The organism is Arthrobacter sp. 2RAF22, from assembly GCF_052115325.1.
In the GTDB taxonomy this organism is placed as follows: Bacteria; Actinomycetota; Actinomycetes; order Actinomycetales; family Micrococcaceae; genus Arthrobacter.
The window spans coordinates 1-55,916 of record NZ_JBFRGL010000021.1 but is presented as its reverse complement, the minus strand read 5'-3'; the positions used below and the strand labels follow the sequence as shown (position 1 = coordinate 55,916).

Genomic DNA, 55,916 nt, shown 5'->3' with positions numbered 1-55,916 from the left:
CTCCCTGGGAACCGCGCGAAAAGCCCGACGGCGACCGTCACCTATCCAGGTGACTGCCGCCGTCGGGTTTTTGGGTGTTTGGAAGACTACAGCCGGACTCAGTGCGAAAGCGGTGAGAGCGCCAGTCCGAGGACGAACGCCACGGCGGCGGTAACGATCGGCGTCGCGACCCAGAACCCCAGGATCCGCAGCACCATCCGGCGGTTGGTGACGGAAAAGTTCTGGTTGGTTCCCGCACCAAGCACTGCCGACGTCACAGTGTGCGTGGTGGAAAGCGGCAAATGGAGGCCGATGGCACCGATGAATAACATCAGTGAGGTCAGGCTCTGGGCGATGAATCCCCGCATCGGGTCTACCCGCGTCAGCTTGTAACCCAAGGTGTACGAGATGCGCCAACCACCACACAGCGTTCCCGCCGTGAGCATGACGGCCGTCAGCAGGATGACCCACAACGGGAGGTCGCTGGAGTCGGACACTCCGGCTGCCACGGCGCCCAACAGGATCACCGCTACGGTTCGTTGCCCGTCCTGCAGGCCGTGGCCGAGCGCGACCGCAGCGGCCGAGACGGACTGTGCGTGGCGGAAGCGGCCATGCACGACATCGGGCTGGGTGTAGCGGGCGGCCCATGTGACAGGCCACACGAGAAGATAGGCACCAAGGAAAGCAATCACGGGGGACAGCAGCAACGGCAGGACCACTTGCGCCAGCAAAATACCGTCTACCCCGTTGACGGAGCTGCCTCCCATCACTGCGCTTGCGGCTCCGGCGCCCACGAGGCCTCCTACCAAGGCATGGGTCGACGAGAGCGGCACACCGCGCCACCAAGCGTAGATTCCCCAAAGGATGGCACTGGACAGCCCCGCGGCGAGCATGGTCAGCCCGTTCATTCCGGAGGGGAGAACCACCCAGGACTGGCTGAAAACCAGCGCGAAACCGCCGCTGAGGAGCACGCCGGCAAAATTGAAGACCGCTGCCAACACAACGGCGACTGACGGAGTGAGGGCGCGGGTCCGCACGGAGAGCGCGACGGCGGTGGAGACGTCGCGGAAGCCATTCAGGAATGCGAAGCCAGCCGCCAGCACCACCACAAGGGCGAAGAACGCGACTGCCACCTCATGCTTCCTTGACGATGATGCTGCCTACCTGGGTCGCGACACGGCGCATGTCCTTGGTGACGTCAACCAGTTGATTGGCCACGTCACGGTTCCGCGAAAACTGGGCGGACTTCATGTCGCGGAGCATCTCGGCCACCCAGGTCCGATGGCTGCGTTCCGCACGCTTGGCCAGCCGCAGCACCTCGATCCAGTAATCCTCGAGTTCGTCCAGATCGTCGAGCTGGCGCATGGCATCAACCGTGAGTTCCGCCTGGCGGCTGATGATCTCCAGTTGGTCCGCCGCGCGCTTGGGCACCCGATCCAGTTTGTAGAGGGCCACGAGCTCACCCGCGGCATCCAGCTTTTCCATCGCCTCGTTGAGGAAGCGGGAGAGGGCGTACATGTCCTCGCGGGGGAGCGGGTTCACGAAGCTCGTGCGCATGTGGGTCAAGAGGGCGAAATGCAGATCCGTGGATTTCGCCTCGTGTTCGTGCATCTCCTCCACAAGCCGTTCGTGCTCCGCGACGGGAGCTCCGAAGATCTCAGAAAGCGTCCCGGTTGCCTCAAGAATCTGGCGGGCCATTTGCGACAACAATTGCAACCCGGCGGGTTCTTGGGGGAAGAGACGCAGCTTCATTTGGCTTCCGGTAGGCGGGAGGGATAGGGGTGGGGCGGCGTCTTCGCCGAAGGGCATAAAAATGGTGCCGAACCGGATACGCCTCTCGGCGGTAGGCCGCTCGAAGCGGCTATAAGTTGAAGCCCGGGGGTTTCGCGGTTCGACACCAGTTTCAGTTTTCTACGTCATCCGAGCTAAGTCAATCTTGACAGCTGGCGGCAGGGGTGGTTGTGACAGTCCCGCACCCTTATATTTCACGTCAGTCCAGCTCGCCCAGGCGCCAAGCATTGGCCGCGTGCTCGAGATCTTCCGCGGTCTTCACGAGCTGGTGGGAGTTCCGGGTCAGCTTGCTTGCGTGGCCTTCGTTGGAATGCTCTGCACTGTCCGCCAGGGTGGCTTGGCCCAACGCGACGACGCGGCAAAACGCGGCTGAGCGTTCCAGCGCGACGTCGAAATCGCCGTCGAACGCTCCCGAAAGGATGGCATCCGCCATCTGTTTCATTTCGTCCGCTCCCGGCGGCTCGGCTGCCCCCGCCACAACATGGGAAACCTGGGCGGTGTCCCGGCCGGCCTTGAAGTACACGGAAATGCGCTCGGAGTTCTGCATGGTGGCCGCGCGCAATGCATAGAGCCGCCACAATGCGCCGGGCAAAGACCGGGCGGGACTCTCGGCCCACATTTCGGCGATGGCCTCGAGGCCTTGCTCGTCAGCGAGCTTCACGAGGCGCCTGGTGATCTTGGGGTCATCGCTGTCCCGACCTCGCCGCACGAGCGCCTGGGCGGCAAGGTGAGCGGCTTCGGATACGCGCGCGGGGTCCGCTCCGCCGGCAAACGGCTCGAAGTCAACCGGCGCGAAGGGTTTCGGCTTGTGGTGCCTATTTGCTCCGCCGTACACAGGAGGTCCCGATTGTTCGCTCATGCCCCAACGCTACTCCTGTGTTTTCGCTCGTGCACTCTTGACTGGGCTTGTTGTGGTGGTGCCTGCTGCCGGGCGTTCCCTTCCTGACCCTCTTTGAATCCATGGGCGCCGCGACACGCCGCGGTTGCCGCGCGTCGTCGTCGGGGTTGGGGTCAAAAGAGGTCACGACCGCTCGGGGGCCGAGCGTGTCAAAACGGCCTTGAGCTTGAGGTACAGTATTTATGGCTGTTTCTACAGTCGGCAGGGGCCTTTAGCTCAGTTGGTAGAGCATCGGACTTTTAATCCGTGGGTCGTGGGTTCGATCCCCACAGGGCCCACCCAAAACCCCCGGAACCGCACGGTTCCGGGGGTTTACTTGTGCCAGGCGAAACTACGGCGTGGCCCACGCGGCCGGGTGACGGCCGAGCGGTCCGGCTTGCTGCGACCAATGCGCGGCGACGCCGTCGATTCGCCCCGGAAGTGGCACGCGTCGCGCCGGTCCCCAGTCGGTGCTGGTTTCCACCAAGGTGAAGTCATTCGGTGCAGCTACGGACAGGTGATCAGTCGGCGGGGTCAGCGAGTACAGCAAATTGGCCGTACCGATGAGTGAGCCCTGGATGCGGGCCGTCACCGAGTGGCTAAGGCGCCGGGTCAGGGCACGGGCGACGGCCGCGGCCAATAGCCAGCCGGTCGCGTGGTCGAGGGCCTGGACGGGAAGCGGGGTGGGCTCCGCTTGGCCCCTGGCGGTGGCTCCGGCGTCGGCGATTCCGCAGCTCATCTGGACCAGGCTGTCGAACCCGCGCCGATTGCGCCAGGGACCATCCCAGCCGTAGGCGTCCAAGCTGGCGATGATCAGGCCGGGGTTCATGGCGATCAGGGACCCGTCGTCGTAGCCCAGGCGTTTCAGGGCGTCGGGCCGCAGTCCCGACACGAGCACATCGGCGCCCGCGAGCAGTTCCTCGAATATCGCGCGGTCGGTCGGGGCAGCGAGATCCAAAGCGGCGGTTCGTTTGCCCAGCGTCGTCTCAGGCAGCAGCGACGGCACCTCTTCAAAGCCCGGCGGATCGATCCGCAGCACGTCGGCACCATAACCGGCGAGGAACTTGGTGCACACGGGTCCTGCGATCACCCGCGTCAGGTCGAGCACACGCACCCCGTGGAAGGGCATTTCGCCGACAGTGTCCGGTGGGCCGGCGCCGGTTGAACGGCGTTCGACGACGGTCAGCGGCGGCGTGTCCGCCGTCGCCATCCCCGGAGCCGAGGCGAGCCATTGCCCGCGGTTGCGCATGACGGCGGCGCATCCGCCCGCCTCCACGATGGCCGTCTCCAATTCTTCGGCGGGCAACCCAGCCACTGCGGCCTGAACTGTTTCGCGGTCATGGGCGCCAAGCACCCGCTCGACGGCGGCGCGGTGGCTGGCGTAGTTGGTGTGCAGCCTGATCCACGCGTCCCCCGTGCGATAGTTCCCGGCGATGGGGTCCCACAGTGGCGGCCGGGTCCAGCCGATCGGGGTGAACAGCCGCTCGGAGGCGAACGCGGCGCAGGACTCCCGGCTGTCTACCGTCACCGCTCGCGGCCCTGACTGGCGGCGGGCTGCGAGGAACTGCTCAGCGGCCACTGTCGCGACCACAACCGCCCCCGTCGCCAGTCCTGTCACGTCGAAAACGGCCGGGAGAACGGCCCGCGGCCCTGTTGTCGTTAGCTGAGTGGCCGGCCAATCCGCATCATCGGCGCCGATTGCGTGCCACACTCGGGAAGTCACATCAGCGAAGCTGTCGTTCACACTCACCATTCTTGACGGGGCCACACGAAACGAGCAATGGCAGCCGGATCTAACGCCTCCTGCCCAAGTGGGCCTCCAACTGCCAGACTGTTCTTCATGCAAGCGCTTTTGGACGGACTCCTGAATACCAGCCCGCTTGTGATCGCGTGCATCGTTTTCGCCCTCGTGTTCGCTGAGGATGCAATTTTTGTGGGCTTTGTGATCCCCGGTGAAACGGCGGCAGTGGTCGGCGGGGTGATTTCGAGCCGCGGGCTCTTCGAATTGTGGGCCATGATCGCCATTGTGGTCACGGCCGCGATCACGGGGGACACCGTGGGTTACGAAATAGGCAAACACTTCGGTCCGCGGGTGATGGCCTTGAAAATCCTGGACAAGAGACGCGCCCAATTGCAGAGGGCCGAAGACTTCCTCAAGGACAAAGGCGGCGTCGCGGTGCTCCTGGGCAGGTTTACCGCCTTCTTCCGTGCCGTGATGCCTGCGCTCGCCGGACTCAGCCGCATGCCCTACCGGCGCTTCGCGTTCTGGAATTTCAGCGGCGGCATTATCTGGGGGTCCTTGTTCGTGACGCTCGGCTTTGTGGCCGGAAATTCGTACGAAGAAGTGGCCCGTGTGGTGGGCCGGGGGGCAGCGGCCGTGGTGGCAGTCATTGTGGTGGCGATTGTGCTTGTCTGGCAGGTCAGGAAGCACCGCGCCAAGAAGGCTTGATGCCGCGGGATCACGGAAATCCGGCGGAAACTTAAAGGCTTTAGGCTGGTCACAATTCGTTCGGGAGGGGCGGTGAATGGTCCAACTGGATATGTCTGATGTTTGGCGTTATAACCGTAGTAGCTGCCCCGACGTCCTCGGCTTATCTGAGCCTCGAGTGATCTGATGTCCGCTTCTGCAGCACAGAACTTTTAAGGAGAACCGATGCATCTTTTGCCCCGTGAGCAGGAAAAGCTCATGATCGTGGTCGCGGCCGACCTCGCCCGCCGTCGGCAATCCCGTGGCTTGAAGCTCAACTTTCCCGAAGCCGTGGCCGTCATCAGCTACGAACTGATCGAGGGCGCCCGTGACGGCAAAACCGTCGCAGAACTCATGAGCTACGGGACCACCTTGCTTCGCCGTGAAGACGTGATGGAGGGCGTGCCAGAGATGATCCATGACGTCCAGATCGAGGCCACTTTCCCCGACGGCACCAAGCTCGTCACCGTCCACGACCCGATCCGCTAGGAGGCCAACATGATTCCCGGTGAGTACCGTCTCCAAGCAGAGCCCATCGCCTGCAACAGCGGACGCGAGGCAATCGCCGTCGACGTCGTCAACCGTGGCGACCGCCCGGTCCAGGTGGGCTCGCATTACCACTTTGCCGAGTCGAATCCCGCGCTCGATTTTGACCGCGAAGCCGCTTTCGGCCGCCGGCTGGACATCCCTGCCGGAACGGCTGCGCGCTTCGAACCCGGCGATTCCAAGACCGTCAAACTCATTGCACTTGCGGGACGCCGCGAAGTCTACGGCCTGCGGAACGCCGTCAACGGTCCCCTTGACGCCGACGCCGGAAAGAACGACGGCGGCGCTGCCGCTTACACCGACCGGCCCGGTGCCAGCACAGAAGGGACAGCCCAGTGAGCTTCGAAATTTCGCGCAAGCAGTACGCAGACCTTTACGGCCCGACGACTGGCGACTCCATCCGCTTGGCGGACACCGAACTTTTCCTTGAGATCGAGAAGGACTACACGGTCTACGGCGAAGAGGTCATGTTCGGCGGAGGCAAAGTGGTCCGCGACGGCATGGGGCAGAACGGCCAAGTGACCCGGGATGAGGACGTCCCGGACACCGTCATTTCGAACGTCGTGGTCCTCGACTACACCGGAATCTACAAGGCCGATGTGGCGCTCAAAGACGGCCACATCTTCAAGATCGGCAAGGCCGGCAACCCCCAGATCGCCGACGGCGTGGACATCGTGATCGGGGCCAGTACTGAGATGATCGCCGGGGAAGGCAAGATCCTCACTGCAGGCGGCGTCGACACCCACATCCACTACATTTCCCCGGACCAAGTCCCCACGGCCCTGTGCAGCGGCATCACCACTATGGTCGGCGGTGGCACGGGACCAGCCGAAGGTACCAAGGCCACCACCATCACGCCCGGCAAATGGCACATTTCGCGGATGCTGCAAGCCGCGGAAGGACTGCCGATCAATATAGGCCTCTTCGGCAAGGGCCACGCGTCCGCCATCGAGCCGCTCGCCGAACAGATCCGCGCAGGAGCAGTGGGCCTCAAAGTCCACGAGGACTGGGGCGCCACGACATCTTCGATCGACATGTCGCTGCGCGTAGCCGACGAATACGACGTACAGGTAGCCATCCACACGGACACCCTCAACGAGTGCGGATTCGTGGAGGACACCATCAAGGCCATCGACGGCCGAGTGATCCACACCTTCCACACCGAAGGCGCCGGCGGCGGCCACGCTCCGGACATCATCAAGATCGCCGGATTGCCCAACGTGCTCCCGGCATCCACCAACCCCACGCTCCCGTACACGCGCAACACCATCGAAGAGCACCTGGACATGCTCATGGTGTGCCACCACCTCAACCCGGACATCCCGGAAGACGTGGCGTTCGCTGATTCCCGCATCCGGGCCGAAACCATCGCCGCCGAAGACGTGCTCCAGGACTTGGGCATCTTCTCCATGACCTCATCGGATTCCCAGGCCATGGGCCGCGTGGGCGAAGTGGTCATCCGCACCTGGCAAGTGGCCGACGCCATGAAGCGGCAGCGGGGCGTCCTCAAGGATGCGTCAGGTGCAAGCCACGGCGCTCCGAACGGCTTGGGCGCGGAGAGCGACAACTTCCGGATCAAGCGCTACATCTCCAAATACACCATCAACCCCGCGATCGCGCAGGGAATGGCAGACTCCATCGGCTCCGTGGAAGTGGGAAAGTTCGCCGACCTCGTCCTCTGGAATCCGGCCTTCTTCGGTGTGAAGCCTGAACTGGTCCTCAAAGGCGGGCAGATCGCCTACGCGCTCATGGGCGATTCCAACGGCTCCATCCCCACACCGCAGCCACGTACCATGCGCCCGATGTTCGCCACCCACGGCAAAGCGCTGCAGCAGTCGTCCATTACCTTCCTGTCCAAGGCGGCCATCGACGCCGGCGTTCCGGAAGAGCTTGGCCTTGAACGCGTCATCCGGGCGGTCTCCGGTATCCGGAACTTGCGCAAGGCGGACCTCAAGTTCAACGGCGAAACTCCCGATATCGCCGTCGACCCCGAAACCTACAAAGTGACGGTCGACGGCGAGGACGTCACCTGTGAGCCTTCCGACGTGCTGCCCATGGCCCAGCGCTACTTCCTTTTCTAGATCGCCGGGAGGAGAACCACATGATCATCGAAAAGATCCTCGGCAACCTGCACGAACTGCCGCAGGCCGAGGCCGCGGCGCTGGCCAAACTCCACAAGGAGAAGGTCGTGCTGCCGAGCGCCCAGCTGGTCAAACGCATCCAACGCGTCACCACGGACCACGGGAAGGAGCTCGGCATCCGCCTCCCCGCCGGAACCGGGGACCTGCGCGACGGCGACATCCTCGCCGTCGAGGAGGCGAACCTCATCGTGGTCTCCGTGCTGCCGAGCGACGTCCTGGTCATCGCCGCGCGCAGCATCTACGAAATGGGCGTAGTGGCGCACTCCCTCGGCAACAGGCACCTGCAGGCCCAGTTCTTCGACGGCGACTCCGAATACGGGGCCGAAGTCATGGTGTGCCAGTACGACCACACGGTCGAGGACTACCTCAAACACGTCGGCGTGCCTTATGACCGCCAGGAACGCGTAATGCCGGTGCCTTTCCGCCATGCTGAACACACGCACTGAGCCTGCTTCGGCTGCGGTTAACCCGGTAGGCAAGCCTCCGGTGGGTGATAGGGGCCGTGCCCGCTCCGCGGTGCCCGCCACGCCGCGGCCCCTATCACCCACCTACGCCGTCCACGTCACCTTCGGGGGGCAGCAGTGAGCTCCTATCAGCTCGCCCTCCAGCAGTTGTGCGACTCCGCTCTTCCTACCGGGGCGTTTGCTCATTCTTTGGGGTTTGAGACGTACATCGACCGTGGGGTCGTGGCTGATGAGGGGAGTTTTGGGGTTTGGCTGTCTGCGTTTGTGGGGCAGCAGTTGACTTATTCCGATGGGCTGGCCATCCGGTTCCTTTATGAAGGGGTGGATTTGGGGGAGTTGGATGCTCATTTGAGTGCTCAGCTCTTGCCTCGGCAGTTGCGGGAGGCGAGTACCAAAATGGGCGGGCGGCTGATCGAGATCGGGAGCGAAGTCTTTCCCTCGGCCGAGCTGGAAGCTTATCGGGCTATGGTGACCACCGGCGGGGCCGCCGGCCATCAGCCGCTGGCGTTCGCCGTCGTCGCGCGCTCGCTGGGCGTGCCGTTCGAAGAAGCGCTGGCCGCGTACCTTTTCGCGGCGGTCACCTCGCTGACCCAGAACGCCGTGCGCGCCATCCCTCTCGGCCAGAACTCCGGGCAGCGGCTGCTGCGCAAAGCGCACGACGACGTCGCTGCCGCCGTCGAACATGTCCGGCACCTCGGCTGGGACGACTTCGGAGCCGTCAGCCCCGGCCTGGAAATTTCGCAGATGCGGCACGAATGGCAACGTGCACGCATGTTCATGAGCTAGAACCATAGGAGGACACATGTCTGAACCCATCAAGATCGGTATCGGCGGCCCGGTAGGTGCCGGCAAAACGCAGCTCGTTGAGCGCCTGACCCGCCACATGAGCCGGGAAATCTCCATGGCCGCCATCACCAACGACATCTACACGATCGAAGACGCCAAAATCCTCGCGGCCAACGGCATCCTTCCCGAAGACCGCATCTTCGGCGTCGAAACCGGCGGCTGCCCGCACACCGCCATCCGCGAAGACACCTCCATGAACACGGCGGCCATCGAGGAACTCAAGAGACGCCACCCCGACCTGCAGGTCATCTTCGTCGAATCCGGCGGCGACAACCTCTCCGCCACGTTCAGCCCCGAACTCGTGGACTTCTCGATCTACATCATCGACGTCGCCCAGGGCGAGAAAATCCCCCGCAAAGCCGGCCAAGGCATGATCAAGTCGGACCTGTTCATCATCAACAAGACCGACCTCGCCCCATTCGTCGGCGCAGACCTGTCCGTCATGGAACGGGACTCCAAGGAATTCCGCGGCGACAAGCCCTTCTGCTTCACCAACCTGAAGACCGACGAAGGGCTGGACAAGGTCATCGCATGGATGCGGCACGATGTCCTGATGCTCGACCTGGCGTCATGAGCACGACGGCGACGGCGGCTGAGCTCTCGTCGGCGGACGGGTCACCTCCGGCGGCTCCGCCGGATTTGGGGCCGTGCCCGTCCCCAGCCGCCCCCAACTCTCGCAAGCTCGAGTCGGGGCCCTCGCGGCAGTGGGCCCATCGCGGTGCCCACCACGCCGCGGCCCCCAAATCCGGCTTCGCCGCCTCTTCTGCAAGCTCGCCTCGCGGGGAGCTCAGCCTGCGGGTCGCCCTTCGTGGTCAGCGGTCCGTGGCCGTGCAGCAGTTTCATCAGGGTGCCTTGCGGGTTTTGAGACCGCATTACTTGGATGAGAGCGGGCAGGTTTGTTATGTCATGGTCAATCCGGGCGGGGCGTATTTGGGGGCGGATCTCTATGTTGTGGATGTGGAGGTCGAGGCTGGGGCTTCGCTGCTTTTGACCACTCAGTCGGCCACGAAGATCTATCGGACTCCGGGATCGTTTGCTGAGCAGCGGATGACCATCCGGCTGGGGGAGGGGGCGGAACTGGAGTTGGCGCCCGACCAGCTCATCGCCTACCGGGAGGCCAGCTATCGGCAGGATACGCACATCAGTGTGCATCCGACGTCGAGCCTCATCATGGCGGAAGTCATCACTCCGGGCTGGTCCCCGGACGGCGCTTCCTTCAAGTACCGGGAACTCCGGCTCCGGAACGAGATCCAGGTGGAGGGCGACGACGGCGCCGTGCTGCTTGCGCTCGACAACCTCCTGATCCGGCCACCCCTGGGGGATGTGACCGGAATGGGCTTCATGGAGGGGTACAGCCACCTGGGTTCGCTCGTTGTGGTGGATCCGCGGCTTGACCAGGCGCTCGCCGATGAACTGCACCGGCTGACGGCGGGGTACGAGGCGTACTCGGGCTTGTCGTTGAGCCGAACCCTTGCAGGCACGACGGGCCTGGTCCTGCGGTCCCTCTCGAACAGCACCGAGGAACTGAATCGATTGCTCGGTGCATGTACAGGCCTTCTGCGCGGACGCTGGTTCGGCAGGGCCCCGCTGAATCTCAGGAAGTACTGATGACGTCACTTGCGGAACTCGCCTTAGAGGTTCCGCCGTTTGGTGGCGGGTCGGTGTGCGTCATTAAGCAGCGGGGGCACGTCATTAATGGACAAAGCAGGCACGAATCCTGTTAAACACGGATTGTCTAGAAACGCGTTTAGCTCAGGAAGTTCGTGCCTGCCCTCCCATCATCCGTCATGAAACCGCTCTGGGCCCAATTCGAGGCCCTGATCCCACCCATACGCCGCGAGCACCCGCTGGGGTGCCACCGGCCACGGATCCCGGATCACATCGTCTTCGGGAAACTCGTCCAGGTCCTGGTGCTCGGTGCAGCCTACGAGAAAATCGCCGACACCACCTGTTCGGCCACCACGATCCGGCGCCGGCGCGACGAGTGGATCGCCGCGGGCGTCTTCGAGGACCTCGAACAGATCTGCCTTCAGGCCTACGACCGCATAGTGGGGATCGAGTTCGAGGACCTCGCCGTGGACGGGTGCCTGGTAAAGGCCCCCTGCGGCGGCGAGGCCGCGGGCCGGTCCCCGGTGGACCGCGGAAAACAAGGTACCAAACGCTCCGTCCTGGTAGACGGGAAAGGCATCCCGCTCGGTGTCGTGGTGGCCCCGGCGAACCGGCACGACTCACCACTGCTGCGACCAACCCTGGAAAAGCTGTGCCGGTTCGGGTTCCACCTGCCCGCCACCATCACGGTGCACCTGGACGCCGGACCGAACGACGCACCGCCGTGATCAACGCGCTGATCGGATTAGCCAACAGCATCATCGTCATCCGCAGAATCATCCGCGAAGCCTGGACCACCCACCGCTGGGACACCAGACCAAACCGCAGACCCTGACCAATCGACGGATCCTCTTATGTGGCCGGTATCAAGCACAGTTACGACGGGACCACATCGCGGCGATCGACAATTCCACCCGAAAGTTCGTGGCACAGCGCAAGGACCCCGTGAGTGTCGGCTTTGCCTTCAGCCTGGGCCACAGCTCCGTGGTGATCCTGGCCGGTGTGATGGTGGTTGGGGGCGCCAGCCTTGTGGGCCAGCTCATGGAGGACGGCACCACCGGACACCTCGTGCTGGGGCTGATCGGCAGCGGCGTGTCCGGGATGTTCCTGCTGGCCATGGGTATCTTCAACGGGTCGGCGTTCCTCCGTACGATTCAGCTGTACCGCGCCGCCCAGGCCGGCGGCGCGATCGCCGTCGACGACCTCGAAACCAAAGGGTTCATGGCGCGGCTCTTGGCCAAGCCGCTATCCAAGGTCCAGCGTCCGCGGAACATCTACGTGATCGGGTTCTTGTTCGGGCTTGGATTCGACACCGCCACCACCATCGGGCTGCTGGTGCTCACGACGGCGGCGTCGCTCGCGGGCGTGTCTGTTCTTGCCCTCCTGGCGCTGCCGCTGGCCTTCACCGCGGCGATGACCCTTTGCGATTCCATCAACGGTGTGGCCATGATGCGGATGTACAAATCCGCCATCCACGATCCCCAGCGCAAGCTTGGATTCAACGCCATTATCACCGGTATCTCGGCCTTTTCGGCGCTCTTCATCTCGGTCATCACACTGGGCGGTTTCCTCAATGCGGCCTTTGGACTGAGCGATCCGGTCACCACGTGGCTGGGCGAAATAGACCTCGGTGACGCCGGGCTGGTGCTGATTGGGCTGTTCGCCGTCGTGTGGGTGGTTGCGGCCCTGCGGTTCCGGGCGGCGCGGCGCCGCTAGCCGGGCTGGAGCCACTGCAGAAGGCGATCCAACGGCCACGTCGTGATGATGCGATCGGCGGGTACCCCGTTGGCTTCCGCCCGCTCCGCACCGTACTGCAGGAAGTCGAGCTGGCCGGGGGCATGTGCGTCACTGTCGATGCTGAAGAGGCAGCCGGCATCGAGGGCAATTTGAATCAATTCGTCCGGCGGGTCCTGGCGTTCGGGCCGCGAATTGATCTCGACGGCGACCCTGTGTTCCGCGCACGAGGCGAACACCTCTTCGGCGTCGAACTCCGATGGGGGTCGCGTTCCTCGCGATCCCTTCACCAAGCGGCCGGTGCAGTGCCCGAGGACGTTCGTGTGCGGGTTTTCGATGGCAGTGAGCATCCGCCGGGTCATGGGCCGTTTGTCCGACCTGAGCTTCGAGTGGACACTGGCCACTACAACGTCCAGTTGGCTCAGCAGTTCCGCGGACTGGTCCAGCTCTCCGTCTTCAAGGATGTCCACTTCGATGCCGGCCAATAGCCGAAAGCCCGACTCTTGCCCGTACCGTTCGTTGATTCCATCCACAACGGTGAGCTGCTCCATCAAGCGCTCGGGGCTGAGCCCGTTGGCGATAGTGAGGTTGGGGGAGTGATCGGTTAATGCAATATATTCCCGGCCGAGTATACGAGCCGCGTCGGCCATAACCTCAATCGGCGAGCCGCCGTCCGACCAGTTGCTGTGGCTATGCAGATCGCCCCGGAGCTCGGCGTTCAGCTCGTGTCCACCGTTGACCAAAGGTTCGGCGCCGCGACGGCGGAGGTTCTCAAGGTAGTCGGGAACAGCGCCGCCCAGGGCCTGGCTGATCACCTCGAAGGTCCGGCTGCCGATTCCCTTGGTCCGCTTGAGGCGGCCATCCTTGAGCCGGGCAGTCAGTTCCTCGTGGCTCAGACCGGCGATGACGCCCGCAGCCCGGCGGAATGCCTGGACCTTGAAGCTGTCCGCGAGTTCCCGTTCCAGCCAGAAGGCGGTTTCATTGAGCGCGTCGATGGCGTCCATGGCTCAATCATGTACCACGCCGCGCCCATACGTATGTGAGCGAGGGTTCGGATTTTGGTGGTTGTTTGTGAGCGAGGGTTCGGGACTTCGGACGCCCGCTCACGTATGCGGGTGTTTCGACGGACGCTCGCTCACGTATGCGGGTGTTTCGACCGACGCTCGCTCAGATGATGTGAGAGAGGGTTTCGGGTTGGGGGCGTCATGCTGTCGGAATAAGTGGGACGGCCCCCACGGCCCTGCAATAATCGGAACCAGTTGCCTCGCTTGAGTTGCACGCGGGGCGGTATGCACCTTCGGACGAATCACATCGCAGACGAGGCGGACATGACCAACACTCCCATCCAGCAGGCCACCGACACCACGGCGATTCCACCCGCTACCAACCCCGCCATTGACGAGGACCTGCTCCACCGGCTCGCGGATGCTCACGGCGTCGGGACGTCGTTCCATGGCTGGGATGGGCTGCAGCACGACGTTTCGCCCACCACGTTGATCCAGGTGCTTGGTGCCCTGGGGGTCGCCGCCCATTCCGACGAGCAGATCGAAGCGGCCCTTGCGGACGCGGAAGTGGCGCCGTGGCGGCGGATGCTGCCGCCCGCCGTCGTCGTCCAAGAAGGAACGACGGCGGCTGTCCACGTCCACGTCCGCGACGGTTCGCCGGCCCGCCTGACGATCTCGCTCGAGGACGGAACGGAACTTGCCGCCGTTCAACAGGAGGACTGGGCGCCGCCGCGCGACGTTGATGGAGTGCCCACAGGCCGTGCAACGTTTGAGGTTCCGGCCGGTTTGCCGCTCGGCTGGCATTCGCTCACGGCCGAGTCCGACGGCGTGACGGCCACCGCGGCGCTCGCCGTGGTTCCAGCCACGTTGCAGACGGCGGCAGGGCTTGAGGAACGACGGGGCTGGGGACTCGCCACGCAACTGTACTCGGTACGCTCGAAGCGCTCATGGGGTATCGGGGATTTCGCGGACCTTGCCGATTTGGCATCGTTGGCCGGCGCGCGCGGGGCCGACTACGTCCTGGTGAACCCACTGCATGCCGCAGATCCGGTGCCTCCCATTCAAGCATCGCCGTACTCTCCCTCCACCAGGCGATTCTTCAACCCCCTCTACATCCGGGTCGAGTCCATTCCCGAATTGGCATATGTCAAGCCTCGCAAGCGCGCCACGGTGGACCGGCTGTTGGACCACGTCCACGCGCTCAACAAGGACGCCGAACGGCTGGACCGGGACCAGATCTTTGCCGCGAAGCTCGCTGCCTTGGAACTCCTTCACACGGTCAAGCTCTCTCCGGCCCGGCAACGGGCCTTTGAGGAGTTCTGCCGCGAGTCCGGCCCCGGCCTGGACGATTTCGCCCTTTGGTGCGCGATCCGTGAAGACCGGTCGCCGGACGACCCCTTCTGGCAGGACCCCGCGGCCACCCTCGGTTCGCCCAAGGTCGAGTCGATGCGCCAGGCTTTGGCCGACCGGATCGTTTTCCACCGCTGGCTTCAGTGGATCTGCGATGAGCAACTCGAGTCGGCCCAGGTCGCGGCGAAGCGATCCGGCATGCGGTTGGGAGTAGTGCACGATCTCGCCGTCGGGGCGGACTTGAGCAGCGCGGACGCCTGGACCCTGCGCAGCAGCTTCGCACCGGGCGTCAGCGTGGGCGCACCGCCGGACATGTACAACCAGCTGGGCCAGGACTGGAACCAGCCGCCGTGGCACCCGGTCCGTTTGGCAGAGGCGGGCTACGCGCCCTTGCGCGCGATGCTCTCCACCGTCCTTCGCCATGCCGGTGGAATCCGCGTGGACCACATCTTGGGGCTGTTCCGCTTGTGGTGGGTGCCCGCCGGCAACTCGGCCCGCGACGGCGCCTATGTCCGCTACGACCACGAGGCCCTCATCGGCATCCTCGCTTTGGAAGCGCATCGCGCGGGTGCCGTGGTCATCGGCGAAGACCTGGGCGTCTTTGAGCCGTGGGTGCGGGACTACCTTGCCGCCCGCGGCATCCTGGGCACCTCGATCCTCTGGTTCGAGTACGACGGCGACTCGCCGCTCCCGCCCGAACGCTACCGAACGCAGGCCCTCGCCAGCGTCAACACCCACGACCTCCCGCCGACTGCGGGGTACCTCGCCGGCGATCACGTGGAACTCCGCAGCCAACTGGGTTTGCTTGAACGGAGTGTGGCCGAGGAACGGGCCGAGCACGAGGCCAGCCTGGACAAGATGATGGGGTTGCTGCGGGAACGCGGCCTGCTGCCGGCCGACGGAAAGGTGCTTGGCGAGGAACAGGTCATTGAGGCGCTCCATCGCTTGCTGGCCCTCGCGCCATCGGTCCTGCTCGGCGTTGCGTTGGTGGATGCCGTGGGGGAGCGGCGTGTGCAGAACCAACCGGGAACGACGTCGGAGGTCTACCCCAATTGGCAAGTACCGCTGGCCGACGACCACGGCCGCGCGGTGCTGATCGATGACCTTGACGCGAACCCGCGGTTCAACTCCCTGCTGGCGGCAGTGGACGAGGCTGTGCGGGGATAGGCAACGCATCGAGACGTGAGTTCTCGCCTCTTTGGCCCTCCCCACGGCGCTCGCTCACCTTTGGGCCTTTTCCCTCGAACGCTCGCTCACCTTGGTGAGCGAGCGTTCCCGATTTTGGCCGCATTTGTGAGCGAGCGTCGCTGTTTTGGCCCGTCAGGGGGCGATGACCAAAACGGTAGGGGAACCCACGTCCACCTGCTCGAGGACATCCCCCGGTATACCCGTGGCAGGGTTCAGTGCAAAGGTTGTGACTTGGTTGGAACGCTCGTGCGCCACATGGAGCCACCCGTCACGCACCAGGTGGTGGCGGGGCCAGTCACCTCCGCTGGGCACGTCAGCCACGGGCCGGAGCCGGGTTCCGCTGCCTTCGACGGCCAATACCGAGATCCGGTTGGAGCCGCGGATGCCCGTGTAGACGAAGCGATGGTCCGGGGCCAGGGCGATTTCCGCCGCGGCGTCGCCGTCGGCGGCTCCACCGGCTGTCGCAGGGCCGCGACGGTGGAGCGCAAAGCGGCCGTCCGCGCCCGGCAGGAGCACCACCACTTCGATGGAGTACTCGGTCACCACGAAGACTGCGTCGACGGAGGGGTGCTGGACTAAGTGCCGCGGGCCGCTGCCCATCGGGAGCGCGACTTCGTGGTCCTTGAGGAGGCCGGTGTCGGGGAAGTAATTCCACACCCGTACGAGGTCGAAGCCGAGGTCGGTGGTCATGATCCGGCCGTCCTCGAGCATGAGGCTTGCATGGGCGCGACTCACCCGGGGGCCGCCCGTGGCGATGTCGATGCCGCCTTCGACGCCGGCGTGCGGGTCTTTCGCCGGCGGTGCGGCAAAGCGCGAGGTGATGCCGCCGTCGTCGTCGAGCCCGTACATCAGCACGTTGCCGTCGCCCCAACAGTTGACCACGATGAAACGTGCGGAAGGGTCGACGGCGACGTGGCAGGCCGCGGCTCCGGCTGGCCAGGCCTCGCCGAGCGGCTCGAGGCCGAAAAGCCCGGTCCGCCGATACGCCCGGACCGTCTGCGCGGCCTCGGCCACTGCATAGACCACTGGCAGCGTGGGATGAACGGCAAGGAACGACGGCGACGGCGCTTCGACGGCGGTGCCCAGCCAACTCAGGCTGCCATCTTCGCGCGCGGCGACTGCCCCAATGCCCCATCCGTTCCCGTCGCTGTCCGCGGTGTACGCGCCCGTCCAGATGAGCGTTCCGTCGATGTTCTCTGCCATGCCGTCCTCAGTGTTGGTGAGTGAAACCTGTATCAGTGTCCCTGTACGTCAGAGTCGACACCGGCATCGGCGCCCGCGTCCAAAGTGGCGATCGCGGACAGGTCGTCATGATCCAAAGCGAAGCCGAAAACGTCCAGGTTTTCCTTCATGCGCGCGGGGTTGGCGGACTTCGGGATGGCGACGAGCCCCTCCTGGACGTGCCAGCGCAACACCACCTGACCGGGAGTCTTTCCGTGTTTCTTCCCGATGGCGGCCAGCACCGGGGCATTCAGGAGATCGCGGCCGGCCCCCAACGGACTGTACGATTCCGTGGCGATGCCATGGTTGCCGTTGAAGGCACGCTCATCGATTCGGGTGATGGATGGCGAGATTTGGATTTGGTTGACGGCCGGCACCACCGAGGTTTCCTCGAGGAGCCGCTCAAGGTGCGAGGGCTTGAAGTTGGACACGCCGATCGAACGCACCTTCCCCTCAGCCTGGAGCCGCTCGAATGTCTCCCAGGTGGACACGAATTCATTCCGTTGGGGGAGCGGCCAATGGATCAACAAGAGGTCCACATAGTCCAGCCCGAGGCGCTTGAGGGATCCTTCAAGGCCCTCGACGGCGCGATCGCGGCCCTGGTGGGTGCCGTCCAGTTTGGTGGTGATGAACAGTTCCTCCCGCGGGACCCCGCAGTCCCGCACGCCTTGCCCGACGCCGGCCTCGTTACCGTAGCGGTACGCCGTGTCGACGTGCCGGTAGCCAAGCTCGACGGCGGACACCACCGCCGTGGCGACCTGGGCGTCGTCGAGGGGCCAGGTTCCGAGGCCGATCTGCGGAATGGCATTACCGTCGTTGAGCCTGACAGTCGGAGCAAGTGCCATGGTCCTGTCCTTTCAGTTGCTAGATCGGCCTCCGTGCCCATTGGACCAGTTGATCGCTGAGTTTCATGAAGTCTTGGTCCACGTGCTTGATGCCTGGATGTTCATCATGCCACCGGACGATCTCCCGTGCGCCTGCCGCGAACGGAATTTCTGCCCGATACCAGGGCACCAGCGTTTTGATCTTGGTGTTGTCGAAGACCACGGAGTGGGACCTGTCCCCGAGAAGCCCAGGGCCAAGCTCCGGGGAGTGCGCTGCAATGGTGTCCGAGGCGATGTGCACTAGCTCGGGTTCCGGCACCCCTGCCGCTGTGGCGAAGAGCCGGTATACCTGGTCCCACGGGAGTGCTTCGTCCGAGGTGATGGTGTAGCTTTCACCCACAGCCTGGGGCCGGCCGAGGAGGCCGACGAAAGCGACTGCAAAATCATCCGCGTGCGTGAGGGTCCACAGCGAGGTACCGTCGCCGTGGACTATCACGGGCAGGCCTTCCCGCATCCGATGGATGTCCGTCCAGCCGCCCAGGAGGGCGATCCGCGTGCGGTCGTAGGTGTGCGAAGGCCGGACGATGGTCACGGGGAATCCTTCGTCGCGGTAGGCGCGGACGAGAAAGTCTTCGCACGCGATCTTGTCCTGGGAGTACTTCCAGAACGGGTTCCTGAGCGGGGTCGATTCGAGGATCGGCAAGTGTGCGGGCGGCTTCTGGTAGGCGGAGGCCGAACTGATGAACACGTACTGCCCGGTCCGGCCGCGGAACAGCTCCACCGCGGCGGCCACATGCTCCGGCGTGAAAGAGATGAAGTCCGCGACGACGTCGAACTCGCGGCCGTTCAGCACCTCCGCCACCTCGGCGGGGTTGCGGATATCCGCCTGCAGCAATTCCGTGCCCGGAGGGGCCGGCCTTTCCGAGCTCACTCCGCGATTGAGCACGGTGAGCCGATGACCCAGCGCGACGGCGCGCTCCGCCGCCGCCGCGCTGATGGTCCCGGTCCCGCCGATGAACAGCAGGCGCAACGGTGCCGACGTCACCACGCGTAGTCTTCCGGCGCGGTCCGGTGGCCCGGGAAGATGTCGTCGAGCCGCTTGAGGGCATCGGCGTCGAGGGTGACATCCAAAGCCCTGATGGCGGCGTCCAACTGCTCCTGCGTGCGCGGACCCACGATCGGCGCGGTTACAGCCGGCTGGTGGAGCAACCAGGCCAAGCCAACGTCGCCGGGCTCGTAGCCAAGGTCGTCGGCGAGGTCCTCGTACTGGCGGATCTGGTCTTCATGCTTCTTCAGGGTCTCCGCCGCGCGGCCCTCAAGGCGACGAAGGCCGTCGCGTTCCTTCTTCAGCACCCCGCCCAAGAGCCCGCCGTGAAGCGGCGACCACGGGATGAGGCCGAGGCCGTACTGCTGGGCGGCCGGGATGACTTCCAGTTCGACATTGCGGGTGAGCAGGTTGTAGATGGACTGCTCGCTCACGAGTCCGTTGTAGTTGCGCCGCGCGGCAGCCTCCTGGGCCTGGGCGATGTGCCAGCCAGCGAAGTTGCTGCTTCCGGAATACAGGATCTTGCCCTGCTGGACCGCTACCTCGATGGCCTGCCAGATCTCGTCCCACGGCGTGTTCCGGTCCACGTGGTGGAACTGGTAGACGTCGATGTAGTCGGTCTGCAGGCGCTTGAGGCTGGCGTCCAAGGCGCGCCGGATGTTGAGGGCGGAGAGCTTGGACTCGTTGGGGCGGTCAGTCATGGTTCCGTAGAGCTTGGTGGCGAGGACGACGCGCTCGCGGCGCTCGCCGCCCTTGGCGAACCAGCGGCCCAGGATTTCCTCGGTCCAACCCCGGTTGTCGTGGCCGCCGTAGACGTTGGCGGTGTCGAAGAAGTTGATGCCCGATTCCAGGGCCGAGTCCATGATGGAATGCGCTGCGGATTCCTCCGTCTGCGGGCCGAAATTCATGGTTCCGAGGCACAAGCGGGAGACGCTGAGCCCTGAACGGCCCAAGTGGGTGTACTGCATGGTTTTGGGTTCCTTACGCTGGTGGTTTCTACATTTGGCTGAAGGACGCGACGGCGGGGTCCGCGCCGAGGCGCGTACCGGCGTCGAGCGCGCTGATGGCTGCCAGTTCGTCCGGGGTGAGCTGCAGCGCTGCCGCCGCGAGGTTCTGGCGGATCCGCTCGGGGTGGACGGACTTGGGGATGACGATGTTGCCGGTTCCGAGGTGCCAGGCCAGCACGATCTGTGCGGGGGTGACACCGTGCGTTTCGGCAAGTTCGGCGACCGTTGGCGACCCCAGGTCCGCTCCTTGCCCCAGCGGGCTATACGCCTCTACGGCGATCCCGTGCGAGCGGCTCTTCGCCGCCAGTTCCCGCTGTTGGAAGGTCGGGTGCAGTTCGATCTGGTTGACGGCGGGAACGACGTCGGCGAACTCGAGCAGGGTGTCGAGATGATCCTGCAAGAAGTTGGAGACGCCGATTGCCCTGGCGCCGCCGTCGGCATGGATCTTTTCGAGTGCCTTCCACGCATCCACGAACAAGCCTTGAGACGGGACGGGCCAGTGGATCAGGTAGAGATCGATGACGTCCAGGCCGAGTTCGCGGCGGCTGTGGTTGAATGCCGCCGCGGCCCGGCCCTGTTCGCCGTTGCGGAGTTTGGTGGTGATGAAGAGTTCTTCCCGGGCGATGCCGGAAGCCTTGATTGCCGCGCCGACACCGGATTCGTTCCGGTAGGCCGCGGCAGTGTCGATGTGCCGGTAACCGGCCTCCAGAGCGTCCTCCACGGCCTTCTGGGTCTCGGCAGGCGGGACCTGGAAGACGCCGAAGCCGAGCTGGGGGATGGTGACCGAGTTGTTCAGGACGAGCCCGGGAACGGTGGAATTCTGAGCGTTGGACATGTCTTGCCCTTTCGTCACTGGTGGGTGGATTGCCTGACTGGCTTTTTCGAGCCTATGCACTTTCGGCACAACAATCAGTAGTTTTGACGCCCCCTGTTTTTCCTAGGACTCGGAGTCCTACCTTGGCCGTAGAAACAAGCCCTGAGGGAAGGAAGAATAGGCACATGGGTCAAAGTGCCGAGTTCGGAAAGTTCCTCAAAGCCATGCGTGCCCGGATGTCGCCGGAGGACGCCGGTTTGCCGGAAGCGTCCGGCGCGCGCCGCGTTCCAGGGCTGCGCAGGGAAGAGATTGCCCGCTTGGCCGATGTCAGCACGGACTACTACACCCGCCTCGAACAGGGCCGCCATATCCATCCTTCGCGGGCGGTCCTCGAATCGGTGTCGCGGGCTCTTCGCTTGGACTCAAGCGAGCACACCCACATGATGGACCTGCTTGAGCACTGCGCGTCGACTGCCAAGGCGCCGACTCCCGCACCACGGGTGCGGCCGGCCTTGCGCCAACTTCTGGACGCCGTGGGCGACGTTCCGGCGCTCCTGCTTGGCCGGCGCAGCGACGTGCTCGGAGCCAATCGCATGGCGGTCTTGCTGTTTGCCGACTTCCCGTCCATGCCTCCCGCCGAGCGGAACCTCACTCGCTGGCTGATCCTGGACCCGCAGGCACGCGAACTGTTCCGGGACTGGAAGACGGTTGCCGCGGAAGCCGCCGGCTCCCTGCGTGCGGATACCGGGCGGCACCCCGACGATCCACAAGCGAACCAGCTCGTGGGCGAACTCGCCGTGAACAGCGAACATTTCCGCCAATGGTGGGCAGGGCATCGAGTGGCCGCGCGCTCGGCCGGCACGGTCCGCTTGCACCACCCCACGGTGGGGGACGTGGAACTGAACTTCGAGAATCTGGCCCTGCCGGAGGACCCGGACCAGGTCCTGCGGGTCTATTCAGCGAAGGCGGGTTCGCCGTCGGACGATGCCTTGAAGTTGCTGGGCAGCTTTGGTGCGGGAACGGCGTTTGGTGCCGGAACGACGTTTGCTGCCGGAACGGCGCCGGGCGCGGAGTTGTCCGAGCGTCATGCGATGGACGAGAGCTGAGGGAGTTTCAGCCAAAAGTGCTCCACGTCACTGTGCTGCTGCATAGTGAATCAGCGTGATTCTGTCTATGTGCCCATTGGGCGGCTTTTGAATCGCGTTTACGCTGAATCCAGACCTTTTCGCATATCAAGGATGGAATTCAACGATGAAACGCATCGCGCTGCTGAGGGAACGGGCAACCACCGCCGGGTCCGCGGGATCCACGGGCTCGCATTGCCCGGCATCCGGTCAGTGGAGCCCCGAAGGTGAACCCCACGTGGTGCACACGTTCTTCGAAGGCCACGTCTTCCCGCCCCATAACGGTGCGGCAACGGTCTGGCACCGCCAGTACCTGATAGCCGAGTCCCGATGAGTCCCGAAACCTTGGGGGCGTGGGGCCCAAGCCACTTCACGACGTCGGCGCAACGGCCCGCTGGAGCGGCACTTCGCTTGCCGCCGTCGAAATGGTCGGAGCTCAGCCGCGGCGAAACCGTCTGGATCCACGAGGACAAATGGGGCTTCGACGCCGGCCTTGTGGACGAAGTTTCGTCGGACCACGAATTCCTGTGGATCGAATTTGCCGGCCGCGGCCGGCGACTCCTCTGTGGCGGTGACCCCGTCCAAGTCTGGACCCGCGGGTGAGTCCAGCCTCGCAACTGATGGCCGCCAGCCTTTCCACAGAAAGGCTGGCGGCCATCGTCGTTTTGGGGGGTTTTGGGGCTTCTTAACGCTCGAGGCGGAATCCGAGCTTGATGGTTACTTGCCAGTCGGCAACGGCGCCCTCGCTAAGATGGCCGCGGATTTCCTTGACCTCGAACCAGTCGAGGTTCCGGAGGGTCTGGCTCGCGGCCGCAATCCCGTTCCTGATGGCGGCGTCGACGCCCTCGGACGAAGTTCCAACAATTTCGGAAACGCTATATGTGTGGTCAGCCATTCTTGCTCCTCATGATCGTCCTTGATGCCTGAACTGCGGGCCTGGCAGGCCGTGAAAGCAGACTAGCCGACGCAGGGCCGGCGGACTAGGGGTCTGGTCCCCTCCGACGCTCGCTCACATATACGGCCCTTTCGGCGGACGCTCGCTCACCTATGACGCCAAACGGCGGAACGCTCGCTCACTGATGTGGCCAGGATCATCGGCAGCAAAACTGTGGGTGAGATGGCAGTGGCAGCAGCGTGCAACGCCTCCTCATTTCCCCCGTACCCCCAGAGCGCGAAAAAGGTGGAAATTCCATGCTCAGCGGCTCCCGCGACGTCATAACTTCTGTCGCCGACCATTGCCGGGTTGGAGATATCGATGCCCAGGGAGGCAAGGCGGAGCAGTGCTTCACCGATGACTTCCGCCTTGGTCGCCCGTCTTTCAACGTCCGATGCCCCGCATATGGTGATGAAGTTGCTTTCGATTCCAAAGCGTCGTGCGAGTCGTAGTGCTTGATCTTCCACTTTGGACGTGGCAACAGCCATGGGGATACCGGCTGAGCATAGTTGCTCCAGCAGTTCTGTGACTCCTTCGTAGAGGCTCGATTGCTCAGCGCCGTGATCCGCGTATGCCTTGCGATAGTGTTGGAGGGCTCTCTGGGCAGTCGCTTCGTCAATCCCGGAGACTGCCCTGAACGATTCGACCATCGGTGGCCCGACAAACCTGAGTAGTTCGTCCGGCCTCGGGACCGGCGCTCCCACGGATTCCAAAGCCCGGGCAGCACTTGAGGTAACACCTCGGGCAGAGTCGATAAGTGTTCCGTCCATGTCGAACAGGACGCAGGTGATGGCGCCGAACGTTGGATGGCTGTGATGCGGAAGTATCATCTTTTCTGGAGCTTTCGGTTGTGGATCGGGTTCTGCTTGGGTTGTGCACAGGGATTTACTTTTTGAAGGGTGGGCATGGACCGCGTGAGTCTCGATCACATAGACCAGAGGATCCTTGCGGAGCTCACCAAAAACGCACGCATTAGTCATGCCGAACTGGCGAGCAAAGTCCTGCTTTCAAGGAATGCTGTGCGCCAGCGCGTCGACCGGATGGAACGGCAAGGATACATCCAGGGATATACGCTGGTTGCTGGCCTACCCGGGCAAGGGTCCGTCTCGGCTTTCCTTATGGTCTACCGGAAGGACCGGGTGCGTGGTTCGGATGTCATTGCTGTTTTGCGGTCCATTCCGGAAGTGGTTTTGTGCGACGTCGTCAGCGGGGACTTTGATCTTCTCGTGAGGCTTGAAGCCCGGTCCTTGGAGAGAATCCAAGAGATCTGGGAGCAGATCGCCGCACTTCCGGGCGTCACGGATACCGTGACGGCCATGACGCTTTCCAGTCTCATCCGGCGTGGCGCAGTGCCGACCGCGTGAGGAGTTGGCGATCAGACCGCTGATATGCGGGTACCCCTGACCGGAAGCGCAGCCGATTCAAGCATCGATTGAGCGGTGGCACGGTCCAGGAGGTTCTTGCCGGTAACGACGTCGAGAACCGGTGATCCGTCCCGCAGGGCTTCCTTGGCGACCGCCGCCGCGGCCGCGTAGCCGATGGCCGGAACCAGTGCCGTTGCAAGGCCCACCGAAGCTGCCGTCTGGCGGGCGAGGCGGTCGGTGTTCGCTTCGATGCCTTCCATGCAGTGTGTGCGGAGAACGCGAGCTCCTTGTTTGAGCCATGAAACGGCTTGAAGCAGGACGTGAGCGATGACAGGTTCGAAGGCATTGAGTTGGAGTTGGCCATTGTCTGCAGCCATCGTTACCGCGGTGTCCGCTCCGGCAACCGCGAAAGCGATCTGATTCATGGTCTCGGGGATGACAGGGTTCACCTTTCCGGGCATGATGGACGACCCCGCTTGACGGGGAGGCAAGGTGATCTCGCCAAAGCCATTCTGCGGTCCGCTGGACAGCAATCGGAGGTCACTGCTGATCTTGGATAGCTTGATTGCGGTCCGTTTGAGCATGCCCGACACGTGCATGAAAACTCCGACGTCGGACGTCGCCTCAACCAGATCGTTGGCAGGAAGGACGTCGACGCCGGAAACTTCGGAGAGTGCCCGCAGCACCAGTTGCTGATAACCCGGTTCGGCGGTAATGCCGGTGCCGATGGCGGTGGCCCCCAGGCTGCATTCGCGCATCAGATCGGTGGACTCCAGGAGCCGGGAGCGATCTTCCTCCAACGTGGCGGCGAAGGCATTGAACTCCTGCCCCAGGGTCATCGGGACAGCATCCTGAAGCTGGGTCCTACCCATCTTCACGACATCGGCAAATTCGGCACCCTTGTTTCTGGCGGTTTCGGCAAGCTTGCCCAATTCCTGGTTGAGTTCCGCGATGGCGAAAATGAGGGCCAGCTTGATGGCGGTTGGATAAGCGTCATTGGTGGATTGGCAACGATTGACATGGTCGATGGGGTGCAGGTGCTGGTAGTCGCCGAGGCGCTGGCCTAGTTTTTCCAGCCCGAGGTTCGCGATCACTTCATTCGCGTTCATATTCGTGCTGGTGCCGGCCCCTCCTTGGATGACGTCAACGCAGAACTGTTCGAGGTGATGCCCTTCCTGGATTTCCCGGCACGATTCGCGGATTGCTGCCGCCTGCCGGGGCGAGAGCACCCCAAGTTCGCAGTTGGCCTGCGCCGCGGCGTTCTTGATCATTGCCAGGGAGCGTACCAAGTGCGGATGCCTGGAGATCGGAATGCCGCTGATGGTGAAGTTTTCCAATGCCCGGGCAGTGTGTGCTCCCCAGTAGGCGTTGGCGGGTACGGGAATGTTCCCGAGCGAATCGGTCTCGATGCGGCTGGTCACGGCTCTATATCCCACGGTTCTTGATGCAGACGACTTTGGGCTGGGTCATCTCTTCGTAAGCAAAATGGACACCTTCCCTGCCGAGGCTTCCGTATTTGGAACCCCCGAACGGCATGCCGTCGAACCGATAGTCCGAGGAATCATTGATCATGACTCCGCCTGCGTCGATCCGGCGCGCGGCGTCCATGGCGTTGCTCAGGGAGTCCGTGAAAATGCCGGCGTGAAGGCTGAATTCGATGGCATTTGCTACTTCAATGGCTTCTTCGAACGTATTGAAAGCATGCAGCATGACAACAGGCCCGAACACTTCTTCCCTCCACAGCCTGCTGTCCGCCGGGACCGCTTCCAGCACAGTCGGCTCAAGCACATTGCCTACCCTCACGTTGCCTGCGAGAAGTGCAGCGCCGTCATGGATGGACTCATCGAGCTTGGCTTTGAGTTCGTCTAACGCAGCGGGGCTGATCATCGGCCCGACGTCCGTCCGCTCATCCGACGGATCTCCGGATACCAATCGGGCTGTCGCTTCCAGGAAGCGCTGGCGGAAATCGGCGTACAACGGTGTGGCTACAAGGATTCGCTGCACCCCCACGCAGTTCTGGCCAGCGGCCCAGAACGCTCCGGAGACGCAGGATTCCACGGCGTCGTCAATGTCAGCATCGCTCAGGATGATGACAGGTGCGTTTCCGCCCAGGTCCATGGAAAGCTTCTTCAGGCCGGCGGCGCGGGCAATGCTTTCCCCAGTGGCGAACCCGCCGGTAAAGGACACCATTCTCACATCCCGGGACCGGATGATGGTTTCGGCTATCTCCCGATCCCCGTGAACAACAGTCAGGACTTCAGGCGAAAGCCCAGCATCCACGAGGGCGTCCGCGAGGAGTTGGGCCGACAGGGGAGTCAGGGCGGAGGGCTTGAGGACCACTGCGTTGCCTCCGGCAATGGCCGGACCGATCTTGTGCGCCACGAGATTGAGGGGGTCGTTGAAGGGCGTGATCGCTGCAATGATGCCAAGCGGTTCGCGCGAGTACCATCCGGTCCGGTCTTCCGAGCCCTCGTATGAGTCAAAGGGAATGACCTCTCCGGCGTTCCGGCGCGCTTCGGCCGCGGACAGGCGAAGGGTATTGACGGCTCGCAATACTTCCTTTCGGGCCTGGCGGATGGTCTTGCCTGACTCGGCAACAATGGTCCGGGCGAACTCTTCGCTTCGCCGTTCGATGTCGGTGGCAGCAGTGTCGAGGATTTTCCCCCGGGTGTTGCGGGACAGTGCCCGTGCTTTTCGCGCGCCGGCCCGGGCCACTTCGAGCACGGCGTCGGCGGCACAAGCGTCGGTCAGGGGGACCGTGCCGACGATCCTGCCATCGTAGGGGCTGGTCACTTCACGGAATCGTGGCAGCACCATTTCCGTGGCGCAGAGTGTGGACTCAGACATGTGCGGCCGCCCCTGTCTTTGCTGAGTGGATGGCGAAGATGTCTGAGAGCAAGGCGTAGGCGGTCTCCACGCGACCTGCTCCAGGTCCCGATACGGTAACCGGGCCAAGTAGATCGGTATCGAAGGAGACGGCGTTCGTAGCGCCCGAAACGCCGGCAAGTCCGTGGTCAAGGGGCACCGCGACCGGGGCTACACCTGCGGTGACGGTCCCGTCAGGATTCCGCCGTGCCGAACCGACGAGCTTCCAGCGGCGTCCGTTCCGGGATGCCGTTCGGACATCTTCCGCCGTGACCGTCGAGATCCCTTGCCGCCGGACGTCCTTGAGTTCGATGCCCGCGTCAAGCAGTTCGTTGGCGAGGATGAGGACCTTGAGCTGGACATCGTAGCCCTCGATGTCTGCTGCTGGGTTCGCCTCGGCGTAACCGAGTTCCTGTGCCTCGCTGACGGCAGCTTCGAAGTCCAGGCCGGCTTCCATCCGACCGAGCACGTAATTGCTGGTTCCGTTGAGAATGCCTTCGAAACCATTCAACCGGAGTCCTGAAAACATCTTCTTCGCCAAACGGATCACCGGCGTGCCACTCATGACGGCTCCTTCGTATTCGAAGTAGACGCCATTTTGCGCGGCCAGGGAATTCAGTTCGGCCCCACGGAGGGCAACCGGTCCTTTGTTCGTGGTGCAGACGCTCTTGCCCGATTCGAGGGCCCACCGCACATGGGAGACCGCAGGTTCGCCGTCGTCGGGGTTTGTGAAGGTGGCTTCGCAGATGATGTCTGCTGTGCACGAGCGGATGACCGACTCATTGTTGGTGTCCGCGGATCCCCCGTGTTCGGCGAAGGTTTCGCTCCCGCCGCCAAGGCCCAGGGCCATGGAGAGGTCGATACCATCAGGCTGGACCAGGGATCCGAGGCGAAGGTCGGTGATTGCCACGACCCGGAGGCCAAAGCCCAGCCCGGAACGAAGTGCCTCATTGCGTGTTGCGATCAGTTCGGCCAGGGTCCTGTTGACGCCGCCAAAGCCGATCAGGGCAATGTCATAGGTGGTCATGCTGCTCCTTCAGTCAGTTACATCGGTCCTCCAATATTGACCGGATTCCATGTCAGCCAGGGCATGTGATTCCGGCCGAAGAATAGGGCGAATCGACCATCCGCATGGCGATTCGACATCAGCGCCCGCAAGTAACATGCGTGCAACATGTGCATGCCCAAATGTTTTTAATGACCAATTCGACTACGCTGTGTTATCTTCATCACCATCCCCTTGCGCACCTCCGGCAATCCGGATCACCCCTCGACCCCCGAGGTATCACGCGCATTCTTCGCACCGATTCGACCACCAACCTGACCACCGACCCCGGAGGCACCATGGAATCCTCATTACCCGTCGCGCTAGAACCACAGCTCTCATCCCCTCCGTCGTCTGAATCCGGGCTACGCCGGTCCATGGGGCCCAGGCACCTCGTCATGATCGCCATGGGCGGGGTGATCGGCTCCGGACTTTTCTTGAGTTCCGGCTACACGATCTCCCAGGCCGGACCGCTCGGCGCGGTCATCGCCTACCTGATTGGCTCCTTCGTGGTCTACCTGGTAATGGCATGCCTTGGCGAACTTGCCATCGCGTACCCGGTCTCGGGAGCCTTCCACATCTACGCATCGCGGTCGATCGGACCAGCCACGGGATTCACCACGGCGTGGCTCTACTGGCTTTGCTGGGCCGTGGCCATCGGCTCGGAATTCACAGCGGCCGGCCTCCTCATGCAGCGATGGTTTCCAAACATCGACGTGTGGGTCTGGTGTGTCATCTTTGCCGCCGTTCTTTTCGGCCTCAACGCCGTCTCTTCGCGGTTCTTCGGAGAGTCGGAGTTCTGGTTCGCGATCATCAAGGTCGGAGCCATCATCGTCCTGATCGTGCTCGGGGGTGCCGCACTATTTGGTTTCCACCCATTGAGCGAGACCGGCAACCATCCCTTCCTCCTCGAGAACTTCAACACCACCGGGGGTCTCTTCCCCAACGGATTCACTGGCGTTCTGGTCACCGCGCTTGCAGTGTTCTATGCCTTCTCCGGTTCCGAGCTCATCGGCGTAGCGGCAGGCGAAACCGCGGATCCTGCCAAGAGCATTCCGAAGGCCATGCGCAGTACCGTCGTCCGCTTGCTGATCTTTTTCGTCGGGGCCATCGCGGTCATCGCCGCCACCATCCCGTTTGATCAGGTCGGCCTGGACCAGAGCCCGTTCGTGACGGTCTTTTCCTCCATCGGCATCCCGTTTGCCGCCGACGCCATGAATTTCGTCATCATCACCGCGCTCCTTTCCGCCGGCAACAGCGGTCTCTTCTCGTGCGCCCGCATGCTGTACTCTCTCTCGGACGAAGGACATGCCCCTCGCGTGTTGCGAAAGCTGACCCGGCGCGGCATCCCTATGGTTGCGCTCTCCGTGAGCATGGTGGGTGGCCTGGCATCGCTCATCAGCAGCGTGGTTGCGCCCGAGACGGTGTACTTGGCCCTTGTGTCCGTCGCAGGGTTCGCCGTCGTCGGCGTGTGGATGTCCATCGCCGCATCGCATTTCTTCCACAGGCGGACTTTCGTCAAGAATGGCGGCAACGTCGCCGCCCTTCCCTATAAGGCCCCGCTGTTTCCCCTAGTTCCGATCCTGGCGTTCTCGCTCTGCTTCATTTCGTTGATCGGTATCGCGTTTGACCCGAACCAGGTAGCCGCCCTCTACTTCGGGGTCCCCTTCGTAGGAGCCTGCTACGCCTTGTTCTATCTCAAGTACGGACGCAAGGCGCGCACGGCCGCGCCGTCTTTGCTGGATCGCTGACCATCGTTCACCCAGCTCTCGGCCGGGGACTGCTGTCCCTGGCCGAGGGCTGTCCGACGGATCGTCAGCCATCCGAGGCTTCAGCTGGCCGGGGTCATGACCCACTCCCCCAAAGATGACAACCGCCATATCGATAGCTATCCTGCCCGCACCAAAGTCGGGTATGGCCTCGCCCACACGCTGGACCGGGACTCAAAGTTGGCAGCGGTGACCGCAGGATACGGCGACGGCTACCGCCGCGCGCTGGCCCGTGGAGGCCATGTGCTCGTCCGTGGCCGGCGTGTCGCCATCGTCGACCTTGTTTCGATGAATTCCATGGTTGTTGACGTAACCGACATCGCTGACGCCGCTCCGGGCGACGAAGTTGTGCTGTTCGGAAAGCAAGGAGCCGAAGAAATCACCGTTGAGGAGATAGAGGCGGCGAACTCGGCAATCCTCGCCGATCTCTACACCGCGTGGGCAGGAGGAAGCCGCGTTCCGGTCAACGGGGACGTGTGAGAATAGGGCCTGATGAAGCTCGGAAGGAGCATTGACAATGGATTCTTCCTCGGAAGCGTCGTCCATGGCACAAGGACTTCGTATTGTGCGCTTGGTCGCGGACCGGGAGAAGTGGGGCCGGCGGCTCCTCGGCGTCTCCCAGCTCGCCTCCGAGCTGGACATGGAGCAAAGCCGCGTATCCCGGCTGACCCAGGAATTGTGTGATTTGGGACTTCTCGAAAGGGTCGAACGCGGTCCGTTCCGGACAGGCCCGCAATTTTTCGGCCTCGCGGCGTCGCTTAATACTGGCTGGGTTCGCCAATCAAGAACCGAGTTGGAGGCGCTGGTGGCCACGCTTGGCCTCCGATCCAGGGTTTCTGTCCGCGAGGGCTTCCGGGTAATTCTCCTGCGCGCATCTAGCAATGACGCGCTCCCTGGCAGCTTCGTCAAACCTGGAATGGTGACGCCGACATGGTGCACGGGATCAGGCCGGGCACTCTTGTGGGATCACGAGCAGGCCGCGATTCAGGATCTCCTCAAGGACGCCAACTTCATCGGTGTCGGCGGTCCGGGCGCGGCCCACTCGACCGAGGAGGTCTGCGAGCTGATGGACAGGGACCGGAACCGGGGCTTCATAGTGGCGGCCGAAGAATTCGAACATGGCGTCTACGAATTGGCCGTTCCTGTCCGTGACCCGGAAGGAGCGATTCTTGCTTCACTTAGTGTTCTGGGCAACCGGCCCCAGATCGAGTCCAGGGCCGGGAAAATCGCGAAGGTTCTCACGGAAGCCGCCGCGCGGCTCGGATCATGCGGTCGCAGTACTCGGGACAATACGGGAGGAAGGGGCCTTGCGAGCTAGGCCAGCGCCTGCGGCAGTCCCTGACCCATCGTCGATTCGAGCCACTTTCCCCACGACACGAGAGCCGAGGCGCAGAGTTCCCGCCGCGCTGCCAGCCGTGTCTTAGGACCCACGACCTGCAGGGCAGCCACCACTTCGCGTTTGAAATCCCGTACGGGAACGGCTAGGGAATACAAGCCTGGTTCTGCTTCCTCATCCACGATGGAATACCCCCGTCCCCTAGCCTCATGCAGCCGCGTCAGGAAGTCCTCGACATTGACCGGAGTATTGGGGCCGTGGCGAACAAATGCAGAGGACGCGAAAACGGTTCGGACCTCGGCGTCGGACGCCTCCCACAACAATGCCTGGCCGGCGTCGCTGCAGTAGGCCGGGTAAGGCCGGCCCAACCACGAACCGACCATGTTGCTGCTCGCCGGAATACGCTCACCGACCGTCACCGTGCTGTCACCGCTCAGCACTCCGAGGAAGCATCCTTCGTTCGTTTCGCCGGCAAGACCCTCCAGGGCGGTGATCCCGTCCGTCTGCAGCCGTTGTTCGGTCAAAAGCTGGGCGTCGGTAAAGAGTGACCAGTTCAGGTTGTAGGATCGCCTCTCGGCGCGTTCCAGGAACCCTTCTTGTTCCGCGACTCGCAGGCTCCGCGAGACCTGGCTGCGATCCTTGCCTAGGTCGGCTGCAATATCGGCGACTGTGCCGCCGGGGAGGCCTTCGGCGTTGCGGGAGCCGACTGCAAGGACAGCCATGATTCCCCGTCCCATGCTGGATGTCTTAGGCATGGATCTGATTCTAGCCACCGGACGGGCGTGACTCAGTGGATAGCAAACACCCGGGCGGGAAAGCCGCTTCCCTCAAGGGGTTTTGGCCACGTCGCAACCAGGGCGGCACCCTTTTCCGGAAGACCATCCAGGTTCGCCAATAGCTCGATCTGCCAACGGTTCTGTCCCAGCACGTATGTCTCCAGGCTAAAGTCCTTGCGGGAAGTGGCCAGCCCCGGGTCCGTGTCTGTCTGTTCATGACCTACAGCCGCAATCGACCGTCGTTCAATCAGGAAGGTGAGGGCCTCCTGCGACCAGCCCGGACTGTGACTGATGCCTTCGTCGTCCCTGTTCGCCATGGCGTCGGCATCGGGCCAACGTCGGCTCCAGCCTGTCCGCAGTGCCACAAAGCTACCCGTCGGGACAGTGCCGTTTCGGCTTTCCCATGCGTGGATGTCCGCCACCGTGGGGGTGGCATCGGGATCAGCCTTGACCCGTTCTGAAATGTCCAGGATGACCAGCGGAAGGATCATGTCCCCTACCGGGATCTGATCCAAAGACCGGCCGCCGCGGATGAAATGTGAGGGGGGATCAACGTGTGTTCCCCATTGCCCGATGATCGAATAGCGGTGCGCGGTGAATCCGTCGCCATTCTCCAGATCGAACACGGCTTCCCTGATCTCGTCGGGGAAAGCGGGGAAGTGCGGTTGGCCTGGGTGGAATGCATGCGTCAAGTCGGCGAACGTCCTGCCCGCTATGAGGGGCTGGAGCCCGTCCCAAAAATCCGTCGTGGCGTTGTCGGTCATGATGCGACCCCGCTCTCGCGGGCCTCTGCCAGTGCGGTGGATGAGACGCTCACGACGCCGGATAGCTCTATGACAGGGACTTCCCAAGGGTGGATCTCCACAAGGTGACGCATGAACCGATCCACCCGCTCGTCGTCCAGGGCGGCGTCGAAGTACGTCGTGAAGACAAAGGTCGGCGAAATGGTCCGCTGGCCCACTTGCCCCAAGGTGGGGTTGGCGCCTTCAGCCACGGTGAATCCTTCGAATCCCACGCCGGACTCGAAAACGTGCCTGTAGTTTCCAAAGTCCCCCAACTCCGGGGAGTCCGCCAAGGCCTGAAGCAGTGCCGTAATGCCGTGGTCATTCCGGAACGCACCGGCCTCGCCCTCAGCGAGCCCGGCGAAAGTCTCGGACGCGATAGGCCAATGTACGCGCAGCTTGCGCACTGATTTCATTTCTATCTTCAAGGGGTCCTCTTCCCTGCGCTTGGCGCCGATTGCTTGACTGCCATGGTGGCATAACTGGCCTGATCATTACAAGCATTTTCAAATGCTCATAATGACCAATATAGTGAGAGGGTGGTCACGCTGGACCATCTCGTCCCCACATAGGCACGAATGAAGATCAACTGCTTGGAGCCCCGAACGATGCCCAGTAAGATCACGCTGTCCCGCATGCTCGACGCCGGCTCGAAGCTGACGCTGGACGGCGCACTCGCCACTGAGCTCGAGGCGCGGGGCTGCAATCTGGAGGACCCACTTTGGTCGGCCAAGGTGCTTCTGGAACAACCGCAGCTGATCAAGCAAGTGCACCGCGACTATTTCGATGCAGGAGCCACGGTAGCCATCACTGCGAGCTACCAGGCCACGCCGCGAGGCTTCAGACAGCGCGGCATCGGCGAAGCGGAAGCCTTGGGGCTGGTGGCATTGAGCGTACGCCTGGCCGACGACGCGAGGCGCGGATACTTGGCTGAAAACCCGGAAGCGGGACCCCTGCTGATTGCCGGATCAGTAGGCCCTTATGGCGCCTACCTCGCTGACGGTTCGGAATACCGCGGGGACTACACCCTCAGCCGGATCGAGTTCATGGAATTCCACAGGCCCCGGATCGCGGCGCTGGTGGAGGCGGGAGTGGACCTGCTGGCATGTGAGACGTTGCCTTCGGTTTCGGAGACGAAGGCACTGTTGGCACTCGTAGAAGAGTTCAACGTCGAAGCATGGTTCTCCTTCACGCTACGGGACGGGGAGCACATCAGCGACGGCACAACGCTGGCCAACGTCGCAAGGCTCTGTGCAACGCAGCCGCGCGTCGTCGCGATCGGCGTAAATTGCGTGCCTCTGGAACTGGTCTCTCCGTCGCTTCGAGCCCTCCGCAAAGTCACCTCAATCCCGTTGATCGCGTATCCGAATTCCGGCGAATGCTATGACGCTCTAACCAAGACCTGGACGCCCGGCCCGGCCGTGGGCGGTGCTGATGGCAAGCAACCTGCAAGCATTGCGGAAGGAGCCGGCATCTGGCAAGAACTTGGCGCTCGGCTTATTGGAGGGTGCTGCAGGACGACACCGCAGGATATTGCTGGGATCGGTCGATATATGTGAGCGGGCGTTCGCTCACAACCGTTCATATGTGAGCGAGGGTCCGCCCGCGACCGTTGATATGTGAGCGAGGGTCCGCCCGCGACCGTTGATATGTGAGCGGGCGTCCGAGAACTCAGGGGGGCGGGGGAGCCGGGCCTGCCTAGGCCTCCAGGACGTATGTCCTGAGATCGTCGAGGGTCTGCTGCATGTGCGCGTCCATGGCCTCGCGGGCCCGGGGGGCGTCGCCGGCTTCGAGGGCTTTGAGGATGGCCCGGTGATGTCCGATCGCGTGCCGCTGGATATCGGGGATTTGCGAGGTCTGGGTGCGCCGGGTTTCCAAGACGCGGTGCAGGGGTTCGAAGAGCACAGCGACGAAGACGTTGCCGGAGGCGTGGAGGATGACATCGTGGAAGCCCAGGTCCGCCTCGACGAACGCGCTCACATCGTTGGAATCGTGGGCCTTCTGCATGGCGGACACGTGAACCTGCAGCTGGTCGATTTCTTCGGGGGAGACCCGTGAGGCGGCCAGTTCGCAGGCACCGGTCTCGAGCATGCGGCGCAGCTCGATGAGCTGGACGGCCGCCGCGGCGTCGTTCTTTCCTTCCGAAGCCGCACGCAGCACAGCTTCGAGGGAAGCCCAGCGGTTCAGTGGGTTGACGAAAGTCCCCCGGCCGCGCTCCACGCTCAGGATTCTCTGGGCCTCGAGGGTCTTCATGGCCTCGCGGACCGTCATGCGGCTGACTTCATGCTTGGCGCTCAGTTCGAGTTCGCCGGGAACCACTGTGCCCGGCGGAAATTCGCCCGCGACGATGCGGTCCAGCAGCTCGTCAGCGACGACGCCGACCAGCGACTTGCGTGCCATGGTGCTCCGTTCCTAGATGTCTGACATCTTACGCTGGCGGCTGCCGGCTTTCGTTCCAAAACGCGCCGAGCGCCACGGCGCAAGCATGCGGCTGCTCCCAATGGACGCTGTGCCCGGCGTCGGGTATTGCCACGAGCCTCCGCAGCGGGCTGGCTGCCACGAAGGCTTCCGCTTGGTCCAGCGAACGTAATCGGTCCCCGACGCCGGCAATCACCAGCGTCGGTGCGGTCACCTTTTCGGGGACATCGGCAGCCACTCCGGCCATCGCCGCGAGGCCGCTGGGGCCAAGGACCTCGAAAGGCAGCTCAAATCCTCGGCTCAGCAAGCGATTGTCCTCCGGCGACAACGCCCCGAACCAGGCCTTCATGCACTTGGCGCGCGTCGCGTCGTCAATGAAGCCTTGCCGCAGCTGGGATTCGAGCATCGATTTGAAGCCTTCGTTCGGCGGGGCCGGAACCATGCCGATCAAGGCCACGCTGGCCACGAGCCCCGGGTGCCGCGCGGCCAGTGCCAGCGCCACGCTTCCGCCCATCGAATGGCCGGCAATGTGGACCGGTGCCGCGTTCCTGGCAGCAACGGCAGCAACGGCAGCGACGGAATCGGCAGCTGATTCCAGAGTCCACTGGAAGCCCGGAGGCAACATGTCCCCGCGGTGATACCCAGGCAAATCGACGATCCAGACTGTTTGTCCGGCGTTGAGCAACTCGGTGGCGAGTGGCTCCCAATAGGCGGACGTCGACGCCCAGCCGTGCACCAACAGAACGGGAGTTTGGGGCGGAAAGTCTGCCTTAACGGCGGCCGCCGGGAGGCGCATGTCCACGTGTAATGCCGCGACGGCGGGAGGCTCTTGAAGCATGCGCCAAGCATAGTGACGACTGACACTTGCACAGCCGAAAGCGGGTGTGTCACACTAGCATTCAAATATTAGATGTCTGACATCTTACATTTACCTTCAAAACCACGATGGAGTGCACAGTGACCCTTGAAGCCGATGTCCTGGCTGCCTTCCCGGCTGAAGTCCAGATCCCCGCTCAGCTGGTTGCCGACGCCGTAGCAGCGTCTTCCGCAACCTCGCCCCGCATCCTGGTAGTCCTCGACGACGACCCCACCGGCACCCAGTCGGTCGCCAACCTGCCGGTCCTCACCCGCTGGGAGGTCGCCGATTTCACGTGGGCGTTCGCCCACATCGCGGAAAGCCATTCTCAGCCTGCCGTCTACGTGCTGACCAACACGCGCAGCCTGGACCCGGTTGAGGCCGCTGCCCGCAACGAGGAAATCGTGCGGAACGCGCACGCCGCCGCCGGCTCCCAGCTGCGCTTGGGATTCGTCAGCCGCTCCGACTCCACCCTCCGTGGCCACTACCCGCTGGAACCGGACGTCATTGCCGCCACTGTCGCGGACGTGACCGGCGAGGCGACCGACGGCGTCGTGATCGTCCCGGCGTTTCCCGACGCCGGGCGGGTCACCGTTGGCGGCGTGCACTACATGCGTGGCACCGGGCACGACGCCGGCAAGCTCACCCCGGTTGCCGAGACCGAGTTCGCCAAGGATGCGAGCTTCGGCTTCGCCAACTCGGAGATGGCCAGGTATGTGGAGGAGAAGTCGCAGGGCCGGTTCCAGGCCAGCGATGTGATCGTCCTGGACCTGAACATCATCCGTGCCGGGGCCTCAGCCCAGGACCCTGCCATTTCCGCCAAGGCCATTGCAGACGCGATCGAACCCGCCACGAACTCCACGCCGATCGTTGCGGACATCGTCACTGAGAACGACTTCCGGGCACTGGCCCTCGGGCTGGAAGAAGCCGAACGCCGCGGCAAGAAGCTGCTCTACCGTGTGGGTCCGCCGTTCGTCCGCGGCCGCATCGGCCAGGAAATCCGTGAGGCGCTCAGCGGCGAGGAAGCCTACGAAGGCAACACTCCCTCCACAGCCGGTGGCCTCATCGTTGTTGGTTCGCACGTCGGCGTCACCACGCGCCAGCTCAATGCCCTGACGGCCCAGCATGGCGCCGCCCGGATCATCGAGATCGACGTCGAGAAACTGCTCGCTAGCGGCGCGGAGGCCTACTTGGACGAGACGGTCGCCGCCGTCGTCATTGCCCTCCGCAATGGAGACGTCATCGTCCACACGAGCCGCCTGCTCATCAAGACCGACGACGCCGCGGCGAGCCTGAAGATTGCCCGCACCGTCTCTGCCGCCGTCGTCGCGATCGTGAACCGGACGCTCAAGACCTTCCCGCCGCGCTTCGTCATCGCCAAGGGCGGCATCACGTCCTCGGACGTGGCAGCGCACGGCCTGGAAATCCGCCACGCGATAGTCCGCGGCCCCATGTTGCCCGGCATCGTCTCGCTGTGGGAGCCGGTGGACGGGCCCGCGAAGGGCATCCCGTACATCGTCTTCGCCGGCAACGTGGGCGACGACGAATCCCTCGCGCACGTCACGCGCAAACTCAGCAACACCTTCTAGCCGATCCTCTTCCTAACGCAACCCCAGCATTCAATGGAGAACACCATGACCAGCAATTACACCGTCGCCGTCCTCGGCCTGGGCGCCATGGGCCTGCCGATGGCTACCCGCCTGGCGACCCAGCTCACCGTCCACGGCTTCGATATCGCCGAGCCGCGCCTGAAGCTCGCCGCCGACGCCGGGATCCGCACCTTCGCGTCGGCGCGCGAAGCCTCGGAAGGCGCCGACGCCCTGCTCCTTGCCGTGCGCAACGGCGAACAGCTCGACGCCGTCCTCTTCGGCGAGAACGGCGTCGCTCCCGTGCTCAAGCCGGGCGCCGTCGTGATCCTCGGTAGCACAGTCGGTACCGAGGCTATTCCGGCCGCCGTGGCCCGCCTGGCCGAATACGGCGTCGAACTCGTGGACGCGCCGCTCTCCGGCGGCCCCAAGCGTGCCGGCGAAGGGGACCTCCTGATCGTGGTTGGCGCGACGCCGGCGGCCCAGGAAAAGGCCCGCCCCGCGCTCGAACTGCTGGCCTCCACGCTCACCGTTGTTGGCGACAAGCCCGGCGACGGCCAGGCCCTCAAGACCGTCAATCAGCTCTTGTGCGGCGTGCACATCGCTGCTGCAGCCGAAGCCATGGCACTCGCGGACGCCCTCGGACTCGACCAGGCGAAGACCCTCGCGGCGCTGGAAGCAGGTGCCGCTGGCTCCTTCATGCTGTCCAACCGCGGCCCACGAATCCTCGAGGCTTACACCGAGGATGGCCCCGAGGTCCTCAGCCGTCTGGACATCTTCGTGAAGGACATGGGCATCGTCGGCAAGGCGACGCGTGCCGCCGGCCTCGCCGCCCCGCCCCCCTCCGCCGTCGTCGCCCCTCTCGCCGGCCTCGAGTCCAGGCCGGCTCTGTCAAAGGAGACACCCCTGATGATTCCCCTCATCAATTCCTTGGCGGTCCGGGCAGCTGATGCCCCCGCCATCAAACCGTCCGTAGCCCTTGGGACCCCGCTGCTGCTGACCATTGCAGTTGCGGGCGTCGCGCTGCTGTTGCTCATGATCATCCGCTTCAAGATCCAGGCCTTCGTGGCATTGCTGGCCGTGAGCATCCTGGTGGCCGTTGCCGCGCAGATCCCCTTGGCGGACGTATTCACCGTCGTGGCCAACGGCGTGGGCGGAACCATGGGCAAAGTCGCATTGCTGATTGCCCTCGGCGCCGTGTTGGGCCGCATGATCGAGGTGTCCGGCGGCGTGCAATCGCTGGCCAACCACTTCACCGAGAAGCTCGGTGCCAAGCGCGTCGCCGTGGCACTGACCGCCGTCGGCTTCCTCGTTGCCATTCCGGTGTTCTTCGAAGTAGGCATCATCGTCCTGGTGCCGATCGTCTACGCCTTCGCGAAGATCGCCAAGCTGCACCCCATCAAGTTCGGCCTTCCCATGGCCGGCATTATGCTCTCGATCCACGTCGCCGTTCCTCCCCACCCGGGCATCGTTGCCGGGGCAGGCGTCATGGGTGCCGACATCGGACTGATCGCGATGATTTCGCTCATCATCTGCGTGCCGCTCGGTTTCCTGTCCTACTGGGTTGCCAGCATCATGAACCGCAAGGACTACGAACTGCTCCCGGGCGTCCGCGACCAGATCGAAGAATTCGGCTCCGATTCCTTGGTGCGCGTCGGCCACGACGGTCCCGGTGCCAGCGCAGTCGCTCCGCCGCGTCCGGGCCTGATCATGTTCCTCATCGCCGCCCCGATCGTCCAGATCCTGCTCGGCACAGCCGGTACCCTCCTGATCAACAAGAAGGACTACTGGTACGGCGTCGCGTCTTTCGTGGGCAACCCGTTCTTCGCCCTGCTGGTGGCCGTTGCGCTCGCGTTCTTCCTGCTGGCGGTCCGCCGCCAGTGGTCACTCAAGGAAACCGGCGAAATCTTCGAAGGCGCGTTGCCTCCCATCGCCTCGATCCTCATGGTGGTTGCTGCCGGCGGCGTGTTCGGCGGCGTCCTGCAGGTCTCCGGGATCGGCGCGGCCTTGTCCCAGACGCTGGACTCCCTGGGCGTGCCGATCATCCTCCTCGGCTTCATCATTTCCCTGGCACTGCGTGCCGCACAGGGATCGGCCACGGTCGCCATCGTCACCACCACCGGCCTCCTCTCGGCTGCCGTCGCCCAAGGCGGCTACACCCCCGCGCAGATCGCCGTCATCGTGATCGCGATCGGCTTCGGCGGACTGGGCCTGTCCCACGTGACCGACGCCGGTTTCTGGGTGGTGGTGCGCTACTACGGCCTCACGGTGTCCGACGGCCTCAAGACCTGGACCGTGCTCACCACCATCCTGGGCGTCGCGGGCTTCCTGCTCAGCTATGTCGCCTGGATCCTGGTGGGAGGCCTGGCCCACTGATGCATGTACGCCTTGACGACCTTGTAGGCTCCGCGCTGGAGCGAGGAGCCGCGGTTCCGGCCTTCACCTGCTACGACTTCACCACCGCCCTCGCGGTGGTGGCCGCAGCAGAGGAGTCCGGCCGCGGAATCATTCTGCTGGTTGCTCCGAAGACCGCGGCCACCCCGTCCGGCTTGCGGCTCATTGGGGCATTGCGCGCCTTGGCCGACGACGCCCGCGTGCCGGTCTCGGTGCAGCTGGACCACGCCTCGGACCTCGAGGTCATCCGTGATTCGGTGGCAGCCGGTGCCGACGCCGTCCTGGCCGACGGTTCCTCCCTCCCATTCGAGGAAAACATCGCTTTGGTCCGCTCCGTACATGAGGTCGTGCTAGACGCCGGTGCTTCGGACATCGTCATCGAAGTGGAACTTGGCGGGCTGGCGGGCGACGAGGACAAGGCCTTCGGTGCTGACCTTCACCCTCATCCGGCCAGTGACCATCCGGCGGGCCTGACCGCCCCTGGCCAGGTACTGGAATTCGTATACCGCACTGGTGCCCAGCTCCTGGCCGTTGCCGTGGGGAATGCGCATGGCCGTTACACCGGCGAGCCCAGGCTGCACTGGGATGTGCTGGAGGACATTGCATCGCGCACTGAGCTTCCGCTCGTGCTCCACGGCGCGTCAGGCATTCCCGCGGCAGACCTGGTCAAGGCCACGTCAATGCGCGTGGGCAAGGTGAACTTCAACACGGAGCTCCGCACCGGCATCCTCGCCACGCTCGAAGCCGAGACAACCCCGCACCGGGCCGACGGCGAGAACCTCCAGGGCCTGCTGGGGCGCTGGGGTTCCTCGGCAGGGGCGTTCGCCGGAGCAACACTGGACATGCTGAGTCGCTAGGTGCGGCTCGCGGGGCGGCCACGCCGCCGCGCCTCCGCGTAACGCAGGGAGGCTAGGATCAGCACATGATCGTAGCCTCCCTGATTTTTGCCCTCCTTGCCGGCTTGCTGCACGTCTACATCTTCAGCATGGAGTCCATCACCTGGACCCGTCCGGCCACGTGGAAGCGCTTTAGCGTCGCTTCCCAGTCCGAGGCGGAAACCACCAAGGGCCTCGCCTACAACCAGGGTTTCTACAACCTCTTCCTTGCCATCGGGGCGATCGCCGGGATCGTCTTCGTCGCTCTTGGTCATCCGCAGGTGGGCTGGACCCTCGTCTTCAGCTCGTGCGGCTCCATGCTGCTGGCGGCAATCGTGCTCGCCTTGAGCGGCAAGAAGTACCTCCGCCCCGCGGTTCTTCAGGGCACGACGCCGCTGCTCGCCGTCGTGCTCGGCATCCTGGCCGTGGCGCTCGGCTAAAGATATGAGCGAGCGTTGGCGAAAATGGCGTGAGATATGAGCGAGCGTTGGCGAAATGGCGTGAGATATGAGCGAGCGTCCTACGACGCAAACGCTCGCTCACATATGTGCCCTCCGGGCCAGTCGCTCGCTCACTTATGCAGGCTTTTGGTGTGACGCTAGCTCACCCGTCAAAACCCTGAACCCCAGTTCCGGATTGAATCCGTGGATCTCCCGCGTGTCCAGTGCCGACATGAAAGCCAGGATCTCCTCCGTGATCACTTGCCCGGGAACCAAGACAGGGAATCCGGGCGGATAGGGGGTGACGAAGGAGGCAGACACCATTTCCTCTCCCGCGGCGACCCTTCGCATAAGTTCGGCCGCACTGAAGTATTCGCAGGATCCGGCTTTGTAGCTCTCGAAGTAGGCGTCCCGCATGTTGCCGTCCGGCGTCTGCGCATCTACCCGGAACCGTTCGGCGAAGCGGCTGAAGTCCGGCAAGGGTGGCGGTGTGCTGGTCAGCGCAGCGACACGGGCAAGGCGCGCTCGCTGACCCAGACCGCTCAGGCCGGATTGCTCATCTTCAAAGGTTTCGGCCAGCTTGACCAGGACCTCAACGAGGTAGGCGACGGCACTCCGCGAGGTGCCGATGTTGGTCATGAAGAGAACGCTGTTCCTCGACGTCTTGTTGACCTGGATCCCGTACTTGTCCATCAGGAAGTCGTGCTTGAAGGTATCGCCGTCCACGCCGGTGAGGCCGATATGCAGGGTCAAACGGCTCGGATCAACAACGAATTCGTCGCGCTCCCAGGCTTCCGACATGGCCGCGAGCCCGTCGCGAAGCGGCATTTGCCGGCTCGTTTCGCGGTACTGAGGCGGTATGAGGTCCTTGGTGCCGAGGACGCGGAAGTACTTCTTCAACAAGGGATGCCTCGCCACGGCCTGGGCGATGCTGACCGCGAGATCTGCCTGCCGTTGCACCAGTTCGTATCCTTCGAACTCGACCTGCCGCCGTCCCATGTCCAAGGAAGCCAGGATCTGGTAGTTGGGGGACGTGGAGGTGTGCGTCATGTACGCCTCCCGGAAGCTCTCCTCGTTCAACTGGCCGAAGTCCTGGTCATGGATATGGATCATGGACCCCTGCCGGAGCGACGTCAGGGTCTTGTGCGTCGACTGCGTTGAGTAGACCCTCACGCGGGCCTTCGCCGGATCGGGCAGCAGTCGTGTCTTCAGGAGCAGCTCATCGCTGACGTGCCCGACGCCGGAACCGGGCCCGCCGTCGTCGGGCTCGCTGGCCGCTTGGCCACCGCCGCCCGCAGCCCCGCCCGCAACCCGGCCCAACGCGCGAAGCTGTTCGGCGTGCCGCCGGGCGTACGCTGGATCCGCGAACTTTGCCTCGAGGGACCGGGCCGAAGCCATGGCCGTACGGCGGCGGTAGATGTGGTGGAAGCCCGCGAAGGCGAACCAGGCCTCGTCCCACAGGAACACCAGGTCCGGCTTGATGGCGAGGCACTCCTCCATCACTCGTTCGACGTCGTACACGATGCCGTCGAACGTGCAGTTGGTGAGGGCGAGCATCTTGACCTCGTGGAGCCGGCCTGCCCGGCGGTAATCCAGGAGCATCCGCTTGATGCTTTCCAAAGGAACGGCGCCGTAGAAGGAGAAATCGTCCAGAGGGTAGGCGTCCAAATACGAGACCTGCGCGCCGGCCAGCATGAGGGCGTAGTGGTGCGACTTGTGGCAGTTTCGGTCCACCAGAACCACGTCGCCGGGAGCCAGGATCGATTGGTGCACGATCTTGTTGGCTGTCGACGTTCCATTGGTGACAAAGAGCGATTTCTGGGCACCGAATGCCCGGGCCGCCAGCTTCTGGGCCTGCTTGAGGGAGCCGTGCGGATCCAGGAGCGAATCGAGCCCGCCGGACGTGGCCGAGGTTTCCGCGAGGAGCAGGTTCAGGCCATAGAACTCACCCAGATCGTTGATCCACTTGGAATGGATGACCGATCCGCCCCGGGACACCGGCAGGGCATGGAAAACGCCGGCAGGTTTGCGGCTGTATTGCTGGACCGCGTGGAAGAACGGCGCCTCATACCGTTCCGCGATGCCGGCCAGCAAGGACAAATGGAGCTCCAGCCCATCCTGGCGGCGGAAGATCCGGCGGAATTGGCGGGTCAAGGAACCGGCGAGTTCTTCGATCCCCACGCCCGCCACAAGGTAGAGATCAAGCTCGGGCCGGAGTTGGCCCAGCTTCTCCGCCAAGCTCAGGATGCGGTCCAGGGGTCGCTCGGGGAGCGACTTCCCCAGGAACCTGTCCAGGAAGCCGCGCACATCCCGGCCCAGGCGCTGCCTGCTGTTGGGGACGAAGCCCGGCCGCAGTACGCACGCCTGGATGTCGGGGTTGAGCAGGACAGCTACGATGGCGTCCTCGAAGCTCGGCACGAACACGAGCTCGTAGTTGAAGGAGTCCGCGGGACGGCGCTGGCTATGCAGTTCTGTTTGAAGGGCTTCACGGTCGGCGCTGGAGACGTCATCGATCACGAGGACCTCGAACCGCTTGCGCGACTCGGCGGGTTCTTCCACCCGTTCCGATTCGCGTTCCGGGTCCTGTGCGGGTTCCTGGGCGTGGTGGTTGTGGCCGGCAACTCGTCGCGCGACCGGTTCGATGAGGCTTAGCGCCTCAAGGTATTCTCCAGCCTCCAGGATTCGCCGCATTTCCGTGACATATTGCTGCCCCGGAGACGCCCAATACATTTCGAGGGATTCCAGCAGCGGCAACAACCTTCGGACGTCCCTTGGCAGTTCCCGCGGCGGCCGGCCGGCGCCCGTGAGAGACCGGGCGGCGGCCAGCTGTTTGACGGCGTAGCCAAGGAACTCCCAAGCGTCGGCGCGCACCCGCCACGCGCTGCTGGGGACCTCGCCGCCGGACCCGGAATCGTCGTCGGCGTTTGGCCTCGTCGCCGAACCGGGGCCAAGCGCTTGACCGCTGGCAAGGCCGGCTGGAGCGAAGGGAAATGGGGCTGACTGCACTGTCGCGAAATCGGCGCGTGCCACGATGACTCCTTTGTCATGGATTGATAGCACTCTCTACTAAACGCCGCGCGCCGTCGCGGTGTACGGCAAATGTTCGGGTTGCCGTCTGGGTTTCCAGATGGGAGCCGCACTTCCCGTCATACGTGAGCGAGCGTTTGGGAAATTCCCGCCATTGGTGAGCGAGCGTTTGGGAAATTCCCGCCATTGGTGAGCGAGGGTTGGGCGGCTAGCCTTCGCGCCACAGGGGCAAGGGGACCACGCTGCGGCTGCGTCCGGACTCGTCCAACACGTGCCCGAGGCGTTTGTAGTTGCGGACCACGGCTTGCCGGGAGATGACGGCGCTTCCTGGCGCTCGCTCCGCCAGTTCGCGCTCGTGGCTTTGGACTTCGAGGTAGTCGCGCACCCACAGCGTCACGAGCAGATTCTGAGCGCCCAGAACCTGGGCGCTGAGCCTGCAATTCGGGAGGGCCGCGAAATAGCGCCCGACGGCGTCAACGTGGTGGGCGGGCACGTTGAGGATCAGGCTCACTTCCCTTAGTCCTTGTTGGGCTGAAGCGGACGTATCGCACCTCAGCGTCATGTAGCCGGACGCGAGGAAGCGCTCCACCCGCCGTCGTGCCGTTTGCGGAGCGACGCCGCAGGCGGCGCCCAGTTCCGCCCAACTGGCCCGCCCGTCCCGTGCTAGTTCCTCCAAGAGGGATGCGTCGAGCCGGTCGGGAGCGTAGGCGGTCGGGGCGGGCAGGGGTTCCGCCGACATGAGCCGGGCCCGCGCCGGTTCGAGGGTGCCGCTGCGCCAGTCGGAGGCCTGCCGGTACAGCTTGGTGACGAAAACGACCTCCCGGTGGGTCACTCCGGGGAGGCCTGCAAAAGAGCCGGTGACGATCTCCATGAGCTCTTCGTGGCTTGAGGCGAAGCAGTCGATGAAGAGATCGTGCGAGCCGGACACCAGCGAAACGGTGCCGAAGGCCGGCTCCGCGCACAGCTTGTGGACCAGGGCTTCGTTCTCGCTTGGCAGCGACGAAAGGCTGATGAACGCAGACCACCCCGCGCTCAGGTAGCGCGGACCCGGGGCCGGGGTGATCCATGCCAGTCCCTGCTCCGCAAGAGAGTTCCAGCGGCGCGCGACGGTTGGCCCGGACAAGCCCAGGACATCCCCCACGCGGCTCCAGTCGGCACGGGGATTGATCTGAAGGGCATTGACGATTTCAAGGTCAGTTTCGGAGATCATGGCTGATTCCTTCAAAATTCGCGGTTCTCAGATGATTTCAAACAAATTCCTAGCCAGTGTAGACGGCGGACCTAACGTTGTGACTCGCATCACCCGCTCGCATCCGAAGACCCAGGCAACGAAGCCCCCCAACACTCAAGGAAGCACATGGCAAGCAAGACAGCACCTCCGGCGACTGCGGCCGTCGCCCGCCGGACGATCACCGGCATGATCGTGGCGATGGCCCTGATCGAATCCCTCAGCGGAGTCACCCAGGGATACCTGAACCCCATCCTCCCCGCCTTGGGGCCGGCCTTTTCGATCGACGACCCCACCATCAACGGTATTTTCCTCATCTCGAACGTGAGTTTCGCGGTGCTCACGCCGATCATCTCGCGGCTCGGCGACAGCTACGGCTACAGGCTCGTCCTGCGCTGGTCGACGGCGGTAGTCGCGGCCGGCGTCGTCATGATGGCGATGTGGCCGTCGCTGTGGACGGTGACGATCGGCGTCGTCATGCTCACGTGCGTGGTTGGTTTCATCCCTCTGATGATGGGCATCCTGCGCGTGAGCAGCCCGGCGCAGACCCGCACCGGGGTCAGCGTGATGATCGGCATGCTCATGATCATGGTCGGCGCAGGCGGCCTGCTTGCCGGGATCATCGGCGTCGACGATCCCACCCTCGGTTTCTGGGTTGCGGTGCCGTTCGCGGTTGCCGGGCTGCTTTGCTCCTTCGTCCTGCCCGACGCCGGAACCCCCACGGGCGAGGGACTCGCCCTGGTGCCGCTCATGGCATGTTCCCTGGGACTCATCGGCTTCGTGGTGGCGCTTTCGATGGGCCCGGACTGGGGCTGGTTGGATGCCAAGACCCTGGGATCCGGAATCATCGGACTCGCGCTGTTGGCTTATTGGGTGGTCCTGGACGCTCGACGCGTCAACGGGAAGCGCTTCATGGACCTGCGGATGCTTGCCATCCCGCGGATCCGGACGGTCTCGCTGGCCACCTTCTTCTTCGGCTTTGCCTCCATCAGCTACTTCGGCACCAACGGGATCTTCCTGTACTCAAACCCGGACAAGACCGGCTACGGCTTCGCGCTGAGCCCCCTCATCATCGCAATCGTCCTGGCTGCCGCATCGGTGCTCTCGCTGTTCTCCTCGCTTCTGACCTCAAAGGCGCTCAGTCTGTTTGGCGAACGGGCCACCCTGGTGTTCGCCGGTCTCCTCCTGGCGGGCGGCTTCCTGGTCATGGCGGCTGCGCACGGCTCCCTGGCCGGCTACTGCACCGGATTCGCCATGTTCAACTTGAGCCTTGGCATGTATCAGGCAGGAACCCGGGCACTGTCTGTTGAGGGCGTTCCGCTGGAGGAAACTTCGACGGCGGCCGGCCTCAACGAACTGGCGCTGTCCGTTGGCATCGCGGTGGGCGCCGCCGTCGTGAAGCTCATCTCCTCGTCTTCAGTCCAGTCCGGGCACATCAGCGAGGGCGGGCTCCTGTCGATCTGGATTGCCCTGGCCATCGCGGCCTTGGTCGCCGCGGCAGCTGCCGCCCGCTACCCGAAGCGCAAAGCCGCGGCGACAACTGCAGGGGTCGCCGTATGAAAGCCGCGGCTCTGAAAGCCGCCTCCCTCGAAACCGCAACGCCCGTCACGACCTCTTCGGCCGCCGTCGGGCGCTCCATCTCCGCAGCGCTGGAACGCTGGGAGCCGGAAATCCTCGGCCTGAGCCACGCGATCCACGCCGATCCCGAGCTCAGCGGGCAGGAGTTCCGGGCCGCCAAGCGGGTTAGCCGGCTGCTCCGGAGCGCGGGCTTCAGCTTTGACGATCCGCAGCCTGTGCTCCCGGCTTCTTTCAGCGCGAGGTTCGGGACGGGTGAGCTGGTGGTCGCGCTGTGCGTCGAATACGACGCCTTGCCGACCATCGGGCATGCCTGCGGACACAATGTGAACGCCGCCTGCGCCGTGGGGGCGGCACTCGCGCTCGCTTCCGTCGCCGACGACCTCGGGATCACAGTCAAGGTCCTCGGCACTCCGGCAGAAGAGACGAGCGGCGGCAAGGTCGATCTCATTGGCGAGGGCTTCTTCGAGGACGTGTCCCTGGCGATGATGGCCCACGCCGGCGCCGAGGACGTCGTCGGCGGCTCGTCCTTGGCCATGGGAATGTGGGACGTGCTTTACGAAGGGCGGCCTGCGCACGCCGCCGCCGCTCCGTCAGAGGGTGTCAATGCCCTCGACGCCCTCGTGATCGCACAGACGGCGATTGCCTTGGCCCGGCAGCAACTTCCGCCCGGCTCGGTTGTTTCGCTGATCGTGACCGAAGGCGGGAGCGCCGTCAACGTCATACCCGAGCGGGCACGGGCGAGCGTCGAAATGCGCTCACCCAGCATCAAGAATCTGCGTGTCATCGAGGAACGCGTGCGGCGCTGCCTGGAAGCGGGTGCACTTGCCAGCGGAAGCACGCTCAAGGTCACCCCCACGGGCAATGCCTACGCTGAACTCAGGCAGGACCGGTACCTTTCCGAGGCGTACCGGACAGCAATGTCCACCCGGGGGAGGGCTGTTGAGTTCAACGAAGATCCAGTAGCTTCCACAGATATGGGCAACGTCTCGCAACTGGTCCCGAGCATCCATCCGCTGCTCGGCTACGACGTCGGCGGGGCCGCCCACCACACCGCCGAGTTCGCTGCCCACGGCTCGTCGGCCTCCGCGGACCGGGCGGTCTTGGACGGCGCGTTCGGCCTGGCCTTGGCTGCCTGCGCGGCGGCCAGCGATCCGCGGCAACGGGAACGGCTGCTAACCCGCTGAACCAACTGAACTCCCCTGCAGGGACGCTCGCTCACTTATGATGCCAAAATCGGGATCCCTCGCTCAGATCATCTGAGCGACGGTCCCGGGGCTTTCAGTCATAGGTGAGCGAGCGTTGGGGATATTCGGGTCATAGGTGAGCGAGCGTCGGGGAGGGCGGGCCGCACCCACGAATTCACCCCGTCGCCCGCTCTGGTTCCCGCCGTCAAGCGGGCGGACAATGATCTCAGCAGTTCGCAAAGGAGCGCAATGGGATTCTCGAGGCAACAAAAGATGGCGCCGGGCATGGCCGCATTTGGCCGCCCTCGTGATCCCGTGATCGATCTCGCCCGGTTCTTCTGCCTCGTTCTGGTGGTGCTCTCGCATTGCATGATGGTCAGCCCGGTCCTGCACCCGGACGGCACCGTCACCACCGAAAACACACTCATGGAACAGCACTGGTTTGAACCTGTCCTGTGGGTGTTCCAGGTGATGCCGCTGTTCTTCGTCCTTGGCGGGATCACGGGACTGGAATCGTGGCGTCGCTTGCGTGCGCGCGGAGGATCCGGCATCGACTACGCGCAACTGCGGCTCCTGCGCCTCATCCGTCCGGCAACTGCGCTGCTGGCGTCGATGTTCGTGGGGCTCTGGGCCGCGAGCCTGCTTGGCGTCGACCCGGAAGTGGTCCAGCTCATCGCGACCGGGGCGGGCATGCCCTTGTGGTTCCTGGCCGCCTACCTCGCTACCCAACTGAGCGTTCCCGTGCTGGCCCGGCTGCACGGACATTCCCCGTGGTTGACCCTCGGCGGGCTCGTTGCCGCCGTGATCACCCTGGACTCCTTGCGCGGGGCGTTCCCGATGCTCGCCTTCGTCAACATGCTCTTCGTGTGGTGCGCGGTCCAGCAATTCGGCTTCTTCATCGCTGACGGCATCTTCGCTGGACGCAGCCGGGGCTGGTTCGCGGGGTTGATCGTGGGCAGCAACCTGCTCTTGGGGTTCGTGACTGGAATCGGGGTCTACTCAGGAAACATGATCGTGGACCTGAACCCGCCCAACTTCTGCATGCTGCTTCTGGGTTTGTCCCAGGCTGCAACCCTCCAATTGCTCCGCCCCGCTCTTGCCTGGGCGGCCGGCGTGCGCTGGATCCGTTGGATGGTGGCCGTGGCGGGCCGGCGGTCCATGACGGTCTACTTGTGGCATTTGCCGCTGCTCGCAGCCATGTCCGGGCTGCTTCTGCTTACGGACTTCCCCAAGCCAGCGGCAGGTACGGCCGAATGGTGGTGGGCCCGCCCGCTGGTGCTGCTGGGCGTCCTCCTGCTCTTGATTCCGGTCCTGCTGCTGTGCGGAAGGCTTGAAGAGCGCCCGACGGCGGCCAGCCACGCGCGCGGCAGGACGCACGTCGCGGTGGTGACTGCCGGCGTCGTGGTCTTCATTCCGGTGGTGGACGCCGCGTTCAACGGACTCACGCTGACCCTTCTGGGTGGGGGAGCGGCGTGCTTCGCGCTGGGAGTGTTGCTCCTGGGACGGATACCCGCCGGACTCCCGTCCGCGGCCGTTCCCGATGCCCCTGCGGGGCCATTGCCAGAGCCCGGTTTACGTGCGAATCTCGACTCATGACTGAGTTCACGGATTCAACCGCAGAGTCGTTCAGCCCGGACGTGACAACGGTCAGGAACGACAAATTCCACCGCTACGAGCTTCTTGTCGATGGTGAAGTAGCCGTGATCTCGCAGTTTATGGACAAACCCGGCCACATCGACTTCCTCCACACTGAGACGCGCCCGCAGTTCAAGGGCCGCGGGCTGGCGAAGGTCCTGGCGCACTTTGCCTTGGACGACGTCGTCGCCTCCGGCAAGCGGATCATCCCGCATTGCCCATTCATCGCCGCCTATCTGCGCAGGCATGAGGGATACGAGCTCGACGTCGATTGGCCGCCGGAACCGCCGGTAGGGGAACCGGACAACGATTAGCCAGACGCGGTTTTGCCTTAGAAAACGCCGGAAGACCACCCTGCTGACTAAGTCATGGCCCCGGCATTGAGCCAGCCGATCTCTGATTCGGAAACAATTTGCGAAGTTCGCGACACGATTCACACCCCCAGCCGCACGCCACTTTCCGTCTTTGCTGTAATCGGGCCGAACTGCCGCCCCGGGCGGGCCACCGTCGCGGTGTAGGTGCCTTGTGCCTTCCTTTTCTGCCATTGCCAGGCGTGCCAGAACAGAAGCGTCGCCAGGATCAGAGCGGTGGCTTGGAGAAGCTGCGGGGTCATGTTCATCAGGATGAACGGGAACGGCATCGTATTTCCCGGAGTGGGGGTGAGCGGGGCCATCGCCTCATTGATGATCACCATGATGCCTATGACGAGCGCCAGCTCGAGCACCCATAGCCCGATGATGAACGGATTCACCGCGGCCCTCCGCTGAGGTACCTCGACCGCGCCTAGGTGATGCTCCAGCGCATTCCCGTGCTCGTCGATTTCGCGGAATTCAATCCTGCCATGAGCCTCGTCCATGGTCTGTTCCTCCCGGTTGGTGTGCCGTGGCCCCCACAGAGGCTCGAAAGGCGCACTTTTGAGGCACTCTACCGCGAGCACCGAAAACGTACGAGTACCGCCGTCGAGATGGCATTTGACGGCCGGGACGTGCATCACCACACGGAGCGTCAACGGCGCTAGTCTGGGCGCATGACAACTCGTGCCAACGATCTCACCGCCCTGGTCACCGGTGCTACTGCCGGGCTCGGTGCGCAATTCGCCCGTCAGCTGGCCGCATCCGGCCACCACCTGGTCCTCGTGGCCCGCGACGAAACCCGGCTGAGGTCAAGTGCCGAGGTGCTTGAACGGGACTTCAGCATCTCGGTGGAGGTCCTGCCCGCCGACTTGACCTCCGACGTCGGGGTTGCGGCTGTCGTGGCCAGGTTGCGGGACGCTTCGCGGCCGGTGGACGTGCTGGTCAACAATGCCGGAATCGGTTTGCTGAATTCTTTCGAGAAGAACGATGTGGAAGATGAAAAGCGGCATTTGCGGCTGCATGTCCAGACGCCCTTGGAGCTGTGCCACGCGGCGTTGGCGGTGATGTTGGCACGCAAGTCGGGCCGGATCATCAACGTCGCGAGCGTTGCGGCATTCGCGAACCGGGGCAGCTACTCGGCGGCCAAGGCTTGGCAGGTCAGCTTCAGCCGTTGGGCGAACACCGCGTATGCCGGCAGCGGCGTGAAAGTCACCGCGGTGTGCCCGGGCTTCACCCACACGGAGTTCCACGATCGCATGGGCATGGACAAGTCGGTGGCTCCGCGCTTTTTGTGGCTTAACGCCGAGCGCGTTGTCCGGGAAGGGTTGGAAGACAACGCCAAGGGCAAAGGGATTTCCATTCCGTCGAAGCGCTACAAAGCGATCACCGCCGTCATGCGCTTCCTGCCGGCGAAGCTTACGTCGGGTCCGCCCCGCCTCGCCGCGAAGCAATCCGGGTCCGCGAAGTAAGCCGGGGCGCCTGGACCAGCACCGCCACCGCGATCCCGATCACGGCTCCCACGAACGTCTCCACCCCGCGTTCCAGGACGAGCACGCCGGGATCCGCGGGCGCAGCCAACTGAGTCATGAGCAAAATGACCGGAGTGAAGAACACCATGGCCCAGCCGTAATGCCGGGCCATGAACAACTCGGTGGGGAACTGGAACCCGATCACCAGCAGGGCAAGGATGAGGGTGGTTTGCTCGGGGAAATAGTGCAGCGGGGACAGCGGTCCTGGAAAGAGCACGACGGCGACAATCGCCAATCCGAGGAACGTCCCCACGATACGGTGAATGCCGCGGTGCAGGCGGCTCGGCACATCGGCTCCGGCCAGCGGAACGGCGGCCGCGGCCATCGCCCAGTGCGGATGCCCGCTGCCCGTGAGCACTCCGCAAGCACCTGCCGCGCCGACGGCGAGCACATACCGGGCTGCGTGGAGTCCGGCTGCTTGGCGCAGCCGCGCCGAGGATGCCGGAATGTCCCGGACGGCGCCACGTTCCCACACCCGGTACCGGAGCCACCCGGCGAAACCCACCACCATCGAAAACGCTGCCGATGCCGCGCAGATCAGGACCGCGGCAAGGAACGGGACGTGCGCGGGGACGGACGCGCATGCTCCAAGGGCCAGGATCCCGAAGAACGGGCCATTTGGTTTGAGCCGTACCTTGTCCGAGAACAGCGAGCCAACACCCGCCAGGAGCGCCTCGACTACCACCAATCCCCATGAATGGATATGGGAGACGGACAAGAACGTGCCCACCGAGACGCCGGCCAGGAGCACGGCGGCGGCCTGGGCCTGGTGCTTGAGCCGCAGTTGATGCGATTCGGCACGACCGTACATGCCGGTCAGGGCGCCGAACACGGCGTAGATGATGAGGTCCGCCCGGCCAATCGCAAGAAGCACAAGGGCCGGCACGGCGACGCTCAGTGCGACGCGGACGGCAGCCAGGTGATCGTTGCTTGCCGGTGGAACGGTATGAAGCGCACGGGCATGGGCAATGATTGATCGCAACGGGACACCACCAATCAACTCAGCCGATCATTGGGAAGTTATCAGCACCCCACGATCCGCGCCATTAGCTGGGTCACAACGTTTCCTTGTGCGTCCCCACCCAACTAGCTCGCAGTTGTTGTCGTTTTGGGGCGCGGAAACGACAACTACTGCGAGTCAGTTGGGTGTGGCGGGAGGCGAGTCAGGCCGGGAAGCATCGCAATGCCGTCGAGCGGGCGGATTCCAGCGCTTCGCGAACGGGACGTTTGCGGTGTTGTTCGGAGAGGATTTCCACACCCCACGGCCCGTTGAAGCCGATGGCCTGGAGCGTTGTGATGAACCCCGCGACGTCTTGGTCGCCCTCTCCGCAAAGGCGGCGATTGTCGCGGGTGTCCTCGAAGAGTGTCCCCTTGATTTCCGCATCAGCGTCATTGAGCTCGACGCCGAAAATCTGTTCGGCGGTGAGGCTGCGGGACAGTTCATCCAAGCTTGTTCCCGCCCGGAAGACATGCCAGTAATCAACCACCAAACCGCAGTCCGACATATCGACAGATCGCATGAGCTCGGCCGCCGCCGGCATCGAACCGACCATCGAAAACGGCATTGGCTCGAGCGCAATGCGGGTCCCTCGTTGCGAGGCTTCCGTTGTCAGGTGCCGCAGCGGTTCCACCAGGAATTCGAGATCATCCAGGGGCTCACCGAACGCCGTTCCTATCTTGATGAAGCGCGCACCCAGTGTTTCGGCCGCCTCGAGCAGCAGTTCGAATTGCGGCTTCCATTCGTGGGAGCGGGATTCGTCCCACCAGTTGCTGAGAAGCTCGACTTCAACGTGGCGGAGGCCTGCTTGATCGATGAGTTTCCTGAGCCCGGAGAAGCCGATGGTGTCGCTTGCGGCCACCAGGTCGTCGTACGCCAATCCGAACCCTGCCCATCCGGTAGAGGCGATGGCTTCCAGTCGCTCGCCGAGGGGGACCGGGCTTGTCTCGGGAATGGTCAAAGGCGCAACGTCTCCTGCGCTGGTCCAGCAGGTCGCGATTAGTTCGGGTGTGCTTGAGTACATCATCGTTCTCCTCGCGACAGTGCGCGGCTAGTTACGGCAGGTGAGGGCGTGGATACCCAGTCACAATCTAATTGGAACGCTCCATTGACAATTGGTCAAGCCTTGATTTAGCGTTGGAGCGTTCCACAAAGCGATCTGAATCACATTGCGAAAAGTGGATCACATCCGTTCATACCTAGATGGTTCCGGCGTCCCCTGCCTTCGACGGCACAGATACGGGGTCGACGGTCGAAGTACGCGACATCAAAGGAGATTTCACGTGGCAAAGCTCAATTGGCGGCGGGGCGCAGTGGCGCTGGCCGTAGTACCGCTTCTGGCCCTGGCAGCATGTTCCAGCGGAGGCGGGAAGCCGGCTGACACCGCCAACGCCGCCGGTGGCGGACAAGCCGCCAGCACTCCCCGGATCAAGGTAGCGCTCATCACCCACGCCGAGGCTGGGGACACGTTCTGGGACATCGTCCGCAAAGGCGCGGAGGCGGCGGCCGCGAAGGACAATGTCGAGGTTCTTTATACGAGCGACGCCGACGCGGGGCGCCAGTCCCAGTTGGTGCAGCAGGCCATCGACCAGAAGGTTGACGGCATCGCCGTTACCATCGCCAACCCGGGCGCCATGAAGGACGTGCTGAAGAAGGCAACCGACGCCGGCATCCCGGTGGTGAGCTTCAACGCTGGCGGTGACGTCTCCGCGCAGATGGGGGCGTTCACCCATTTCGGTTCCAATGAGACCCTGGCTGGCGAAGCGGTGGGCGCCAAGCTGGCTTCGCAGGGCTACAAGCACCCCATCTGCGTGATCATGTCACAGGGACAGGTGCAACTCGAACAGCGGTGCGCAGGCGTGAAGACTAAGGTGCCCGGGACCGAGATCCTCTATGTCAACGGGGCTGATATGACGGCAGTGCAGTCCACTGCGACGGCGAAACTGCAGGCCAGCAAGGATGCTGACGTGATCATCGGGTTGGGCGCTCCCTTCACCTTGACCATTCTCAAAGCCGTGGCAGATGCCAACAGCCCCATCAAGGTGGCCAGCTTCGACCTGAACCCCGCACTGGCGCAGGCGATCAACGATGGCAAGGTCCTGTTCACGGTGGACCAGCAGCCGTGGCTCCAGGGCTACTTGTCCATTGACTCGATCTGGCAGAACAAGCTTGGTGGTTTCAAGGTCGGTGGCGGGCAGCCTGTCCTCACGGGCCCGACGATCGTGGACAAGTCCAACATTTCCGACGTTCTGAAGTTCGTTCAGCAGGGCATCCGCTAATCCGATGACCGCTCGGCTCGCGCGGCAAGATTTCCTTGCCGCGCGAGCTGATCGAGAAGAAAGGTATTTCATGGCTTTAGTTACTGCCCCGGCACCCAAAACTGCCGCGGATGAGCGGGTCGCGAAGCGGAGCCCGTTGAGCAAGTTGATGGCCCGTCCTGAAGTCGGCGCCCTGGTGGGGGCGGTTGTTCTCTTCATTTTCTTCGCTTCGGTGTCCGGGACATTCACCCAGCCGAATGCTTTGGCAACGATCCTGTATGGGTCTTCCACGATCGGGATCATGGCGGTGGGGGTGTCGCTGTTGATGATCGGCGGCGAGTTCGACCTTTCCACCGGCGTGGCCGTGATTTCCTCGGCCCTGACTGCCTCGCTGTTCAGCTGGTATTTCTCGATGAACGCATGGGTCGGAGTGGTGATTGCACTGCTGGTGTCCCTGACGATCGGCTTCATCAACGGCTGGATCCTGGTCAAGACGAAGCTGCCGTCCTTCATCGTGACGCTCGCGACGTTCCTGATGCTCACGGGCCTGAACCTGGCCCTGACCCGGCTGATTGGCGGGTCCGTGTCCTCGCCCCTGGCCCTGACCCGGCTGATTGGCGGGTCCGTGTCCTCGCCGTCGATTTCCAAGCTGGACGG

At 63.9% G+C, this 55,916-nt stretch carries 53 protein-coding genes, 1 tRNA gene and 3 pseudogenes; 32 read left to right on the top strand and 25 right to left on the bottom strand.

Annotation, left to right across the window (positions count from 1 at the left end; genetic code table 11):
- Positions 1-98 precede the first annotated feature (98 nt).
- The 3 genes from AB4068_RS14845 to AB4068_RS14835 form a co-directional block, all read right to left on the bottom strand.
- Positions 99-1,112 (bottom strand): anion permease, encoded by a 1,014-nt coding sequence (locus AB4068_RS14845; protein WP_441433756.1) that lies wholly within the window; start codon positions 1,110-1,112, stop codon positions 99-101.
- A 1-nt stretch (position 1,113) separates the two neighbouring features.
- Positions 1,114-1,731: a DUF47 domain-containing protein gene (locus AB4068_RS14840; protein ID WP_307053814.1), complete on the bottom strand. Its 618-nt coding sequence runs from the start codon at positions 1,729-1,731 to the stop codon at positions 1,114-1,116.
- A 238-nt stretch (positions 1,732-1,969) separates the two neighbouring features.
- Complete coding sequence (locus AB4068_RS14835; protein WP_078106945.1) at positions 1,970-2,629, bottom strand: hypothetical protein; 660 nt, start codon at positions 2,627-2,629, stop codon at positions 1,970-1,972.
- Positions 2,630-2,873: 244 nt separating this feature from the next.
- On the opposite strand from AB4068_RS14835, the gene AB4068_RS14830 reads away from it, so the two are divergent.
- A tRNA-Lys gene (locus AB4068_RS14830) sits at positions 2,874-2,946 on the top strand.
- 53 nt (positions 2,947-2,999) lie between these two features.
- On the opposite strand, the gene AB4068_RS14825 is transcribed toward AB4068_RS14830, so the two are convergent.
- Complete coding sequence (locus AB4068_RS14825; RefSeq protein WP_441433755.1) at positions 3,000-4,391, bottom strand: CoA transferase; 1,392 nt, start codon at positions 4,389-4,391, stop codon at positions 3,000-3,002.
- 96 nt (positions 4,392-4,487) lie between these two features.
- On the opposite strand from AB4068_RS14825, the gene AB4068_RS14820 reads away from it, so the two are divergent.
- From AB4068_RS14820 to AB4068_RS14775, 10 genes and pseudogenes are all read left to right on the top strand, one after another.
- Positions 4,488-5,096, top strand: coding sequence for a DedA family protein (locus AB4068_RS14820; RefSeq protein WP_059388356.1), 609 nt, complete (start codon positions 4,488-4,490; stop codon positions 5,094-5,096).
- 204 nt (positions 5,097-5,300) lie between these two features.
- A complete protein-coding gene (locus tag AB4068_RS14815) occupies positions 5,301-5,603 on the top strand; it encodes an urease subunit gamma (RefSeq protein ID WP_284990846.1) in 303 nt (100 codons plus the stop codon).
- Between the two features lie 9 nt (positions 5,604-5,612).
- Complete coding sequence (locus AB4068_RS14810) at positions 5,613-5,999, top strand: urease subunit beta (protein WP_307053818.1); 387 nt, start codon at positions 5,613-5,615, stop codon at positions 5,997-5,999.
- On the top strand, positions 5,996-7,741 hold the full coding sequence (gene ureC / locus AB4068_RS14805) for an urease subunit alpha (RefSeq protein WP_332602622.1): 1,746 nt from the start codon (positions 5,996-5,998) through the stop codon (positions 7,739-7,741). The genes AB4068_RS14810 and ureC overlap by 4 nt, the downstream gene beginning before the upstream one ends.
- A gap of 20 nt (positions 7,742-7,761) precedes the next feature.
- Complete coding sequence (gene ureE / locus AB4068_RS14800; protein ID WP_307053820.1) at positions 7,762-8,247, top strand: urease accessory protein UreE; 486 nt, start codon at positions 7,762-7,764, stop codon at positions 8,245-8,247.
- A 135-nt stretch (positions 8,248-8,382) separates the two neighbouring features.
- Positions 8,383-9,051 carry an urease accessory protein UreF gene (locus tag AB4068_RS14795; protein ID WP_441433754.1) on the top strand — a complete coding sequence of 223 codons (669 nt, stop codon included), beginning with the start codon at positions 8,383-8,385 and terminating at the stop codon, positions 9,049-9,051.
- A 16-nt stretch (positions 9,052-9,067) separates the two neighbouring features.
- The gene (ureG, locus tag AB4068_RS14790; protein ID WP_441433753.1) at positions 9,068-9,685 is read left to right on the top strand and encodes an urease accessory protein UreG; all 618 of its coding nucleotides are present in this window, start codon (positions 9,068-9,070) and stop codon (positions 9,683-9,685) included.
- A gap of 218 nt (positions 9,686-9,903) precedes the next feature.
- Positions 9,904-10,719 (top strand): urease accessory protein UreD, encoded by an 816-nt coding sequence (locus AB4068_RS14785; protein ID WP_441433767.1) that lies wholly within the window; start codon positions 9,904-9,906, stop codon positions 10,717-10,719.
- Positions 10,720-10,874: 155 nt separating this feature from the next.
- A pseudogene (locus AB4068_RS14780) lies at positions 10,875-11,554 on the top strand (IS5 family transposase).
- Positions 11,555-11,566: 12 nt separating this feature from the next.
- Positions 11,567-12,435, top strand: a pseudogene (locus tag AB4068_RS14775) (HoxN/HupN/NixA family nickel/cobalt transporter); the annotation flags it as partial.
- On the opposite strand, the gene AB4068_RS14770 reads toward AB4068_RS14775, so the two are convergent.
- The gene (locus AB4068_RS14770) at positions 12,432-13,457 is read right to left on the bottom strand and encodes a PHP domain-containing protein (protein ID WP_441433752.1); all 1,026 of its coding nucleotides are present in this window, start codon (positions 13,455-13,457) and stop codon (positions 12,432-12,434) included. The pseudogene AB4068_RS14775 and the gene AB4068_RS14770 overlap by 4 nt on opposite strands.
- A 324-nt stretch (positions 13,458-13,781) precedes the next feature.
- Here AB4068_RS14770 and malQ point away from each other — a divergent pair, with 324 nt between their 5' ends.
- Entirely contained in the window at positions 13,782-15,974 is a 2,193-nt protein-coding gene (gene malQ / locus AB4068_RS14765) for a 4-alpha-glucanotransferase (RefSeq protein WP_441433751.1), read from the top strand.
- A 153-nt stretch (positions 15,975-16,127) separates the two neighbouring features.
- Here malQ and AB4068_RS14760 read toward each other — a convergent pair whose 3' ends face one another.
- From AB4068_RS14760 to AB4068_RS14740, 5 genes are read right to left on the bottom strand one after another with little or no spacing between them, the layout of a single operon-like run.
- Complete coding sequence (locus AB4068_RS14760) at positions 16,128-17,198, bottom strand: lactonase family protein (RefSeq protein WP_441433750.1); 1,071 nt, start codon at positions 17,196-17,198, stop codon at positions 16,128-16,130.
- A 32-nt stretch (positions 17,199-17,230) separates the two neighbouring features.
- On the bottom strand, positions 17,231-18,061 hold the full coding sequence (locus AB4068_RS14755) for an aldo/keto reductase (RefSeq protein ID WP_059388362.1): 831 nt from the start codon (positions 18,059-18,061) through the stop codon (positions 17,231-17,233).
- 19 nt (positions 18,062-18,080) lie between these two features.
- Positions 18,081-19,085, bottom strand: a complete 1,005-nt coding sequence (locus tag AB4068_RS14750; protein ID WP_332602617.1) for an SDR family oxidoreductase — start codon at positions 19,083-19,085, stop codon at positions 18,081-18,083.
- Positions 19,082-20,053, bottom strand: coding sequence for an aldo/keto reductase (locus AB4068_RS14745; RefSeq protein ID WP_441433749.1), 972 nt, complete (start codon positions 20,051-20,053; stop codon positions 19,082-19,084). The genes AB4068_RS14750 and AB4068_RS14745 overlap by 4 nt, the downstream gene beginning before the upstream one ends.
- A gap of 28 nt (positions 20,054-20,081) precedes the next feature.
- Positions 20,082-20,927 carry an aldo/keto reductase gene (locus AB4068_RS14740; RefSeq protein WP_441433748.1) on the bottom strand — a complete coding sequence of 282 codons (846 nt, stop codon included), beginning with the start codon at positions 20,925-20,927 and terminating at the stop codon, positions 20,082-20,084.
- A 164-nt stretch (positions 20,928-21,091) separates the two neighbouring features.
- Between AB4068_RS14740 and AB4068_RS14735 the strand changes: the two genes are divergently transcribed.
- The 3 genes from AB4068_RS14735 to AB4068_RS14725 all read left to right on the top strand — a co-directional run bounded on the left by AB4068_RS14735 (position 21,092) and on the right by AB4068_RS14725 (position 22,633).
- The gene (locus AB4068_RS14735; protein WP_284990830.1) at positions 21,092-22,012 is read left to right on the top strand and encodes a helix-turn-helix transcriptional regulator; all 921 of its coding nucleotides are present in this window, start codon (positions 21,092-21,094) and stop codon (positions 22,010-22,012) included.
- 145 nt (positions 22,013-22,157) lie between these two features.
- A complete protein-coding gene (locus AB4068_RS14730) occupies positions 22,158-22,364 on the top strand; it encodes a hypothetical protein (RefSeq protein ID WP_441433747.1) in 207 nt (68 codons plus the stop codon).
- Positions 22,361-22,633 carry a hypothetical protein gene (locus AB4068_RS14725; RefSeq protein ID WP_059388368.1) on the top strand — a complete coding sequence of 91 codons (273 nt, stop codon included), beginning with the start codon at positions 22,361-22,363 and terminating at the stop codon, positions 22,631-22,633. The genes AB4068_RS14730 and AB4068_RS14725 overlap by 4 nt, the downstream gene beginning before the upstream one ends.
- A gap of 82 nt (positions 22,634-22,715) precedes the next feature.
- On the opposite strand, the gene AB4068_RS14720 is transcribed toward AB4068_RS14725, so the two are convergent.
- Both AB4068_RS14720 and AB4068_RS14715 read right to left on the bottom strand, forming a co-directional pair.
- Positions 22,716-22,925, bottom strand: a complete 210-nt coding sequence (locus AB4068_RS14720) for a dodecin (RefSeq protein WP_059388369.1) — start codon at positions 22,923-22,925, stop codon at positions 22,716-22,718.
- Between the two features lie 146 nt (positions 22,926-23,071).
- Complete coding sequence (locus AB4068_RS14715; protein ID WP_441433746.1) at positions 23,072-23,794, bottom strand: HAD hydrolase-like protein; 723 nt, start codon at positions 23,792-23,794, stop codon at positions 23,072-23,074.
- A gap of 75 nt (positions 23,795-23,869) precedes the next feature.
- Here AB4068_RS14715 and AB4068_RS14710 point away from each other — a divergent pair, with 75 nt between their 5' ends.
- A complete protein-coding gene (locus AB4068_RS14710; protein WP_059388371.1) occupies positions 23,870-24,328 on the top strand; it encodes an Lrp/AsnC family transcriptional regulator in 459 nt (152 codons plus the stop codon).
- Between the two features lie 11 nt (positions 24,329-24,339).
- On the opposite strand, the gene AB4068_RS14705 is transcribed toward AB4068_RS14710, so the two are convergent.
- The 3 genes from AB4068_RS14705 to AB4068_RS14695 are packed head-to-tail and all read right to left on the bottom strand — an operon-like array spanning position 24,340 to position 28,220.
- Positions 24,340-25,749 carry an aspartate ammonia-lyase gene (locus AB4068_RS14705; protein ID WP_059388372.1) on the bottom strand — a complete coding sequence of 470 codons (1,410 nt, stop codon included), beginning with the start codon at positions 25,747-25,749 and terminating at the stop codon, positions 24,340-24,342.
- Positions 25,750-25,753: 4 nt separating this feature from the next.
- A complete protein-coding gene (locus AB4068_RS14700) occupies positions 25,754-27,175 on the bottom strand; it encodes an aldehyde dehydrogenase family protein (RefSeq protein WP_441433745.1) in 1,422 nt (473 codons plus the stop codon).
- A complete protein-coding gene (locus AB4068_RS14695; RefSeq protein WP_441433744.1) occupies positions 27,168-28,220 on the bottom strand; it encodes a homoserine dehydrogenase in 1,053 nt (350 codons plus the stop codon). The genes AB4068_RS14700 and AB4068_RS14695 overlap by 8 nt, the downstream gene beginning before the upstream one ends.
- A gap of 317 nt (positions 28,221-28,537) precedes the next feature.
- On the opposite strand from AB4068_RS14695, the gene AB4068_RS14690 reads away from it, so the two are divergent.
- The 3 genes from AB4068_RS14690 to AB4068_RS14680 all read left to right on the top strand — a co-directional run bounded on the left by AB4068_RS14690 (position 28,538) and on the right by AB4068_RS14680 (position 31,325).
- A complete protein-coding gene (locus tag AB4068_RS14690) occupies positions 28,538-29,989 on the top strand; it encodes an amino acid permease (protein WP_332602608.1) in 1,452 nt (483 codons plus the stop codon).
- A 96-nt stretch (positions 29,990-30,085) separates the two neighbouring features.
- Positions 30,086-30,487 carry an alanine racemase C-terminal domain-containing protein gene (locus tag AB4068_RS14685; RefSeq protein WP_332602607.1) on the top strand — a complete coding sequence of 134 codons (402 nt, stop codon included), beginning with the start codon at positions 30,086-30,088 and terminating at the stop codon, positions 30,485-30,487.
- A gap of 37 nt (positions 30,488-30,524) precedes the next feature.
- On the top strand, positions 30,525-31,325 hold the full coding sequence (locus AB4068_RS14680; protein WP_441433743.1) for an IclR family transcriptional regulator: 801 nt from the start codon (positions 30,525-30,527) through the stop codon (positions 31,323-31,325).
- On the opposite strand, the gene AB4068_RS14675 is transcribed toward AB4068_RS14680, so the two are convergent.
- Genes AB4068_RS14675 through AB4068_RS14665 form a run of 3 tightly spaced genes read right to left on the bottom strand, consistent with a single transcriptional unit; the run spans position 31,322 to position 33,317 of the window.
- Positions 31,322-32,098 (bottom strand): IclR family transcriptional regulator, encoded by a 777-nt coding sequence (locus AB4068_RS14675; RefSeq protein ID WP_441433742.1) that lies wholly within the window; start codon positions 32,096-32,098, stop codon positions 31,322-31,324. The genes AB4068_RS14680 and AB4068_RS14675 overlap by 4 nt on opposite strands.
- 32 nt (positions 32,099-32,130) lie before the next feature.
- Entirely contained in the window at positions 32,131-32,883 is a 753-nt protein-coding gene (locus AB4068_RS14670) for a cyclase family protein (RefSeq protein WP_390282955.1), read from the bottom strand.
- Entirely contained in the window at positions 32,880-33,317 is a 438-nt protein-coding gene (locus tag AB4068_RS14665; RefSeq protein WP_306972647.1) for a hypothetical protein, read from the bottom strand. The genes AB4068_RS14670 and AB4068_RS14665 overlap by 4 nt, the downstream gene beginning before the upstream one ends.
- Positions 33,318-33,509: 192 nt before the next feature.
- Between AB4068_RS14665 and mmuM the strand changes: the two genes are divergently transcribed.
- Positions 33,510-34,460 carry a homocysteine S-methyltransferase gene (mmuM, locus tag AB4068_RS14660; protein WP_441433741.1) on the top strand — a complete coding sequence of 317 codons (951 nt, stop codon included), beginning with the start codon at positions 33,510-33,512 and terminating at the stop codon, positions 34,458-34,460.
- 139 nt (positions 34,461-34,599) lie between these two features.
- Here the strand turns inward: mmuM and AB4068_RS14655 are convergent, their stop codons facing one another.
- Positions 34,600-35,301, bottom strand: a complete 702-nt coding sequence (locus tag AB4068_RS14655) for a FadR/GntR family transcriptional regulator (protein ID WP_059388380.1) — start codon at positions 35,299-35,301, stop codon at positions 34,600-34,602.
- 28 nt (positions 35,302-35,329) lie between these two features.
- Positions 35,330-36,157 carry an alpha/beta fold hydrolase gene (locus AB4068_RS14650; protein ID WP_441433740.1) on the bottom strand — a complete coding sequence of 276 codons (828 nt, stop codon included), beginning with the start codon at positions 36,155-36,157 and terminating at the stop codon, positions 35,330-35,332.
- A gap of 119 nt (positions 36,158-36,276) precedes the next feature.
- On the opposite strand from AB4068_RS14650, the gene AB4068_RS14645 reads away from it, so the two are divergent.
- The 5 genes and pseudogenes from AB4068_RS14645 to AB4068_RS14625 all read left to right on the top strand — a co-directional run bounded on the left by AB4068_RS14645 (position 36,277) and on the right by AB4068_RS14625 (position 41,470).
- Positions 36,277-37,764 (top strand): four-carbon acid sugar kinase family protein, encoded by a 1,488-nt coding sequence (locus tag AB4068_RS14645; RefSeq protein ID WP_441433739.1) that lies wholly within the window; start codon positions 36,277-36,279, stop codon positions 37,762-37,764.
- A 45-nt stretch (positions 37,765-37,809) separates the two neighbouring features.
- Positions 37,810-38,610, top strand: a pseudogene (locus AB4068_RS14640) (NAD(P)-dependent oxidoreductase); the annotation flags it as partial.
- Positions 38,611-38,670: 60 nt separating this feature from the next.
- Positions 38,671-40,137, top strand: coding sequence for a GntP family transporter (locus AB4068_RS14635; protein WP_059388381.1), 1,467 nt, complete (start codon positions 38,671-38,673; stop codon positions 40,135-40,137).
- The gene (locus AB4068_RS14630) at positions 40,137-41,012 is read left to right on the top strand and encodes a class II fructose-bisphosphate aldolase (protein WP_441433738.1); all 876 of its coding nucleotides are present in this window, start codon (positions 40,137-40,139) and stop codon (positions 41,010-41,012) included. The genes AB4068_RS14635 and AB4068_RS14630 overlap by 1 nt, the downstream gene beginning before the upstream one ends.
- 65 nt (positions 41,013-41,077) lie before the next feature.
- On the top strand, positions 41,078-41,470 hold the full coding sequence (locus AB4068_RS14625; protein WP_284990807.1) for a DUF1304 domain-containing protein: 393 nt from the start codon (positions 41,078-41,080) through the stop codon (positions 41,468-41,470).
- Positions 41,471-41,605: 135 nt separating this feature from the next.
- Here AB4068_RS14625 and AB4068_RS14620 read toward each other — a convergent pair whose 3' ends face one another.
- Together AB4068_RS14620 and AB4068_RS14615 are read right to left on the bottom strand one after the other, a co-directional pair.
- Entirely contained in the window at positions 41,606-44,500 is a 2,895-nt protein-coding gene (locus AB4068_RS14620) for an aminotransferase class I/II-fold pyridoxal phosphate-dependent enzyme (RefSeq protein WP_441433737.1), read from the bottom strand.
- Between the two features lie 205 nt (positions 44,501-44,705).
- Positions 44,706-45,707, bottom strand: coding sequence for an Lrp/AsnC family transcriptional regulator (locus AB4068_RS14615; RefSeq protein WP_441433736.1), 1,002 nt, complete (start codon positions 45,705-45,707; stop codon positions 44,706-44,708).
- A gap of 147 nt (positions 45,708-45,854) precedes the next feature.
- On the opposite strand from AB4068_RS14615, the gene AB4068_RS14610 reads away from it, so the two are divergent.
- From AB4068_RS14610 to AB4068_RS14595, 4 genes are all read left to right on the top strand, one after another.
- Entirely contained in the window at positions 45,855-47,285 is a 1,431-nt protein-coding gene (locus AB4068_RS14610; protein WP_059388383.1) for an MFS transporter, read from the top strand.
- Entirely contained in the window at positions 47,282-48,487 is a 1,206-nt protein-coding gene (locus AB4068_RS14605; protein ID WP_441433735.1) for an amidohydrolase, read from the top strand. The genes AB4068_RS14610 and AB4068_RS14605 overlap by 4 nt, the downstream gene beginning before the upstream one ends.
- Positions 48,488-48,736: 249 nt before the next feature.
- Complete coding sequence (locus AB4068_RS14600; protein WP_441433734.1) at positions 48,737-50,083, top strand: acyltransferase family protein; 1,347 nt, start codon at positions 48,737-48,739, stop codon at positions 50,081-50,083.
- Positions 50,080-50,436, top strand: a complete 357-nt coding sequence (locus AB4068_RS14595) for a GNAT family N-acetyltransferase (protein WP_059388386.1) — start codon at positions 50,080-50,082, stop codon at positions 50,434-50,436. Before AB4068_RS14600 ends, AB4068_RS14595 begins: the two co-directional genes overlap by 4 nt.
- A gap of 119 nt (positions 50,437-50,555) precedes the next feature.
- Here AB4068_RS14595 and AB4068_RS14590 read toward each other — a convergent pair whose 3' ends face one another.
- Positions 50,556-51,131, bottom strand: coding sequence for a hypothetical protein (locus tag AB4068_RS14590; RefSeq protein WP_441433733.1), 576 nt, complete (start codon positions 51,129-51,131; stop codon positions 50,556-50,558).
- Between the two features lie 18 nt (positions 51,132-51,149).
- Here AB4068_RS14590 and AB4068_RS14585 point away from each other — a divergent pair, with 18 nt between their 5' ends.
- Entirely contained in the window at positions 51,150-51,944 is a 795-nt protein-coding gene (locus AB4068_RS14585; RefSeq protein WP_441433732.1) for an SDR family NAD(P)-dependent oxidoreductase, read from the top strand.
- On the opposite strand, the gene AB4068_RS14580 is transcribed toward AB4068_RS14585, so the two are convergent.
- Both AB4068_RS14580 and AB4068_RS14575 read right to left on the bottom strand, forming a co-directional pair.
- Positions 51,892-52,986 carry an FUSC family protein gene (locus AB4068_RS14580; protein WP_441433731.1) on the bottom strand — a complete coding sequence of 365 codons (1,095 nt, stop codon included), beginning with the start codon at positions 52,984-52,986 and terminating at the stop codon, positions 51,892-51,894. The genes AB4068_RS14585 and AB4068_RS14580 overlap by 53 nt on opposite strands.
- Before the next feature lie 181 nt (positions 52,987-53,167).
- Positions 53,168-54,028: a sugar phosphate isomerase/epimerase family protein gene (locus AB4068_RS14575; protein WP_441433730.1), complete on the bottom strand. Its 861-nt coding sequence runs from the start codon at positions 54,026-54,028 to the stop codon at positions 53,168-53,170.
- A 256-nt stretch (positions 54,029-54,284) separates the two neighbouring features.
- On the opposite strand from AB4068_RS14575, the gene AB4068_RS14570 reads away from it, so the two are divergent.
- The gene (locus AB4068_RS14570; protein WP_284754399.1) at positions 54,285-55,280 is read left to right on the top strand and encodes a substrate-binding domain-containing protein; all 996 of its coding nucleotides are present in this window, start codon (positions 54,285-54,287) and stop codon (positions 55,278-55,280) included.
- Positions 55,281-55,350: 70 nt separating this feature from the next.
- Positions 55,351-55,916, top strand: a 566-nt coding sequence (locus AB4068_RS14565; RefSeq protein WP_441433729.1) for an ABC transporter permease, incomplete at its 3' end; no start/stop codon positions are given.

Coding starts and splice junctions, on each gene's coding strand:
- AB4068_RS14840 (WP_307053814.1), bottom strand. CDS start 1,731: ATGAAGCTGCGTCTCTTCCCCCAAGAACCCGCCGGGTTGCAATTGTTG.
- AB4068_RS14835 (WP_078106945.1), bottom strand. CDS start 2,629: ATGAGCGAACAATCGGGACCTCCTGTGTACGGCGGAGCAAATAGGCAC.
- AB4068_RS14820 (WP_059388356.1), top strand. CDS start 4,488: ATGCAAGCGCTTTTGGACGGACTCCTGAATACCAGCCCGCTTGTGATC.
- AB4068_RS14815 (WP_284990846.1), top strand. CDS start 5,301: ATGCATCTTTTGCCCCGTGAGCAGGAAAAGCTCATGATCGTGGTCGCG.
- AB4068_RS14810 (WP_307053818.1), top strand. CDS start 5,613: ATGATTCCCGGTGAGTACCGTCTCCAAGCAGAGCCCATCGCCTGCAAC.
- ureE (WP_307053820.1), top strand. CDS start 7,762: ATGATCATCGAAAAGATCCTCGGCAACCTGCACGAACTGCCGCAGGCC.
- ureG (WP_441433753.1), top strand. CDS start 9,068: ATGTCTGAACCCATCAAGATCGGTATCGGCGGCCCGGTAGGTGCCGGC.
- AB4068_RS14770 (WP_441433752.1), bottom strand. CDS start 13,457: ATGGACGCCATCGACGCGCTCAATGAAACCGCCTTCTGGCTGGAACGG.
- malQ (WP_441433751.1), top strand. CDS start 13,782: ATGACCAACACTCCCATCCAGCAGGCCACCGACACCACGGCGATTCCA.
- AB4068_RS14760 (WP_441433750.1), bottom strand. CDS start 17,198: ATGGCAGAGAACATCGACGGAACGCTCATCTGGACGGGCGCGTACACC.
- AB4068_RS14755 (WP_059388362.1), bottom strand. CDS start 18,061: ATGGCACTTGCTCCGACTGTCAGGCTCAACGACGGTAATGCCATTCCG.
- AB4068_RS14745 (WP_441433749.1), bottom strand. CDS start 20,053: ATGCAGTACACCCACTTGGGCCGTTCAGGGCTCAGCGTCTCCCGCTTG.
- AB4068_RS14740 (WP_441433748.1), bottom strand. CDS start 20,927: ATGTCCAACGCTCAGAATTCCACCGTTCCCGGGCTCGTCCTGAACAAC.
- AB4068_RS14735 (WP_284990830.1), top strand. CDS start 21,092: ATGGGTCAAAGTGCCGAGTTCGGAAAGTTCCTCAAAGCCATGCGTGCC.
- AB4068_RS14730 (WP_441433747.1), top strand. CDS start 22,158: ATGAAACGCATCGCGCTGCTGAGGGAACGGGCAACCACCGCCGGGTCC.
- AB4068_RS14725 (WP_059388368.1), top strand. CDS start 22,361: ATGAGTCCCGAAACCTTGGGGGCGTGGGGCCCAAGCCACTTCACGACG.
- AB4068_RS14720 (WP_059388369.1), bottom strand. CDS start 22,925: ATGGCTGACCACACATATAGCGTTTCCGAAATTGTTGGAACTTCGTCC.
- AB4068_RS14715 (WP_441433746.1), bottom strand. CDS start 23,794: ATGATACTTCCGCATCACAGCCATCCAACGTTCGGCGCCATCACCTGC.
- AB4068_RS14710 (WP_059388371.1), top strand. CDS start 23,870: ATGGACCGCGTGAGTCTCGATCACATAGACCAGAGGATCCTTGCGGAG.
- AB4068_RS14700 (WP_441433745.1), bottom strand. CDS start 27,175: ATGTCTGAGTCCACACTCTGCGCCACGGAAATGGTGCTGCCACGATTC.
- AB4068_RS14695 (WP_441433744.1), bottom strand. CDS start 28,220: ATGACCACCTATGACATTGCCCTGATCGGCTTTGGCGGCGTCAACAGG.
- AB4068_RS14690 (WP_332602608.1), top strand. CDS start 28,538: ATGGAATCCTCATTACCCGTCGCGCTAGAACCACAGCTCTCATCCCCT.
- AB4068_RS14685 (WP_332602607.1), top strand. CDS start 30,086: ATGACCCACTCCCCCAAAGATGACAACCGCCATATCGATAGCTATCCT.
- AB4068_RS14680 (WP_441433743.1), top strand. CDS start 30,525: ATGGATTCTTCCTCGGAAGCGTCGTCCATGGCACAAGGACTTCGTATT.
- AB4068_RS14675 (WP_441433742.1), bottom strand. CDS start 32,098: ATGCCTAAGACATCCAGCATGGGACGGGGAATCATGGCTGTCCTTGCA.
- AB4068_RS14670 (WP_390282955.1), bottom strand. CDS start 32,883: ATGACCGACAACGCCACGACGGATTTTTGGGACGGGCTCCAGCCCCTC.
- AB4068_RS14665 (WP_306972647.1), bottom strand. CDS start 33,317: ATGAAATCAGTGCGCAAGCTGCGCGTACATTGGCCTATCGCGTCCGAG.
- mmuM (WP_441433741.1), top strand. CDS start 33,510: ATGCCCAGTAAGATCACGCTGTCCCGCATGCTCGACGCCGGCTCGAAG.
- AB4068_RS14655 (WP_059388380.1), bottom strand. CDS start 35,301: ATGGCACGCAAGTCGCTGGTCGGCGTCGTCGCTGACGAGCTGCTGGAC.
- AB4068_RS14650 (WP_441433740.1), bottom strand. CDS start 36,157: ATGCTTCAAGAGCCTCCCGCCGTCGCGGCATTACACGTGGACATGCGC.
- AB4068_RS14635 (WP_059388381.1), top strand. CDS start 38,671: ATGATTCCCCTCATCAATTCCTTGGCGGTCCGGGCAGCTGATGCCCCC.
- AB4068_RS14630 (WP_441433738.1), top strand. CDS start 40,137: ATGCATGTACGCCTTGACGACCTTGTAGGCTCCGCGCTGGAGCGAGGA.
- AB4068_RS14625 (WP_284990807.1), top strand. CDS start 41,078: ATGATCGTAGCCTCCCTGATTTTTGCCCTCCTTGCCGGCTTGCTGCAC.
- AB4068_RS14615 (WP_441433736.1), bottom strand. CDS start 45,707: ATGATCTCCGAAACTGACCTTGAAATCGTCAATGCCCTTCAGATCAAT.
- AB4068_RS14610 (WP_059388383.1), top strand. CDS start 45,855: ATGGCAAGCAAGACAGCACCTCCGGCGACTGCGGCCGTCGCCCGCCGG.
- AB4068_RS14605 (WP_441433735.1), top strand. CDS start 47,282: ATGAAAGCCGCGGCTCTGAAAGCCGCCTCCCTCGAAACCGCAACGCCC.
- AB4068_RS14600 (WP_441433734.1), top strand. CDS start 48,737: ATGGGATTCTCGAGGCAACAAAAGATGGCGCCGGGCATGGCCGCATTT.
- AB4068_RS14595 (WP_059388386.1), top strand. CDS start 50,080: ATGACTGAGTTCACGGATTCAACCGCAGAGTCGTTCAGCCCGGACGTG.
- AB4068_RS14585 (WP_441433732.1), top strand. CDS start 51,150: ATGACAACTCGTGCCAACGATCTCACCGCCCTGGTCACCGGTGCTACT.
- AB4068_RS14575 (WP_441433730.1), bottom strand. CDS start 54,028: ATGATGTACTCAAGCACACCCGAACTAATCGCGACCTGCTGGACCAGC.